Origin of the sequence: Pseudomonas sp. OG7 (genome assembly GCF_014192825.1) — a bacterium.
GTDB classification, from domain to species: domain Bacteria; phylum Pseudomonadota; class Gammaproteobacteria; order Pseudomonadales; family Pseudomonadaceae; genus Aquipseudomonas; species Aquipseudomonas monteilii.
This window is the reverse complement of record NZ_JACHYK010000003.1, coordinates 509,800-564,230: the sequence shown is the minus strand read 5'-3', so window position 1 is coordinate 564,230 and position 54,431 is coordinate 509,800. Positions and strand designations below refer to the sequence as shown.

The 54,431-nt window shown below is 59.6% G+C and carries 54 protein-coding genes, 6 tRNA genes and 1 pseudogene (1 of these 61 running past the window's edge); 37 read left to right on the top strand and 24 right to left on the bottom strand.

The genetic code is table 11. The annotated features are described in order from the left end of the window. Positions 1-240 precede the first annotated feature (240 nt). From FHW75_RS10750 to FHW75_RS10740, 3 genes are read left to right on the top strand one after another with little or no spacing between them, the layout of a single operon-like run. On the top strand, positions 241-900 hold the full coding sequence (locus FHW75_RS10750) for a paraquat-inducible protein A (protein ID WP_019099331.1): 660 nt from the start codon (positions 241-243) through the stop codon (positions 898-900). Then, positions 887-1,510, top strand: coding sequence for a paraquat-inducible protein A (locus FHW75_RS10745; RefSeq protein ID WP_016713417.1), 624 nt, complete (start codon positions 887-889; stop codon positions 1,508-1,510). Before FHW75_RS10750 ends, FHW75_RS10745 begins: the two co-directional genes overlap by 14 nt. Further along, positions 1,503-3,803: a PqiB family protein gene (locus FHW75_RS10740; protein ID WP_025754944.1), complete on the top strand. Its 2,301-nt coding sequence runs from the start codon at positions 1,503-1,505 to the stop codon at positions 3,801-3,803. Before FHW75_RS10745 ends, FHW75_RS10740 begins: the two co-directional genes overlap by 8 nt. A gap of 198 nt (positions 3,804-4,001) precedes the next feature. Here FHW75_RS10740 and rpsT read toward each other — a convergent pair whose 3' ends face one another. Beyond that, complete coding sequence (gene rpsT / locus FHW75_RS10735) at positions 4,002-4,280, bottom strand: 30S ribosomal protein S20 (RefSeq protein WP_019099330.1); 279 nt, start codon at positions 4,278-4,280, stop codon at positions 4,002-4,004. A gap of 250 nt (positions 4,281-4,530) precedes the next feature. Here rpsT and murJ point away from each other — a divergent pair, with 250 nt between their 5' ends. The 6 genes from murJ (at position 4,531) to ispH (ending at position 11,866) form a co-directional block, all read left to right on the top strand. Continuing rightward, on the top strand, positions 4,531-6,069 hold the full coding sequence (murJ, locus tag FHW75_RS10730) for a murein biosynthesis integral membrane protein MurJ (RefSeq protein WP_025754945.1): 1,539 nt from the start codon (positions 4,531-4,533) through the stop codon (positions 6,067-6,069). A gap of 118 nt (positions 6,070-6,187) precedes the next feature. Continuing rightward, the gene (gene ribF / locus FHW75_RS10725) at positions 6,188-7,138 is read left to right on the top strand and encodes a bifunctional riboflavin kinase/FAD synthetase (protein WP_159265858.1); all 951 of its coding nucleotides are present in this window, start codon (positions 6,188-6,190) and stop codon (positions 7,136-7,138) included. After that, positions 7,135-9,966 (top strand): isoleucine--tRNA ligase, encoded by a 2,832-nt coding sequence (gene ileS, locus FHW75_RS10720; protein WP_183673620.1) that lies wholly within the window; start codon positions 7,135-7,137, stop codon positions 9,964-9,966. The genes ribF and ileS overlap by 4 nt, the downstream gene beginning before the upstream one ends. Next, positions 9,959-10,474 (top strand): signal peptidase II, encoded by a 516-nt coding sequence (gene lspA, locus FHW75_RS10715; protein WP_016713412.1) that lies wholly within the window; start codon positions 9,959-9,961, stop codon positions 10,472-10,474. Before ileS ends, lspA begins: the two co-directional genes overlap by 8 nt. After that, entirely contained in the window at positions 10,467-10,904 is a 438-nt protein-coding gene (gene fkpB, locus FHW75_RS10710) for an FKBP-type peptidyl-prolyl cis-trans isomerase (protein ID WP_016713411.1), read from the top strand. Before lspA ends, fkpB begins: the two co-directional genes overlap by 8 nt. Positions 10,905-10,918: 14 nt before the next feature. Then, positions 10,919-11,866 (top strand): 4-hydroxy-3-methylbut-2-enyl diphosphate reductase, encoded by a 948-nt coding sequence (gene ispH / locus FHW75_RS10705; protein WP_016713410.1) that lies wholly within the window; start codon positions 10,919-10,921, stop codon positions 11,864-11,866. Here ispH and FHW75_RS10700 read toward each other — a convergent pair whose 3' ends face one another. Further along, complete coding sequence (locus FHW75_RS10700) at positions 11,867-12,349, bottom strand: GspH/FimT family pseudopilin (protein WP_089230434.1); 483 nt, start codon at positions 12,347-12,349, stop codon at positions 11,867-11,869. It abuts the gene before it with no gap. A 109-nt stretch (positions 12,350-12,458) separates the two neighbouring features. Here FHW75_RS10700 and FHW75_RS10695 point away from each other — a divergent pair, with 109 nt between their 5' ends. From FHW75_RS10695 to thiO, 5 genes are read left to right on the top strand one after another with little or no spacing between them, the layout of a single operon-like run. After that, complete coding sequence (locus FHW75_RS10695) at positions 12,459-12,641, top strand: prepilin-type N-terminal cleavage/methylation domain-containing protein (RefSeq protein WP_025754948.1); 183 nt, start codon at positions 12,459-12,461, stop codon at positions 12,639-12,641. Further along, positions 12,638-13,279: a PilW family protein gene (locus FHW75_RS10690; protein ID WP_027609924.1), complete on the top strand. Its 642-nt coding sequence runs from the start codon at positions 12,638-12,640 to the stop codon at positions 13,277-13,279. The genes FHW75_RS10695 and FHW75_RS10690 overlap by 4 nt, the downstream gene beginning before the upstream one ends. Further along, a complete protein-coding gene (locus FHW75_RS10685) occupies positions 13,276-13,740 on the top strand; it encodes a hypothetical protein (protein WP_019099325.1) in 465 nt (154 codons plus the stop codon). Before FHW75_RS10690 ends, FHW75_RS10685 begins: the two co-directional genes overlap by 4 nt. 1 nt (position 13,741) lies before the next feature. After that, positions 13,742-14,131, top strand: coding sequence for a type IV pilin protein (locus tag FHW75_RS10680; RefSeq protein WP_019099324.1), 390 nt, complete (start codon positions 13,742-13,744; stop codon positions 14,129-14,131). A 54-nt stretch (positions 14,132-14,185) separates the two neighbouring features. After that, the gene (thiO, locus tag FHW75_RS10675) at positions 14,186-15,283 is read left to right on the top strand and encodes a glycine oxidase ThiO (RefSeq protein WP_084297451.1); all 1,098 of its coding nucleotides are present in this window, start codon (positions 14,186-14,188) and stop codon (positions 15,281-15,283) included. 32 nt (positions 15,284-15,315) lie between these two features. Here the strand turns inward: thiO and FHW75_RS10670 are convergent, their stop codons facing one another. The 10 genes from FHW75_RS10670 to FHW75_RS10625 form a co-directional block, all read right to left on the bottom strand. Beyond that, positions 15,316-16,719, bottom strand: a complete 1,404-nt coding sequence (locus FHW75_RS10670; RefSeq protein ID WP_183673618.1) for an amidase — start codon at positions 16,717-16,719, stop codon at positions 15,316-15,318. 1 nt (position 16,720) lies between these two features. Beyond that, positions 16,721-17,998, bottom strand: coding sequence for a Zn-dependent hydrolase (locus tag FHW75_RS10665; RefSeq protein ID WP_260308764.1), 1,278 nt, complete (start codon positions 17,996-17,998; stop codon positions 16,721-16,723). Between the two features lie 13 nt (positions 17,999-18,011). Further along, on the bottom strand, positions 18,012-18,707 hold the full coding sequence (locus FHW75_RS10660; RefSeq protein ID WP_183673616.1) for an ABC transporter ATP-binding protein: 696 nt from the start codon (positions 18,705-18,707) through the stop codon (positions 18,012-18,014). After that, the gene (locus FHW75_RS10655) at positions 18,707-19,459 is read right to left on the bottom strand and encodes an ABC transporter ATP-binding protein (protein WP_012051121.1); all 753 of its coding nucleotides are present in this window, start codon (positions 19,457-19,459) and stop codon (positions 18,707-18,709) included. The genes FHW75_RS10660 and FHW75_RS10655 overlap by 1 nt, the downstream gene beginning before the upstream one ends. Further along, positions 19,459-20,478 (bottom strand): branched-chain amino acid ABC transporter permease, encoded by a 1,020-nt coding sequence (locus tag FHW75_RS10650; protein WP_025754951.1) that lies wholly within the window; start codon positions 20,476-20,478, stop codon positions 19,459-19,461. Before FHW75_RS10650 ends, FHW75_RS10655 begins: the two co-directional genes overlap by 1 nt. A 1-nt stretch (position 20,479) precedes the next feature. Next, positions 20,480-21,340 carry a branched-chain amino acid ABC transporter permease gene (locus FHW75_RS10645; RefSeq protein WP_016713397.1) on the bottom strand — a complete coding sequence of 287 codons (861 nt, stop codon included), beginning with the start codon at positions 21,338-21,340 and terminating at the stop codon, positions 20,480-20,482. A gap of 65 nt (positions 21,341-21,405) precedes the next feature. Further along, complete coding sequence (locus FHW75_RS10640) at positions 21,406-22,608, bottom strand: ABC transporter substrate-binding protein (protein WP_016713396.1); 1,203 nt, start codon at positions 22,606-22,608, stop codon at positions 21,406-21,408. Between the two features lie 90 nt (positions 22,609-22,698). Then, positions 22,699-23,463 (bottom strand): FadR/GntR family transcriptional regulator, encoded by a 765-nt coding sequence (locus FHW75_RS10635; RefSeq protein ID WP_003247561.1) that lies wholly within the window; start codon positions 23,461-23,463, stop codon positions 22,699-22,701. A gap of 180 nt (positions 23,464-23,643) precedes the next feature. Continuing rightward, on the bottom strand, positions 23,644-23,874 hold the full coding sequence (locus FHW75_RS10630; RefSeq protein ID WP_016713394.1) for a PP0621 family protein: 231 nt from the start codon (positions 23,872-23,874) through the stop codon (positions 23,644-23,646). Between the two features lie 94 nt (positions 23,875-23,968). Beyond that, the gene (locus tag FHW75_RS10625; RefSeq protein WP_016713393.1) at positions 23,969-24,988 is read right to left on the bottom strand and encodes an outer membrane protein assembly factor BamD; all 1,020 of its coding nucleotides are present in this window, start codon (positions 24,986-24,988) and stop codon (positions 23,969-23,971) included. A gap of 147 nt (positions 24,989-25,135) precedes the next feature. On the opposite strand from FHW75_RS10625, the gene rluD reads away from it, so the two are divergent. The 8 genes from rluD to FHW75_RS10585 all read left to right on the top strand — a co-directional run bounded on the left by rluD (position 25,136) and on the right by FHW75_RS10585 (position 30,405). After that, positions 25,136-26,098, top strand: a complete 963-nt coding sequence (gene rluD, locus FHW75_RS10620) for a 23S rRNA pseudouridine(1911/1915/1917) synthase RluD (protein WP_183673614.1) — start codon at positions 25,136-25,138, stop codon at positions 26,096-26,098. After that, positions 26,095-26,835: a peptidoglycan editing factor PgeF gene (gene pgeF, locus FHW75_RS10615; protein WP_161751605.1), complete on the top strand. Its 741-nt coding sequence runs from the start codon at positions 26,095-26,097 to the stop codon at positions 26,833-26,835. Before rluD ends, pgeF begins: the two co-directional genes overlap by 4 nt. Before the next feature lie 188 nt (positions 26,836-27,023). After that, positions 27,024-29,588 carry an ATP-dependent chaperone ClpB gene (clpB, locus tag FHW75_RS10610; protein WP_025754954.1) on the top strand — a complete coding sequence of 855 codons (2,565 nt, stop codon included), beginning with the start codon at positions 27,024-27,026 and terminating at the stop codon, positions 29,586-29,588. Positions 29,589-29,962: 374 nt separating this feature from the next. Then, positions 29,963-30,038 (top strand) — tRNA-Asn (locus FHW75_RS10605). Positions 30,039-30,042: 4 nt separating this feature from the next. Beyond that, positions 30,043-30,119: transfer RNA gene (locus FHW75_RS10600), tRNA-Pro, on the top strand. Positions 30,120-30,125: 6 nt separating this feature from the next. After that, a tRNA-Lys gene (locus FHW75_RS10595) sits at positions 30,126-30,201 on the top strand. 46 nt (positions 30,202-30,247) lie between these two features. After that, positions 30,248-30,324, top strand: a tRNA-Pro gene (locus tag FHW75_RS10590). A gap of 5 nt (positions 30,325-30,329) precedes the next feature. Continuing rightward, positions 30,330-30,405, top strand: a tRNA-Lys gene (locus FHW75_RS10585). Positions 30,406-30,521: 116 nt separating this feature from the next. Here the strand turns inward: FHW75_RS10585 and FHW75_RS10580 are convergent. The 4 genes from FHW75_RS10580 to FHW75_RS10565 all read right to left on the bottom strand — a co-directional run bounded on the left by FHW75_RS10580 (position 30,522) and on the right by FHW75_RS10565 (position 33,324). After that, entirely contained in the window at positions 30,522-31,817 is a 1,296-nt protein-coding gene (locus tag FHW75_RS10580) for an NAD(P)/FAD-dependent oxidoreductase (protein WP_027609788.1), read from the bottom strand. Between the two features lie 84 nt (positions 31,818-31,901). Continuing rightward, positions 31,902-32,075 (bottom strand): DUF3094 family protein, encoded by a 174-nt coding sequence (locus tag FHW75_RS10575; protein ID WP_013970765.1) that lies wholly within the window; start codon positions 32,073-32,075, stop codon positions 31,902-31,904. Between the two features lie 132 nt (positions 32,076-32,207). Next, positions 32,208-32,837: a DUF1780 domain-containing protein gene (locus tag FHW75_RS10570; RefSeq protein ID WP_013970766.1), complete on the bottom strand. Its 630-nt coding sequence runs from the start codon at positions 32,835-32,837 to the stop codon at positions 32,208-32,210. 55 nt (positions 32,838-32,892) lie between these two features. After that, entirely contained in the window at positions 32,893-33,324 is a 432-nt protein-coding gene (locus tag FHW75_RS10565) for a hypothetical protein (protein ID WP_028699901.1), read from the bottom strand. A gap of 86 nt (positions 33,325-33,410) precedes the next feature. Between FHW75_RS10565 and FHW75_RS10560 the strand changes: the two genes are divergently transcribed. Then, positions 33,411-34,118 carry an energy-coupling factor ABC transporter permease gene (locus FHW75_RS10560; RefSeq protein WP_027609786.1) on the top strand — a complete coding sequence of 236 codons (708 nt, stop codon included), beginning with the start codon at positions 33,411-33,413 and terminating at the stop codon, positions 34,116-34,118. Between the two features lie 53 nt (positions 34,119-34,171). Here the strand turns inward: FHW75_RS10560 and yacG are convergent, their stop codons facing one another. The 4 genes from yacG to FHW75_RS10540 are packed head-to-tail and all read right to left on the bottom strand — an operon-like array spanning position 34,172 to position 37,069. Next, positions 34,172-34,372 (bottom strand): DNA gyrase inhibitor YacG, encoded by a 201-nt coding sequence (gene yacG / locus FHW75_RS10555; RefSeq protein ID WP_016484797.1) that lies wholly within the window; start codon positions 34,370-34,372, stop codon positions 34,172-34,174. Further along, entirely contained in the window at positions 34,369-34,992 is a 624-nt protein-coding gene (coaE, locus tag FHW75_RS10550) for a dephospho-CoA kinase (RefSeq protein WP_016713386.1), read from the bottom strand. Before coaE ends, yacG begins: the two co-directional genes overlap by 4 nt. Then, positions 34,992-35,858, bottom strand: coding sequence for an A24 family peptidase (locus FHW75_RS10545; RefSeq protein WP_183673612.1), 867 nt, complete (start codon positions 35,856-35,858; stop codon positions 34,992-34,994). The genes coaE and FHW75_RS10545 overlap by 1 nt, the downstream gene beginning before the upstream one ends. Before the next feature lie 2 nt (positions 35,859-35,860). Beyond that, entirely contained in the window at positions 35,861-37,069 is a 1,209-nt protein-coding gene (locus FHW75_RS10540; protein WP_161751606.1) for a type II secretion system F family protein, read from the bottom strand. Positions 37,070-37,285: 216 nt separating this feature from the next. On the opposite strand from FHW75_RS10540, the gene FHW75_RS10535 reads away from it, so the two are divergent. The 8 genes and pseudogenes from FHW75_RS10535 to FHW75_RS10500 all read left to right on the top strand — a co-directional run bounded on the left by FHW75_RS10535 (position 37,286) and on the right by FHW75_RS10500 (position 44,499). Then, positions 37,286-37,696 (top strand): pilin, encoded by a 411-nt coding sequence (locus tag FHW75_RS10535; protein WP_019097784.1) that lies wholly within the window; start codon positions 37,286-37,288, stop codon positions 37,694-37,696. Between the two features lie 71 nt (positions 37,697-37,767). Continuing rightward, positions 37,768-37,843 (top strand) — tRNA-Thr (locus FHW75_RS10530). A 164-nt stretch (positions 37,844-38,007) separates the two neighbouring features. Next, positions 38,008-39,337: pseudogene (locus tag FHW75_RS10525) on the top strand (tyrosine-type recombinase/integrase). 893 nt (positions 39,338-40,230) lie between these two features. Beyond that, positions 40,231-41,211 (top strand): integrase domain-containing protein, encoded by a 981-nt coding sequence (locus FHW75_RS10520; protein WP_183673626.1) that lies wholly within the window; start codon positions 40,231-40,233, stop codon positions 41,209-41,211. Beyond that, positions 41,208-41,483, top strand: coding sequence for a hypothetical protein (locus FHW75_RS10515; RefSeq protein ID WP_183673610.1), 276 nt, complete (start codon positions 41,208-41,210; stop codon positions 41,481-41,483). The genes FHW75_RS10520 and FHW75_RS10515 overlap by 4 nt, the downstream gene beginning before the upstream one ends. A 168-nt stretch (positions 41,484-41,651) precedes the next feature. Next, entirely contained in the window at positions 41,652-42,506 is an 855-nt protein-coding gene (locus tag FHW75_RS10510) for a hypothetical protein (protein WP_183673607.1), read from the top strand. 81 nt (positions 42,507-42,587) lie between these two features. Next, a complete protein-coding gene (locus FHW75_RS10505; protein ID WP_183673605.1) occupies positions 42,588-43,271 on the top strand; it encodes a hypothetical protein in 684 nt (227 codons plus the stop codon). A 628-nt stretch (positions 43,272-43,899) separates the two neighbouring features. Next, on the top strand, positions 43,900-44,499 hold the full coding sequence (locus FHW75_RS10500) for a hypothetical protein (RefSeq protein WP_183673603.1): 600 nt from the start codon (positions 43,900-43,902) through the stop codon (positions 44,497-44,499). A gap of 298 nt (positions 44,500-44,797) precedes the next feature. On the opposite strand, the gene FHW75_RS10495 is transcribed toward FHW75_RS10500, so the two are convergent. Next, a complete protein-coding gene (locus FHW75_RS10495; RefSeq protein WP_183673601.1) occupies positions 44,798-45,412 on the bottom strand; it encodes a hypothetical protein in 615 nt (204 codons plus the stop codon). Between the two features lie 114 nt (positions 45,413-45,526). After that, the gene (locus FHW75_RS26770) at positions 45,527-46,843 is read right to left on the bottom strand and encodes a HEPN domain-containing protein (RefSeq protein WP_260308763.1); all 1,317 of its coding nucleotides are present in this window, start codon (positions 46,841-46,843) and stop codon (positions 45,527-45,529) included. Between the two features lie 483 nt (positions 46,844-47,326). Here FHW75_RS26770 and FHW75_RS10480 point away from each other — a divergent pair, with 483 nt between their 5' ends. The 4 genes from FHW75_RS10480 (at position 47,327) to FHW75_RS10465 (ending at position 51,316) form a co-directional block, all read left to right on the top strand. After that, the gene (locus tag FHW75_RS10480) at positions 47,327-47,971 is read left to right on the top strand and encodes a hypothetical protein (RefSeq protein ID WP_183673597.1); all 645 of its coding nucleotides are present in this window, start codon (positions 47,327-47,329) and stop codon (positions 47,969-47,971) included. Between the two features lie 180 nt (positions 47,972-48,151). Continuing rightward, on the top strand, positions 48,152-48,874 hold the full coding sequence (locus FHW75_RS10475; RefSeq protein ID WP_183673595.1) for a hypothetical protein: 723 nt from the start codon (positions 48,152-48,154) through the stop codon (positions 48,872-48,874). A 592-nt stretch (positions 48,875-49,466) separates the two neighbouring features. Then, entirely contained in the window at positions 49,467-50,822 is a 1,356-nt protein-coding gene (locus FHW75_RS10470; protein WP_183673593.1) for a type II toxin-antitoxin system HipA family toxin, read from the top strand. Then, a complete protein-coding gene (locus FHW75_RS10465; protein ID WP_183673591.1) occupies positions 50,819-51,316 on the top strand; it encodes a helix-turn-helix domain-containing protein in 498 nt (165 codons plus the stop codon). The genes FHW75_RS10470 and FHW75_RS10465 overlap by 4 nt, the downstream gene beginning before the upstream one ends. 133 nt (positions 51,317-51,449) lie before the next feature. On the opposite strand, the gene FHW75_RS10460 is transcribed toward FHW75_RS10465, so the two are convergent. After that, positions 51,450-52,526, bottom strand: a complete 1,077-nt coding sequence (locus FHW75_RS10460; protein WP_027615772.1) for a YafY family protein — start codon at positions 52,524-52,526, stop codon at positions 51,450-51,452. A gap of 130 nt (positions 52,527-52,656) precedes the next feature. On the opposite strand from FHW75_RS10460, the gene FHW75_RS10455 reads away from it, so the two are divergent. Further along, complete coding sequence (locus FHW75_RS10455) at positions 52,657-53,025, top strand: hypothetical protein (RefSeq protein ID WP_027615771.1); 369 nt, start codon at positions 52,657-52,659, stop codon at positions 53,023-53,025. Between the two features lie 46 nt (positions 53,026-53,071). After that, positions 53,072-53,620, top strand: coding sequence for a hypothetical protein (locus FHW75_RS10450; protein ID WP_027615770.1), 549 nt, complete (start codon positions 53,072-53,074; stop codon positions 53,618-53,620). Between the two features lie 143 nt (positions 53,621-53,763). On the opposite strand, the gene FHW75_RS10445 is transcribed toward FHW75_RS10450, so the two are convergent. Then, on the bottom strand, positions 53,764-54,431 hold the 3' portion of the coding sequence (locus tag FHW75_RS10445; protein WP_183673589.1) for a GntP family permease. 718 nt of this gene lie beyond the right edge of the window; the window shows 668 of its 1,386 coding nt (coding positions 719-1,386); its start codon lies off the right edge, out of view; the stop codon is at positions 53,764-53,766.

Below are 54,431 nucleotides of genomic sequence, written 5' to 3'. Positions count from 1 at the left end.
GGGGTTTTGTCTTTGTGGCCTGAAAAAGCCAAGCCCACGCAAGTCTCGGCTTTACCCAGATCCCTGTAGGAGCGGCTTTAGCCGCGAACACCGGCAACGCCGGTGCCATCCACCGTGTCGCCTGTTTCACGGGCGCGCCCGCTCCCAGAGGAAGGTCATACACCCTCCTGGCCAAGGTCAGCTCCCACAATTCGAGCCAGAACACTAGAATAGCCCCACGCACCTATTCAGAAGCGCTATATGCCAAACCCTGTCGATCCCGAAACCCTGGCCCAGTTGCCGCTGGACGAGCTTGTCGCCTGTCACGAATGCGACCTGCTGCTGCGCAAGCCCGTGCTCCAGCACGATGAAAAAGCCCAGTGCCCGCGCTGTGGCTACGAGCTCTACGCTCACCGGCACAATGTGGTCAACCGCAGCCTGGCCTTGGTGTTGACCGCCCTGTTGCTTTTCGTGCCAGCCAATTTCCTGCCAATCATGCAGCTGCATCTGCTTGGCCAGACTTCGGACGACACCGTCTGGAGTGGTGTGCTGGGCCTGTACAACTCAGGCATGCGCGGCGTAGCCGTGGTGGTTTTCCTGTGTAGCATGGCCATCCCCCTGGCAAAACTGCTTTGCCAGTTGGCAGTGCTGCTGAGCATTCGCCTGAATGTGGGGCGTAACTTCGGCCTGCTGTTCTACCGCATCTATCACCACCTGCGTGATTGGGGCATGCTCGAGGTCTATTTCATGGGGGTGCTGGTGGCCATCGTCAAGTTGGTGGACCTGGCTGAATTGACAGTGGGCCTGGGGTTGTTCTGCTTCATCAGCCTGTTATTGATCCAGGTGTGGCTCGAAGTGGTGATGTCACCTCACCAGATCTGGAGTGCGCTATCGGGGGAGGACCTGCATGCGGGCGATTGATGCGGGCATTCTTGTCTGCAATGAATGTCACCAGCTTAACCGGCAAGCGCCCGACAGCACTTCACAGACCTGTACGCGTTGCGGCGCCATCGTGCATGCGCGCCGGCCCAACAGCATCGTGCGTACCTGGGCGTTACTGATTGCTGCATCGATCCTGTACATTCCGGCCAACATGCTGCCGATCATGACCGTGAGTACGCTCGGTCAGGGCAGCCCTGACACGATCATGTCCGGCGTCATCACGCTGCTCAAGCACGGTATGGTGCCCATCGCGGCTGTGGTGTTCATTGCCAGTATCCTGGTGCCCACATTCAAGCTGGTGGGTATTGGCTTGCTGCTGTACTCCGTTCAGCGTCGGCAACCGCTGTCTGCCCGACAACGGATATTGATGTACCGCTTCATCGAATTCATTGGGCGCTGGTCCATGCTGGATATCTTTGTCATTGCCATTCTGGTGGCGGTGGTGAATTTCGGCCGAATAGCCAGTGTCGAAGCCAACCTGGGCGCTGTCGCCTTCGCAACTGTGGTGATCCTGACAATGCTTGCCGCTTTAACTTTCGATCCCCGACTGATTTGGGATAACACGGAGTCGGATGACGACCATGAGTGACCTGCCAACGGCTAAAACCCGCCCAGCCTCGAACTGGTCGGCTATCTGGATCCTGCCTTTGATTGCCTTGATGATCGGTGGCTGGCTCGCATGGCAAGCCTACCGTGATGCCGGTGTGCAAATTGAAGTCCGTTTCGAGTCGGGCGAGGGCATCGTCGCCAACAAGACTGAGGTGATCTACAAGGGCATGCCGGTTGGCAAGGTGGTAAGCCTGGTGCTCGACGCCAAGGGCGACAACCAGGGTGTGATCGCTACCATCGAGATGAACAAGGCCGCCGAGCCTCACCTGACCAAAGGCACGCGCTTCTGGCTGGTGAAGCCGAGTGTCAGCCTGGCGGGTATTTCCGGTCTTGAAACATTGGTATCGGGTAACTACATCGCCGTTAGCCCGGGGGAGGGGGAGCGCACGAAACGCTTCACTGCATTGAAGGTGGCACCACCGCTCTCGGATACGGAACCGGGCCTGCATTTGACGCTCAAGGCCGACAGGTTGGGCTCGCTCAACCGTGACAGCCCGGTGTTCTACAAACAGATCCAGGTTGGTCGCGTAAAAAGCTACCGCTTGTCCGAGGACCAGAGCACTGTAGAGGTCAAGGTCTTCATCGAGCCAGCCTACGCCAGCCTGGTTCGCAAGCACACGCGTTTCTGGAACGCCAGTGGCGTCAGCATCGATGCTTCGCTTTCGGGTGTTAAGGTGCGCAGCGAGTCGCTGTCGAGCATCGTGGCCGGTGGTATCGCTTTCGCCACGCCGGAATACCGCAAGGACAGTCCGCCCACCGACCCGAGCCTGCCGTTCCGTCTGTATGAAGACTTCGATGCAGCGCAGGCCGGTATCCGCGTCAAAGTGAAGCTGAGCGACTATGAAGGCCTGCAGGCAGGTCGCACGCCGGTGATGTACAAGGGTATCCAGGTGGGCTCGCTGAAAGCCCTGAAGATGGAAGACAACCTGGCCAGTGCATCAGCGGAGCTGACGCTGGACCCGCTGACCGAGGACTACCTGGTCGAAGGCACGCAGTTCTGGGTGGTCAAGCCGTCGATTTCCCTGGCCGGTATCACCGGCCTGGAGGCATTGGTCAAAGGTAACTACATCGCCATTCGCCCCGGCGAAAAGGGCGCCCGGCCCGAGCGTGAGTTCGAGGCCCGCGCCAAGGCGCCACCGCTCGACCTCAAGGCGCCGGGCTTGCACATGGTGCTGTTCGCCGACACCCTGGGTTCGCTGGAAATCGGCAGCCCGGTGATGTACCGCCAGGTGAAGGTGGGCAGCGTGCAGAGCTACCAGTTCGCCCGTAACAGCAACCGCATTCTGATCGGCGTGCATATCGAGAAAGAGTACGAGAAGCTGGTCAACGGTTCATCGCGCTTCTGGAACGTCAGTGGTATCACCCTGACGGGTGGCCTGTCGGGCATCAAGATCAAGAGTGAGTCGCTGCAAACGCTGATGGCCGGTGGTATCGCCTTCGACACGCCACGGCCCGATGTGGCGCTCAAGCGCCATATTCCACGTTTCCGCCTGCATGATAGCCAAGAGGCGGTAAACCGCGCGGGTACCTTGATTACCATCCGCGTTGACCGGGCAGATGGCCTGAAGCCGGGCACGGCGATCCGCTTCCGTGGCCTGGATGTGGGCAGTATCGAAAGCGTCGACCTCACCGACGACCTGCAGGCGGTGCTTCTGCGCGCTCGCATTACCGAGTCGGCAGACCGTATCGCCCGTGTCGGGACGCAGTTCTGGGTGGTCAAGCCGGCTTTGGGCCTGGTACGCACCGAAAACCTCGACACCCTTGTGGGCGGGCAGTACCTGGAAGTGCAGCCGGCGGCCAAGGACCGTGGCCCGCAGCGCGATTTCATCGCCTTGGCTGATGCGCCGCAGGTGGCGGGGCCAGAGGTCGGTTTGCCATTGACGCTTAGTGCGCCACGCCGCGGCTCGATCAAGCCCGGGGTGCCGGTGACCTACCGTGAGGTGGCGGTGGGGAAGGTGACGGGCTTCGAGCTGGGCCAGAATGCCGACCGCGTGCTGATCCATATCCTTATCGAGCCACGCTATGCGGCTTTGGTGCGCAGTGGTAGTCGCTTCTGGAACAGCAGTGGCTTCGGTTTCGACTGGGGGCTGTTCAAGGGGGCTACGGTGCGTACCGAGTCGGTGGAGACCCTGATCGACGGTGGTATCGCGTTCGCCACACCAGATGGCGAGCAAATGGGTAACCCGGCCCGGCCACAGCAGACCTTCGCCTTGTTCGACAAGGCCGAGGATGAATGGCTGCAGTGGGCTCCGAAGATTCAGATCGCCAAGTAGATTGCAAAGGGGGCCGCTTTGCGGCCCATCGCCGGTAAGCCAGCTCCCACAGGAGTACCGCCAGACTCAAGGCTGGCACAGTCCCTGTGGGAGCTGGCTTGCCGGTGATGCGGTCAGATCAGGTTACTTGGGCAGGTCCATCAAATCACAGGCAACAAAAAGCCGACCCTAGGGTCGGCTTTTCGACTAGCACGTCGCTTAGGCAGCTGCAGTTTCTTTCAGCGCCTTGATGTGGCCATTCAGACGGCCTTTGTGACGAGCAGCCTTGTTCTTGTGGATGATACCTTTGTCGGCCATACGGTCGATTACAGGTACAGCCAGAACGTAAGCGGCTTGCGCTTTTTCGGCGTCTTTTGCGTCGATGGCTTTAACTACATTCTTGATGTAGGTGCGGACCATGGAACGCAGGCTGGCGTTGTGGCTGCGACGCTTCTCAGCCTGTTTTGCACGTTTCTTGGCGGAAGGTGTGTTGGCCACCGTCGAGCTCCTCGAAAGACTTTAGGTAAATAGCAAACAAAATAGGCCGCGAATCATGCCGATCAGTCGACCGGATGTCAAGGCCACCTGCAAGGTTCCGCCGAGCGGTGCGCCAACAAGCGGGAAAGATTCCTTTCTGCTGCGCGACCTGTACACTCGGGAATTTTTGGCTCCCCTGCGAAGGCGCGGGAGTATCGCACATTCGGACGCTGTCTGGCAGCGTCCTCTGTCATTGGCGTGAATCTTTTCGATGAACCTGCTCAAATCCCTGGCTGCAGTAAGCTCGATCACCATGATTTCGCGGGTGCTGGGCTTTGTTCGCGACACCATCCTGGCCCGCATCTTTGGTGCTGGTGTCGCCACCGATGCCTTCTTCATCGCGTTCAAGCTGCCCAACCTGCTGCGGCGCATCTTCGCCGAAGGGGCCTTCTCCCAGGCCTTCGTGCCGATCCTGGCCGAATACAAGACCCAGCAAGGCGAGGAGGCGACTCGCACTTTCATCGCGTATGTCAGTGGCCTGTTGACCCTGGTCCTGGCCTTGGTCACCGCCATCGGCATCCTGGCTGCACCGTGGGTGGTGTGGGCCACAGCCCCGGGCTTTGTCGACAGCGCGGAAAAATACGAGCTGACCACTGCGCTGTTGCGGGTGACTTTTCCTTATATATTGCTGATCTCGCTGTCTTCCCTGGCCGGGGCGATTCTCAATACCTGGAACCGTTTTTCGGTACCCGCCTTCACCCCGACCCTGCTGAACGTGGCGATGATCGCCTTCGCCGTGCTGCTGACGCCGTACTTCGACCCGCCGATCATGGCTTTGGCCTGGGGTGTGCTGGCCGGTGGCCTGGCGCAGTTGCTGTACCAGCTGCCAGCGCTGAAAAAGATCGGCATGCTCGTGCTGCCGCGCCTGAACCTCAAGGACGCGGGTGTATGGCGGGTGCTGAAGCAGATGCTGCCGGCGATTCTCGGGGTTTCGGTAAGCCAGATTTCGCTGATCATCAACACCATCTTCGCCTCCTTCCTGGTGGCCGGCTCGGTGTCGTGGATGTACTACGCCGACCGCCTCATGGAGCTGCCCTCGGGCGTGCTCGGCGTTGCCCTGGGTACCATCCTGCTGCCGACTTTGGCCAAGACCTATGCCAACAAGGACCGCGAGGAGTATTCGCGAATCCTCGACTGGGGCCTGCGGTTGTGCTTCCTGCTGGTACTGCCATGCACCTTGGCCTTGGCCATCCTTGCCGAGCCGCTGACCGTGGCGCTGTTCCAGTACGGCAAGTTCAGTGCGGTTGACGCGGCCATGACCCAGCGTGCGCTGATTGCCTATTCCGTGGGCTTGCTGGCGATCATTCTAGTCAAGGTACTGGCACCCGGCTTCTATGCGCAGCAGAATATCCGCACACCGGTGAAGATCGCGATTTTCACCCTGGTCTGCACCCAGCTGTTCAACCTGGCCCTGATCGGCCCGCTGGCCCATGCCGGCCTGGCCCTGGCGATCAGCCTGGGCGCCTGCCTGAACGCCGGCCTGCTGTTCTGGAAGCTGCGCAGCCAGCAGCTGTTCCAGCCCCAGCCCGGCTGGGCGATGTTCCTGCTCAAACTGGTGCTGGCGGTGGGGTTGATGTCGGCGGTACTGCTGGCCGGGATGCACTTCTTGCCGGCCTGGGAGCAAGGCAACATGCTTGAGCGCCTGCTGCGCCTGGGGGCGTTGATCCTGGCAGGTGTGGTGACGTATTTCGGCTGCCTGTACCTGTGCGGCTTCCGGCCCCGGCATTTCGCCCGCAAGGCCCTGCACTGAGGCTTCGGACGGGTCAGGCGTCGGTTTTTCACATTCCACGCCGCCCTTGGGCGCTGCTGCCTGTCACCAGCGCCCGGGTGTGGTTATAATCGGCCACTTTATGAGCAAGAAGCGCGTTATGCAGCTGGTTCGAGGTCTTCACAACCTGCGCCCCGAGCACCGGGGCTGTGTCGCCACCATTGGCAACTTCGACGGGGTTCACCGCGGCCACCAGGCAATCCTGGCGCGCCTGCGCGAGCGCGGCCAGGCGTTGGGCCTGCCGACCTGTGTGGTGATCTTCGAACCGCAACCGCGCGAGTATTTCGCCCCCGATACCGCACCGGCGCGTCTGGCACGCCTGCGCGACAAGGTCGAGCTACTGGCCGCCGAAGGTATCGACCGAGTGCTGTGCCTGGCGTTCAACCAGCGGCTGAGCAAGCTCAGCGCCGATTCCTTCGTCAAGGCCATCCTGGTTGACGGCCTGGGTGTGCGTCACCTTGAAGTGGGCGACGACTTCCGCTTTGGCTGCGACCGCGCCGGCGGCTTCGCCTTCCTGGTCGAGGCCGGCCAGCAGTATGGTTTCACCGTCGAGGCCGCCAACACGGTGATCCAGGACGGCCTGCGCGTCAGCAGCACTGAGGTGCGCAAGGCCCTGTCCGAAGGCAACTTCGAGCTGGCCGAACACCTGCTGGGCCGCCCGTACAACATCACCGGCCGCGTGCTGCATGGCCAGAAGCTGGCCCGCCAGCTCGGCACACCTACCGCCAACATCCAGCTCAAGCGCCGCCGCGTGCCGCTGTCCGGGGTCTACCTGGCCAGCATCGAGATCGACGGCAAGGCCTGGCCGGGTGTCGGCAATATCGGCGTGCGCCCCACCGTTGCCGGTGATGGGCGCCCGCACCTGGAGATTCATCTGCTGGATTATGCCGGCGACCTTTACGGCCGGCGCCTGACGGTGGAGTTCCACCACAAGCTGCGTGAAGAGCAGCGATTTGCCTCCCTGGAGGCGCTGAAGTCGGCGATCGATGCGGATATCGCCGCCGCACGTGCACATTGGCACGCTCAACCGCTAACGAAGAGCCTGAAATGACCGACTACAAAGCCACGCTTAACCTTCCGGACACCGCCTTCCCCATGAAGGCCGGCCTGCCTCAGCGCGAACCGCAGATCCTGCAGCGCTGGGACAGCATTGGCCTGTACCAGAAGCTGCGCGAAATTGGCAAGGATCGTCCCAAGTTCGTCCTGCACGACGGCCCGCCCTATGCCAACGGCAAGATTCACATCGGTCATGCGCTGAACAAGATCCTCAAGGACATGATCGTCCGTTCCAAGACCCTGGCCGGCTTCGATGCGCCGTACGTGCCGGGCTGGGACTGCCATGGTCTGCCGATCGAGCACAAGGTCGAGGTAACCCACGGCAAGCACCTGTCCGCCGACCGCACCCGCGAGCTGTGCCGCGAGTATGCTGCCGAGCAGATCGAAGGGCAGAAGACCGAGTTCATCCGCCTGGGTGTGCTGGGTGACTGGGACAACCCGTACAAGACCATGAACTTCGCCAACGAGGCCGGCGAAATCCGCGCCCTGGCCGAAATGGTCAAGCAAGGCTTCGTGTTCAAGGGCCTCAAGCCGGTGAACTGGTGCTTCGATTGCGGTTCGGCGCTGGCCGAGGCCGAGGTCGAGTACGCCGACAAGAAATCCCAGACCATCGACGTGGCCTTCCCGGTTGCCGATGAGGCCAAGCTGGCCGCCGCTTTCGGCCTGGATGCGCTGGCCAAACCAGCCTCCATCGTGATCTGGACCACCACCCCGTGGACCATCCCGGCCAACCAGGCGCTGAACATCCACCCGGAGTTCAAATACGCCTTGGTCGATACCGGTGAGCGTCTGCTGGTGCTGGCTGAAGAGCTGGTCGAGTCGTGCCTCAAGCGCTACAACCTGGAAGGCTCGGTCATTGCTACCGCTGAAGGTTCGGCGCTGGAACTGATCAACTTCCGCCACCCGTTCTACGACCGCCTGTCGCCGATCTACCTGGCCGACTACGTCGAGCTGGGCGCCGGTACCGGCGTGGTGCACTCCTCGCCAGCCTACGGTGAAGACGACTTCGTCACCTGCAAGCGCTACGGCATGGTCAATGACGACATCCTCACCCCGGTGCAGAGCAACGGTGTGTATGTCGAGTCGCTGCCCTTCTTCGGCGGCCAGTTCATCTGGAAGGCCAACCCGGCCATCGTCGAGAAGCTGAGCGAAGTCGGTGCGCTGATGCACACCGAAACCATCAGCCACAGCTACATGCACTGCTGGCGTCACAAAACCCCGCTGATCTACCGCGCCACCGCGCAGTGGTTCGTGGGCATGGACAAGCAGCCGACCACTGGCGAGCCGCTGCGTGAGCGCGCGCTGAAAGCCATCGAAGACACCAAGTTCGTGCCGGCCTGGGGCCAGGCGCGCCTGCACGCGATGATCGCCAACCGCCCGGACTGGTGCATCTCGCGTCAGCGCAACTGGGGTGTACCGATCCCGTTCTTCCTGCACAAGCAAACCGGCGAACTGCACCCACGCACCGTCGAGCTGATGGAAGCAGTGGCCAAGCGCGTCGAACAGGAAGGCATCGAAGCCTGGTTCAAACTGGACGCCGCCGAGCTGCTGGGCGCTGAAGCCGACCAGTACGACAAGATCGCCGACACGCTCGATGTGTGGTTCGACTCGGGCACCACCCACTGGCATGTGCTGCGTGGTTCGCACGACATCGGCCACGCCACCGGCCCGCGCGCCGACCTGTACCTGGAAGGTTCCGACCAGCACCGCGGCTGGTTCCACTCTTCCTTGCTGACCGGTTGCGCCATCGACAACCATGCGCCTTACCGCGAGCTGCTGACCCACGGCTTCACCGTGGACGAGAACGGCCGCAAGATGTCCAAGTCGCTGGGTAACACCATCGAGCCGGAGAAGGTCAACAACACCCTGGGTGCCGACATCCTGCGCCTGTGGGTTTCCGCTACCGACTACTCCGGTGAAATGGCGGTTTCCGAGCAGATCCTGCAGCGCAGCGCCGACGCCTACCGCCGTATCCGCAATACCGCGCGCTTCCTGCTGTCCAACCTGTCCGGCTTCGACCCGGCCCGCGACCTGCTGGCCCCGGAAGACATGCTGGCACTGGACCGTTGGGCCGTGGACCGCACCCTGTTGCTGCAACGCGAGCTGGAAGAGCACTACAGCGAGTACCGTTTCTGGAACGTCTACTCCAAGGTGCACAACTTCTGCGTGCAGGAGCTGGGCGGCTTCTACCTCGACATCATCAAGGACCGCCAGTACACCACCGGCGCCAACAGTGTCGCCCGCCGTTCCTGCCAGACCGCGCTGTACCACATCAGCGAAGCGCTGGTGCGCTGGATCGCGCCGATCCTGGCATTCACCGCCGATGAAATCTGGCAGTACCTGCCGGGCGAGCGCAACGAGTCGGTGATGCTCAACGGCTGGTACCAGGGCCTGAGCGAGCTGCCGGAAGGCACCGAGCTGGACCGCGCCTACTGGGATCGCGTGATGGCAGTGAAGGCCTCGGTCAACAAGGAGCTGGAAAACCAGCGTACCGCCAAGGTCATTGGCGGTAACCTGCAGGCCGAAGTCACCCTGTACGCCGACGAAGGCCTGAGCGCCGACCTGGGCAAGCTGGGCGACGAACTGCGCTTCGTGCTGATCACTTCGGCCGCCAGCGTGGTGCCGTTCGTGCAGGCGCCAGCGGATGCTGTGGCCACCGAAGTCGAAGGCCTCAAGCTGAAAGTGGTCAAGTCCGGTCACGCCAAGTGCGGCCGTTGCTGGCACTTCCGCGCCGACGTCGGCAGCCACCCGGAGCACCCGGAAATCTGCAGCCGTTGCGTCGACAACCTGAGCGGTTCGGGCGAGGTGCGTCACTATGCCTAACCCTGCAGCGGGGCGCTTCGGGCGCCTTGCATGGCTTTGGCTGAGCTTGCTGGTCCTGGTCCTTGACCAGGCCACCAAGCTGTATTTCAACAACGCCTTGACCATGTACCAGCAGATTGTCGTCATCCCGGACTACTTCAGCTGGACCCTGGCCTACAACACCGGCGCCGCCTTCAGCTTCCTGGCGGAAAGCTCGGGCTGGCAGCGCTGGCTGTTCGCCCTGATCGCCGTGGTGGTCAGTGCCGTGCTGGTGGTGTGGCTCAAGCGCCTGGGGCGCAACGAGACCTGGCTGGCTGTGGCGCTGTCGCTGGTGCTGGGTGGTGCGATCGGCAACCTGTACGACCGCGTCGTGCTGGGCCATGTGGTCGACTTCATCCTGGTGCACTGGCAGAACCGCCATTACTTCCCGGCGTTCAACCTGGCCGACAGCGCCATTACCGTTGGCGCGGTGATGCTGGCGCTGGATATGTTCAAGAGCAAGAAGTCCGAGGATCCGGTCCATGACTGACACGCGTATCGGCCAGAACACCGAAGTCACCCTGCACTTCGCGCTGCATCTGGAAAACGGCGACACCGTCGACAGCACGTTCGACAAGGCCCCGGCCACCTTCAAGGTGGGCGACGGCAACCTGCTGCCAGGTTTCGAAAACGCGCTGTTCGGCTTCAAGGCCGGTGACAAGCGTACTGTGGTGGTGGCCCCGGAGAACGCCTTCGGCCAGCCCAACCCGCAAAACGTGCAAGTCATGCCGCGGTCCAACTTCGAAGGCATGGAGCTGTCCGAAGGGCTGCTGATCATCTTCAATGACGCCGCCAACACCGAGCTGCCGGGTGTGGTCAAAGCGTTCGATGACGACCAGGTGACCATCGACTTCAATCACCCACTGGCTGGCAAGACCCTGACCTTCGAGGTGGAGATCCTCGGGGTGAAGGCCCTGTAAGCCTGGAGCCGAGCATGCAAATCAAACTCGCCAACCCTCGCGGCTTCTGCGCGGGGGTCGACCGGGCGATCGAGATCGTCAACCGCGCGCTGGAAGTTTTCGGCCCGCCGATCTATGTGCGTCACGAGGTGGTGCACAACAAGTTCGTGGTGGAAGACCTGCGCAACCGCGGTGCCATCTTCGTCGAAGAGCTGGACCAGGTGCCGGACGATGTCATCGTCATCTTCAGTGCCCACGGTGTTTCCCAGGCTGTGCGCCAGGAAGCGGCTGGCCGCGGCCTGAAAGTGTTCGATGCCACCTGCCCGCTGGTGACCAAGGTGCATATCGAGGTAGCCAAGTACAGCCGCGATGGCCGTGAGTGCATTCTCATCGGTCACGAAGGGCACCCGGAAGTCGAAGGCACCATGGGCCAGTACGACGCCAGCAACGGTGGTTCCATCTACCTCGTCGAAGACGAAGAGGATGTGGCCAAGTTGCAGGTGCGCGACCCGGACCACCTGGCCTTCGTGACCCAGACCACGTTGTCGATGGACGACACCAGCCGCGTCATCGACGCCCTGCGTGCACGCTTCCCGAACATCGGTGGCCCGCGCAAGGACGACATCTGCTACGCCACCCAGAACCGCCAGGATGCCGTGAAGCAACTGGCCGGTGAATGCGACGTGGTGCTGGTGGTGGGCAGCCCTAACAGCTCCAACTCCAACCGCCTGCGCGAGCTGGCCGAGCGTATGGGCACCCCGGCTTACCTGATCGACGGTGCTGAGGACCTGCAACAAGGTTGGTTCGACCAAGCCGCTCGAATCGGCATCACCGCCGGCGCTTCCGCCCCAGAAGTGCTGGTGCGTGGCGTGATCGAGCAGCTCAAGGCCTGGGGCGCCACTGGCGCTGAAGAGCTGGATGGGCGGGAAGAGAACATCACGTTCTCGATGCCTAAAGAGCTGCGGGTTCGTTCGCTGATCTGATCAATGGCCTGCGCACAGGGAAACCTTTTCCGGTTCACCTGTGCGCAGTCTGATTCGCCCGGTGGAAGCCATCACCACCTGAGTAAAACTGGTGGCGGCGTTTTTCTCGCAGAGCTCCAGCGTGCCACCTCTCTTGCCCAGTGGGACACCCAGTGCGCTGAACCTGATCTGATCGCCTGTATTGGCCATTATCCTTATGGGCCTTGAAAGACGTTGTTCACGCAATACCTGCTCATTGTGCTCCAGCAACACTCGCCATCCTTTTCCCCAATCGCTCTCAACGCCCTGGACCCGCACGTTCTGGCCCAGCAGCAGTGCATGGCTGCGAGCACTGCGCAGTGCCTGTGCCAAATCTCGGGCAACTGCTGCCCTGTGTAGGTCATCAGTCATTCTGGCGTAAGCCGGCATACCGAGCTGTGTCAGCAAGACGGCCACGGCCAAGGCCGACAACATTTGAATCAGTGTTACGCCTCGTTGCTTCACCGTGCATTCCTCCCTGGAAGTGCTTGGCTATAGCTTCACGTTCATCGGCCAAACCGTCTAGTCGGCCGGGTTCAGGGCTATTGCAGGAAAAGTCGCGGGAGGTGCAGGGATGCACGCAAGGCAACGGGGCATGACGCTCCTGGAAGTGTTGTTGGCAGTCGTGGTTGTGGCCGTGGGCATGTTCGCAACAGCAGCGATGCAGTTGCAGGCATTGCAGGCTGCGGACGGCGCACGTCGTGATGGGCAGGCCGCGATGGCGGTGCACAGCGAGCATGAGCGGAGGCGGCGATGAGGCGCCGCCAGATTGGGTTCGGTCTGGTTGAGATGGTGATGGCGCTGGCCATCGGATTGATGCTACTGGCAGCGGCCAGCCAGCTCTTTACCTCTGCACACCAGACCTGGCGTCTGCAAAGTACGGCAGTGCGCATGCAGGATGAGGCACGACTTGCTTTGCTGCGCATGGCGCAGGATATCCGCATGGCAGGGATGTTTGGTTGCCTGCGGATTAAACCTGACGACTTTGAGGACCCGGCTGCGCGGCAGGCTTTCGCCCGCCCCCTGGAGGTTGAACCCACTACCCTCAGCCTGGTTGTGGCGGAGTTGTCCGGAAAAACTGGCAACGGTGACTGGGTTTTGCAGACGGACTGCATCGAAAAAGTGCGCGTGGATGAAAAAACAGTAGAGGGTTACCCACTGACGTTCCCCATCAGCCAGTACGTCTATCAGTTCCATGGCAATAGGCTGAGGTTCAAGCGAAAAGGCAACTTCCAACCGCTGGTCGAGAATGTGCGAGAGGCGCGTTTCGAACGTGTGCAAACGCCGCAGGGGGAGAGGGTAGACATCACGCTGATGTTGTACGAGCCCACGCTCAAACTCGAACAGCGCCATGAACTGAGCGTGGCGCTGCGCAATCGGGTGCCGGGGCCATGAAGCGCCAACGCGGTGTCGTGCTGCTGTTGGCGCTGGTACTGAGCCTGCTGCTCGGCTTGCTGACAGCCTCTGCCTTGCGTGATGCCTTGGTAGAGACGCGAATGGCCGGCTACCTGCGCGATGGCCTGCTGGCGTTCGAAGAGGCAGAGGCCACATTGCAGGCCGGGGCAGATGAACTGCTGCGGGCACCTCCAGGCAAATGCCAGATGTGCCTGCCTCCGCCGCACCCGCACGATTTGACTGGGCAGTGGCAGCGCAGCAGCAGCGGCTACTTTCAGGTCCAGCATCTAGGCATGAGCACGCGCGTTGCGTACATGCCGGAAGGGCAGCCAGTTGTGTTGTACCGGGTAACTGCCGTCAGCCAGCAAGCACAAGCCCGGCAAGTACTGGAAGCCGTCTACGCCGTGGCCGGCGACACAATCCAGCGCATCACCTGGCGCCAAAGACTCAGAGGAGACTGACATGCAGCAAGGCTTGAGCCTGATCGAGTTGTTGATTGTGCTGGCCGTGACCGGCATTCTGGCAGCCATTGCCTACCCCAGTTACAGCGACCAGCTTCGGCGAGCCGCGCGCAGCGAAGTGGTTGGCCTGCTGCACGATGCCGCCTTGCGCCTGGAGCGCCACCGCGTGCGCACCGGCCAATACGCCGAAGGCGACCCGGCCTTGCCCGACGGCACCCGCTATTACAGCCTGCAGGCCCAGCGTGACAGCGACACCTTCACGCTGCGCGCCCGGCGGCTGCCGCATGGGCTGATGGCGCAGGATGGCTGTGGCGACTTCCAGCTTGACCAGGCCGGTGTGCAGCGCAATCCGGGTGCTGTTGAACATGGCGCCCACTGCTGGGGAAGCTGAAGGTTGAATGATGCCCCGTGCATCGCGGTTTTACTTCAGGTGTTGGATCGACAGATGAGCAAGCAAGTAGTGGTGGTCGGCGGCGGGGTCATCGGCCTGCTGACGGCGTTCAACCTGGCGGCGAAGGTTGGGCAGGTCGTGGTGTGTGACCAGGGCGAGGTCGGCCGTGAGTCGTCGTGGGCCGGTGGCGGCATTGTTTCGCCGCTGTACCCGTGGCGCTACAGCCCGGCGGTGACCGCCCTGGCGCACTGGTCGCAGGACTTTTATCCACAGCTGGGCGAGCGTTTGTTCGCCAGCACCGGCGTCGACCCCGAAGTGCACACCACTGGCCTGTACTGGCTGGACCTGGACGACGAGGCCGAAGCGCTGGCCTGGGCCGAGCGCGAACAGCGGCCGCTAAGTGCCGTGGATATCTCGGCGGCCTATGATGCGGTGCCGGTGCTGGGCCCGGGCTTCAAGCGCGCCATCTACATGGCTGGCGTGGCCAATGTGCGTAACCCGCGCTTGGTCAAGTCGCTGAAGGCGGCGTTGCTGGCGCTGCCGAACGTAACCCTGCGCGAACACTGTCAGATCACCGGCTTCGTTCAGCAAGACGGGCGTGTGACCGGTGTGCAGACGGCTGATGGCGTGCTGCCGGCCGATGAGGTGGTGCTCAGTGCGGGCGCCTGGAGTGGCGACCTCTTGCGTACCCTTGGCCTCGAGCTGCCGGTGGAGCCGGTGAAGGGCCAGATGATCCTGTTCAAATGCGCCGAAGACTTCTTGCCGAGCATGGTGCTGGCCAAGGGGCGCTATGCGATCCCGCGTCGCGATGGGCACATTCTGGTGGGCAGTACGCTGGAACATGCCGGGTATGACAAAACCCCGACCGGGGATGCGCTGGAAAGCCTGAAGGCATCGGCGGTGGAGTTGTTGCCTGAGCTTGAGGGGGCCACCGTGGTTGGACACTGGGCGGGACTGCGGCCGGGGTCGCCGGAAGGCATTCCGTATATCGGGCCGGTGCCAGGGCATGCGGGGTTGTGGCTGAACTGCGGGCATTACCGCAACGGGCTGGTGCTGGCGCCGGCTTCGTGTCAGCTGTTTACTGACTTATTGACAGGGGCCGAGCCGATCATCGACCCGGCGCCATATGCGCCAGAAGGGCGTTTGGGCTGAGATTGCCGGGGCTGCTTTGCAGCCCCGGAATGTCAACGCGGTGCCTGCAAGTGCCGGCTCGGGTAATGCTGCTCATACACCTTGCACACCCGCAGCACCTGCTCATCGGCAAAGCGCCCGGCCACCACCTGCAGCCCCACCGGTAATCCTTCGCGGGTAAACCCACAAGGCACCGAAGCCGCCGGCTGCTGGGTCAGGTTGAAGGGATAGCTGAAGGGCGTCCACTCCATCCACTGCGCCATCCCCGACCCAGGCGGCACGTTGTGCCCGGCTTCGAATGCCACCAGCGGCAGCATCGGCGATACCAGCACGTCATAGCGCTGGTGGAAGGCATTCATCTGCGCAATCAGCGCCGCCCGTGCCTCCAGCGCCTGGGTGTATTCGCCAAGGCCGATCTTTGCGCCTTGCTCGGCAATCCAGCGTAGCCCGGGGTCAAGCAACGTTCGCTGTTCATCGCTCAAGGCACTGGCTAACCGCGCCGCGCCGGCAAACCACAGGGTATTGAAGGTTTCCAGCGGGTCGTTGAATCCCGGGTCCACCTCTTCCAACTGCGCGCCCAGCCGTACCAGGCGCTGCACTGCTTGCGCCACCAGTGCCTGGATTTGCGGGTCGACCTGCACGTAACCGAAGTTGGCACTGTAGGCGATGCGCAGGCCGCTCAGGTCTAGCTGCTGGCCCATCCACGGCGCCTGCCGTGGTGCACCGGACAGCCCGTCACGGGCATCGGGGCGGGCGACGCAGTCGAGCATCAGTACCGCGTCGTCTACGGTGCGCGTCATCGGCCCCAGGTGCGACAGCACGGTCATGGCGCTGGCCGGCCATTGCGGCACATAGCCGAAGGTCGGTTTGATGCCGAAGGTGCCGGTAAAGGCACACGGGATACGAATCGAGCCCCCGGCATCGCTACCCTGGTGCAGCACCCCCAGGTTCAGTGCGGCGGCGGCCGCAGCTCCCCCCGACGAGCCTCCGGCAGTCAGCCTTGTATCCCAGGGGTTGCGGGTGATGCCGTACAGCGGGTTGTCTGTCACCCCCTTCCAGCCGAACTCCGGCGTGGTGGTTTTGCCCACCAGCACTGCGCCGGCTTCACGCATGAACGCGGTGAAGGGGGCATCGACGTCCCATGGCCCTGCGCCGGAGGTGGTGCGTGACCCCTTGCGGGTCGGCATGCCACGGGTCAGGGTCAGGTCCTTTATCGAGGCGGGTACGCCATCCAGCCGGCCACAGGGCTCGCCCCGTTGCCAGCGCTGCTCGCTGGCGCGGGCGGCGGCGCGAGCACCTTCACCGTCGACATGGCAGAAGGCGTTTACCGCCGGGTTGTGCAGGTCGATGCGCGCTAACACGTCGTCGATCACCTCGACCGGCGACAGCTCACGGCGCTGGTACAGTTCGAGCAATTCGACGGCGGTGAACTCACCCAACTCGGTTTTCTGGGTCATCTCAACGGGCTCCCGGGTTGGCGGCCTGGAACATGGCACGCAGCAGGACGTCACAGCCGTCGGCCAGGTCCTGCGGCGCGGCATTTTCGATTTCGTTGTGGCTGATGCCACCCTCGCATGGCACGAAGATCATCCCGGCCGGGCCCAGCTCGGCGAGGAAGATGGCATCGTGACCGGCGCCACTGACGATATCCATATGGCTCAGCCCCAGCGTGCGTGCGCCCTGGCGCACGGCGTCTACGCACTGCTCGGCGAAATACAGTGGCGGGAAGTCGGCGGTGGGGGTCAGCTGGTAGCTCAGCCCGTGCCTGGCCGTGCTGCTTTCGATGGCCGTGCGTACTTCGCTGACCATGGCAGCGAGGTGTCCGGGGTCGAGGTGGCGCAAGTCGATGGTCATGTGCACCTGGCCGGGGATGACGTTGCGCGAGCCCGGGTGCAGGGTCAGGCAGCCGACCGTGCCGCAGGCATGCGGCTGGTGGGCGTGGGCCACGCGGTTGACCGCAGCCACCACCTCGGCCGCGCCAACCAGGGCGTCCTTGCGCAGGTGCATCGGGGTGGGGCCGGCATGGGCCTCGACACCGGTCAGCACCAGATCGAACCATTTCTGGCCCAGGCAGCCCTGGACAACACCGATGGTGGTGCGCTGGTCTTCCAGCACCGGGCCCTGCTCGATATGTGCTTCGAAGTAGGCACCGACGGGATGCCCGGTGGGCACACGCGGGCCGGCGTACCCAATGCGCTGCAGCTCGGCGCCGACCGACAGGCCCTGATCGTCGACCTTATCAAGGGTTTCCTGCAGGTCGAACTTACCGGCGAACACACCCGAGCCCATCATGCAGGGCGGGAAGCGCGAGCCTTCTTCGTTGGTCCACACCACCACTTCCAAGGGCGCTTCGGTGGTCAGGCCGAGATCGTTCAGGGTGCGGATCACTTCGAGGCCAGCCATGACGCCATAGCAGCCATCGAACTTGCCGCCGGTGGGTTGGGTGTCGATGTGGCTGCCGGTCATCACGGGTGGCAGGGCAGGGTTGCGGCCGGGGCGGCGGGCGAAGATGTTGCCGATGGCGTCGATGCTGACGGTGCAGCCGGCATCTTCGCACCAGCGCACGAACAGGTCGCGGGCCTGGCGGTCGAGGTCGGTCAGCGCCAGGCGGCATACGCCGCCCTTGGCGGTGGCGCCGAGCAGGGCCAGGTCCATCAGCGATTGCCACAGGCGCTCGCGGTTGACCTGCGAACCTTGGCCGAGCAGGTGCTGTGAGGGATCGATGCGGGTGTTCATGGGCGTTCTCCTTTCAGGCGCTCAGGGCCAGGTAACGGTTCTTGATGCTCGGGTCCTCACGGAACTGCGCCGCGCTGCCCTGGTAAGCGACCCGGCCCTGCTCCAGCACGTAATGGCGGTCGGCAAGGGCATCGCAGACCATCAGGTTCTGTTCCACCAGCAGGATCGACAGGCCCTCGTCCTTGATGCGCCGCAAGATCTTCACCAGCTCGTCGACAATCACCGGGGCGAGGCCTTCGGTGGGTTCATCGAGGATCAGCAGCTTGGGGCCGTTGAGCAGGGCGCGGGCGATGGCCAGCATCTGCTGCTCGCCACCGGACAGCGCGAAACCACCATTGCGGCGGCGCTCCATGAGCCGTGGGAACATGCTGTAGACGTCTTCCAGCTGCCAGCGGCTGGTTTTGCGCACGGCAATTTTCAGGTTCTCCTCGACGCTGAGCTGGCGGAAGATGCCGCGGTGTTCGGGCACCAGGGCAATGCCGAGCCGGGCGATATCGAAAATTTCGCGGCCCACCAGCGGCTGGCCGTTGAAGCTGATCTGCCCCTGCCGTGGGCGGACGATGCCGAGGATACTGCGCAAGGTGGTGGTCTTGCCGGCACCGTTGCGCCCAAGCAGGGTTACCAGCTCGCCGGCCTCGACCTTGAGCGAAACCCCTTCGAGGACATGGCTCTTGTCGTAGTAGGCGTGGATCGAATCGACGTTGAGCATCAGGCAGCCTCTCCAAGGTAAGCGGTGCGTACGCGCTCGTCGTTGCGCACCTGTTCAGGGGTACCCTCGACCAGAATCTGGCCGTGGCTCATCACCGTGATGCGCTGGCTGATCGACATGACGATGCTCATGTTGTGCTCTATCAGCAGCACGGTATGGTCGCGGCCAAGGTCGCTGATCAGGTCGGTCATTACCGGGATGTCGTCGATACCCATGCCCGAGGTGGGCTCGTCGAGCATCAGCAGGGTGGGCTTGGCGCAGATCGACATGCCCACTTCCAGTACCCGTTGCTGGCCGTGCGACAGCTCACCGGCCAGGGTTTCGGCGCGGGCGCTCAGTTTCAGGCGCTCCAGCACCTGGTCGGCGGTGTTCCAGTGGCTGCGCTTGTGCTCGACACTGCGCCAGAAGTTGAGCGCGCCCAGGCCATCACGGCCTTGGGCGGCCAGGCGCAGGTTTTCGCGCACGGACAGGTTCTGGAACAGGCTGGTGAGCTGGAACGAACGGGCCATGCCCAGCGCCACCCGCCCGTGGGATGGCTTGCGGATGATGTCCTGGCCGTTGAACAGGATCTTGCCTGCGGTGGCCTGGCGTTCGCCGGTCAGGCAGTGGAACAGGCTGGTCTTGCCGGCGCCGTTGGGGCCGATGATGGTGTGGATGGTGCCGGCGCGCACTTTCAGGTCAACGCCCGCAACCGCCTTGAACGGCCCGTAGGCCAGCTCCAGCTGGCGGGTTTCCAGGAGGTAGTCGCTCATCACAGGGTCTCCTTGGTCTTGGCCTGAGGTTTGTCATTGGCATTGCGGGTGGCCAGCAGGCGTTTGCCCAGTTCGGCCAGGCCACCCCACAGGCCGCCACGCATGAACACCACGACGAGGATCAGGATGACCCCCAGCAGCATCAGCCAGCGTGGCCACAGCTCCGACAGCACGTCGCCCAGCAGCACGATGGCGCCGGCCCCCAGCAGCGAGCCGAACAGCGAGCCGGTCCCGCCGACGATAGTCATGATGAGGATGTTCTCGCTCATCATCAGGTCGATGTTCGACAGCGGTGCAAAGTGCAGCAGCATGGCGTACAGCGCCCCGGCGATACCGGTGATGGCGCCCGACAGCATGAACACCAGGATCTTGAAGTGGCGGGTGTCGTAGCCGATGGCCGCGGCGCGGGTTTCGTTCTCGCGGATGGCCAGCAGGGTGCTGCCGAACGGCGAGCGGATGACCCGCAGGGCTGCGGCGAAGATCAGCAGGAACAGCACCGCCACAAACACATAGAAGTGCCGCGGGTCGGCCAGGTCGACCAGCACATGGCCGGCGATTTCGATGTTCGGCCGGGGCACATCGAGCAGGCCGTTGTCACCGCCGGTCCAGCCGCTGAGGGTGTAGGCCAGGAAGTAGGCCATCTGGCTGAAGGCCAGGGTCAACATGACGAAGTAGATGCCGGTGCGGCGAATCGCCAGTGCGCCCACCAGCAATGCCAGGAAGGCACCGAACACGGCGGCACCCAGTAGCGCGGCGAACATGCCCCACTGCAGGTGGATCATCAGCAGCGCCGCGCCATAGGCACCCACGCCAAAGAAGATGCCCTGGCCGAACGACAGCAGGCCGGTGTAGCCGAGCAGCAGGTTGCAGGCCAGCGCGGCCAGAGCAAAGATCAGGATCTCGGTGGCCAAGGTGGCCGACGGCAGCAACAGTGGCAGTGCCACCAGGCTGGCAACCACCAGCAACAGCAGCGCCGGGGCGCGGCCTTTGGCGACTGGCAATGGATTTTTCTCGCTCATATCAGGCTCTCCCGAACAGGCCATAGGGACGGACCAGAATCACGGCGGCCATGGCGCCGTAGATCATCAGGCTGGCGCCTTGCGGCCAGAGGCTGGTCATCATGCTTTGCACCACACCTACCAGCAGGCCGCCAACCAGCGCACCGCCGAACGAGCCCATGCCGCCGATTACCACCACCACGAAGGCAATGCCGAGAATTTCCGGGCCGACGAAGGGTTGCGCACCCCGTAGCGGGGCGAACAGCACACCCGCCACGCCGGCCAGGCCCACGCCCAGGGCGAAGGTCAGGGAAAACAGGCGGAAAATGTTGGTGCCCAGCAGCGACACGGTCTCGGTGCTTTCGCTACCGGCCCGCACCAGTGCGCCGAAGCGGGTGCGCTCCAGCAGCAGCCACAGGCCAAGGCCGATCAGCGCGGCGAAACCGATCAGGAACAGGCGGTAGTAGGGGTAGATGAAGTCCCCGAGGATCAGCACCCCGCGCAGCTCGGGCGGTACGGCAATGTTCTTGCCCACCGGGCCCCAGATCAGCACTGAGGCTTCCTGGATGATCAGTGCGATGCCGAGGGTGACGAGGATCTGGAAGGTGTGCGGCAGGTGGTAGATGCGCTTGATCAACAGGCGCTCGACCGCCCAGGCCAGGGCGGCCACCACCAGCGGTGCAATCAGCAGTGCCAGCCAGAAGTTGCCGGTGATGGCCACGGCGGTGTAGCACAGGTAGGCGCCCAGCAAGAAGAACGCGCCGTGGGCGAAGTTGACGAAGTTGAGCAGGCCGAAAATGATCGTCAGGCCCACGGCGATGAGGAAGTAGATCATCCCCAGGCCCAGGCCGTTGAGCAGTTGGAACAGGTACAAATCGAGCATGAGCGTGCCCTCGACAGCGCGCGGTGCGGCTGCCTGTACGAGTGTGTGTGACTAACGCCGCGGCTTCAGGCCAGGGCGCAACCGGTGTGGTCGACCTCGACGAACGAACGGCCTGAGCTGATGACTTCGGCCAGGTCGTCCTCGTCGCGCATCTGCCCCTGGGGCTTGCCGCGCAGCAGGTAGTAATCCTTGAGTACCTGATGGTCGCCAGGGCGGATCAGTTCTTCGCCGGTCGGGCCCTGGAAGCGCATGCCCTGCAATGCCGCCGACACGGCGGCGCCCTCCAGGCTGCCGGCCTTGACGATGGCTTCGAGCATGACCTTGGTGCCGATATAGTCGGCAGCCAGCGGGTAGTTGGGGTTGATGCCATAGGCCTTGCGGGTTGCGGCAACCAGTTGCTTGTTCAGCGGTGTATCGACCTGGTGCCAGTACTGGGCACCCAGGTACACGCCTTCGAGCACGTCGCTGCCCAGCTCCTGAAACTGGTCGAGGCCGGCAGACCACACCATCAGCACTTTCATGCGGTCCTTGATGCCGAAGTTGACGGCCTGGCGCAGGGCGTTGGAGGCCTGGCTGCCGAAGTTGAGCAGCACCAGCACATCGGGTTTGGCGGCGATGGCGTTGGTGAGGTAGCCGGAGAACTCCTGTTCCTGCAGCGAGTGGTAGCTGTTGCCGATGTGTTCCACACCAAGCTCGGCGAACACCTTGCGGGCGTTATCCAGCAGGGCGTCGCCGAACACGTATTGCGGGGTGATGGTGTACCAGCGCTTGGCCTGGGGCAGCTGGCGGATCATGGGCACCAGGGTTTCGCGGATGGCGCCGTAGGTGGGCACCGACCAGCGAAAGGTCGATGCGTTACAGTCTTTACCGGTGATTTCGTCGGCGCCCACGGGCGTCATGAACACGCCGCCGGCTTTGTGGATTTCCTTCGACACCGCCAGTGCCGAAGACGACAGGGTGCAGCCCTGGAAGAAGCGTGCGCCATCCTGGCCGATGGCTTCCTGTACCTTGCGCACCGCCTTGCCGGCGTTGCCTTCGGTGTCGATGACCTTGTACTTGAGCGGGTGGCCGAGCAGCTGCGGGTACTCGGCGATGGCCAGGCGCGACCCCATGTCGGCGTACTTGCCGTAGCTGGCGAAGGCGCCCGACATGGACTTGAGCCCATAGAAGGTCAGCGGTTGGTCGGCGAATGCCCGGAGCGCTCCCAAGGGGAGGCTACCTAAGGCACCCAGGGCAAGGCCTGCCTTGAGCAGGGTACGTCTTTGCATGAGTAACTCCTTGGTTGTGGTTATTAGGCAGGAGTGGCAATGACAAAGCGGGTACGGCCGGGCCTGTGTGCAGGCCTCTTTCCAGGCGCATCAGTGGTGGTGGTCGAACTCCAGCAGGAAGTTGCGGGCAACCTCGCCTTCCAGCGCGGTCATGTGGTGCTCGGCGTCGCACATGTGTTCATGCATCAGCCGGCGTACAGCGGGTTCGTCGCTGGCGCGCAGGGCGGTCAGCAGTTGCTTGTGGTAGTCGATGTTGGCGGCGGCGAACTGCTGGCGCTTGGGCAGGTAGGCCTTTTTCAGCACCACCAGGTCGCGCAGCAGGTCGTTGAGGAACACCGCCATGAACCGCAGCAACGGGTTCGGGCAACGGTCGGCCAGCAGGGTGTGGAACTCCAGCTCTGCCAGGCGCTGCTCGCGCTGGCCTTCCTCGCTGTCTTCCGGTGCGCTGCAGAAGTCGATGTTGGCTTGCAGCGCGGCGTAGTCGGCTTCGCTCAGCTTGCCCATCACCGACACCGCCAGCTCTACCTCGATGACTTTGCGCAGCTGGTAAACCTGCTCGCCGTCCAGGTGCTGGAAGTGCAGGTAATTGCGCAGCGCGCGGCTGGCCGGCTCGGTACCTACTTCATTGAGGTAGGCGCCGCCGGTCGGGCCGGTACGGGTACTGACCAGCCCTTCGACCTCCAGCGCCTTGAGCGCTTCGCGGGCGGTGCCCTTGGAACACTCGAAATGCTCCATCAGCTCACGCTCGGTGGGCAGGCGGTCACCGGGGTGCAGCGCTTCGGTGACGATCGAGCGCTTGACCGATTCGACGATCACATCGGACAGCTTCTGGCGCTTGCGTTTGGGTTTGAGCATTTCGCTATTTTTCATATTTATGCGGATAAATAGGATTTAGCGAATTTTACCGGGATGGGTCAATGCTGGCGTCGGGGGAGGGGTCGTAATTGGTGTGAAAGGGTCGGGGAGGGATAAGTGATGCAGGGTTCACAGGCCTCTTCGCGGGCATGCCCGCGAAGGGATTCAGGTGATACTGGCTCAGCCTTGGCGACCAGGGCCTTGTTGCAGGTGTGCCTGGCTGCAATACCACTCATTGCCCTGCTGCAGCGCCCGGTCGTTGGGCAAATGCACGCCACAATGGGCACAGCGCACCATCTTCAGCGGTGCATCCAGCTTCGCCTCGGGGTGCGACTGCTGGCTGACTTTGAACTTGCGCCACAGCCAGAACGCGGCGGCGATCAGGGCGATCCAGAAAAGTAGGCGAACCATGGTGTCCAGCTTGTCGGTTGAAGAAGCCGACAGTCTAGGACGCGGCCAATAAAAAAGGGAGGCCCAAGGCCTCCCTTTCATTTACCGCTGTGTGTCAGTCAAACAGACCAAAGGTCATGTAGCTGAACCAGGAGCGGTCTTTCTCGGCTTCTTTCGGGCCTTCCGGCACGATCGGGTCGCCGTTCTCGTCCTTCGGCAGCAGCTCTTGCGGCATCTCGTCGCGGGCGTCCTGGAACTGCTTGACCACGTCCTGGTTGGCGCGGGTTTCGCCCGGCGGCAGCGGGGTATCGGTTTCGATCAGGCCCAGGGTGGCCTTGGACAGCCAGCCACGGCCGTCAGACTCGGTCTGCTTGGGCTGGAACTCGCCATCGACCAGGCTCGGGTGGTCCGGGTAGTTGAGCTTGAGGGTTTCCAGGCTGCTGGCGGCCAGTTCGTCCAGGTGCATCTTCTGGTACGACTCGACCATCACCGCCAGGCCGTCACCGACCGAGGGGGTTTCCTGGAAGTTTTCGACCACGTAGCGGCCACGGTTGGCGGCGGCCACATAAGCCTGGCGGCTCAGGTAGTAATCGGCCACGTGGATTTCATACGAGGCCAGCAGGTTGCGCAGGTAGATCATGCGCTGCTTGGCGTCTGGCGCGTAGCGGCTGTTGGGGAAGCGGCTGGTCAGCTGGGCGAACTCGTTGTACGAGTCGCGGGCGGCACCCGGGTCACGCTTGGTCATGTCCAGCGGCAGGAAACGCGCCAGCAGGCCACGGTCCTGGTCGAACGAGGTCAGGCCCTTGAGGTAGTAGGCGTAATCCACGTTCGGGTGCTGCGGGTGCAGGCGGATGAAGCGCTCCGCAGCCGACTTGGCAGCCTCGGGCTCGGAGTTCTTGTAGTTGGCGTAGATCAACTCGAGCTGCGCCTGGTCGGCATAGCGGCCGAACGGGTAGCGCGATTCCAGGGCCTTGAGCTTGTTCACGGCGCTGGTGTAGCTGGAGTTGTCCAGGTCAGCTTGCGCCTGCTGGTACAGCTCGGCTTCGCTGAGGTTCTCGTCAATGACCTCTTTATTAGAGGAACAGGCCGCGGTAAGCCCGAGGATGGCGATCAGCAGCAGGTGTTTCACTTGCATGGCGGCTTGCGTCCCTTTGACGGCCGCTGTCTTGGGCGGTGCCGTCCTGTTATGATGAGCGCCCCGGCCAACCCCGGGACAAAAGAAGCCGTATTTAACCACAAGCTCGCAGCCGAAACCAAAGGCTGTGCGCCCGCCGAATCGAGCATGTCCGAGATCATTCAACTTAGCGCAGAGGTACCGTCCGATCTGGGCGGTCAACGCCTCGACCAGGTCGCCGCCCAATTGTTCGCCGAGTACTCGCGTTCGCGGCTTACTACGTGGATCAAAGAAGGCCGCCTGACGGTCGATGGCGCCGTCGTGCGCCCTCGCGATACCGTTTATGGTGGCTCAGTGCTTGCGCTGGAGGCCGAGCAAGAGGCCCAGGGCGAGTGGATCGCAGAAGACATCGCGCTGGATATCGTCTATGAAGACGACCACATCCTGGTGATCAACAAGCCTGCGGGCCTGGTTGTGCACCCGGCCGCCGGCCATGCCAGCGGCACCCTGCTCAATGCGCTGCTGCACCACGTGCCAGACATCATCAACGTGCCGCGTGCCGGTATCGTTCATCGCCTGGATAAAGACACCACGGGCCTGATGGTGGTGGCCAAGACCTTGCAAGCGCAGACCAAGCTGGTTGAGCAGATGCAAGCCCGCAAAGTCAGCCGCATCTATGAGTGCATCGTGATTGGCGTGGTGACGTCCGGTGGCAAGATCGATGCCCCGATCGGCCGCCACGGCGGTATGCGCCAGCGCATGGCCGTCACCGACGGCGGCAAGCCGGCGGTCAGCCACTACCGTGTGCTCAAGCGCTTCCGCTCGCACACCCATTTGCGGGTCAAGCTGGAAACCGGCCGTACTCACCAGATTCGCGTGCACATGGCCCATGTCGGCTTCCCGCTGGTGGGTGATCAGACGTACGGTGGGCGCTTCCGCATTCCGCCGGCCGCCAGCCCAACCATGGTCGAGGCGGTGAAAACCTTCCCGCGCCAGGCACTGCATGCGCGTTTCCTCGCCTTGGCCCACCCGATTACCGGTGAAGTCATGAAGTGGGAATCGCCACTGCCGGATGACTTCCTCTGGTTGCTGACGCTGCTGAACGAAGACCGCGAGAGCTTTATCGGATGAGTGGCCTGACGCAGTCGCTGTTGTTCCCCGACTGGCCGGCCCCGGCCTCGGTTCGCGCCTGTGTCACCACCCGTCAGGGCGGCGTCAGCCTGCCGCCCTACGAAACCTTCAACCTTGGCGACCACGTAGGGGATGCCCCTGCGGCGGTCGCCGAAAACCGCCGCCGGCTGAGCGACGCGTTCGCCATCCAGCCGGCCTGGCTCAAGCAGGTGCATGGCCTCGTGGTGGCGGATGCCGACCCGGCTGTGGTGGCCGAGGCCGACGCCAGCTGGACCGACCAGCCAGGCATTGCCTGCACCGTGATGACTGCCGATTGCCTGCCTGCGCTGTTCTGCGACCGGGCGGGGACGCGCGTGGCAGCCGCGCATGCGGGCTGGCGCGGGTTGGCCGGTGGCGTGCTGGAAGCCACGCTGGACCGCCTGGCGCTGCCGCCAGAAGAGGTGCTGGTGTGGTTGGGACCGGCCATTGGCCCGCAGGCCTTCGAAGTAGGGCTGGAAGTGCGTGATGCCTTTACGGCGGTGCATCCGGAAGCGGTCCGTGCTTTTGTCGAGGGTGAGCGGCCGGGCAAGTTGATGGCGGATATCTACGAGCTGGCGCGTATTCGCCTGGCTGCACGTGGGGTGACCGCTGTGTATGGTGGCGGATTGTGCACGGTCAGCGATGCGCGGTTCTTCTCTTATCGCCGTACCCCGCAGGGTGGGCGGTTTGCATCGTTGGTCTGGCTGGACCCGCGCTAGCCTGTACCGGTCTCTTCGCGGGTTTACCCGCGAATGCCCCAGCGACAATCCAACAGGTTGACCTTGGTCAACCCCGCTACGCTTGAATCTTCCAGAATCAGCCTTATCTATAAGGTCATCTCAGGCAGGTTTCTTCATAAACAGGCGCTGTCCATCGCTCCGACCTGCCCTTTAAAGGAAGGTACACCATGCGAATAGACCGTTTGACCAGCAAGCTGCAACTTGCAATATCCGATGCCCAATCCCTGGCCGTTGGCATGGACCACCCCGCCATCGAGCCCGTGCACCTGCTGCAGGCACTGCTCGAACAGCAGGGCGGCTCCATCAAGCCCCTGCTGATGCAGGTTGGCTTCGACATCAACAGCCTGCGCCAGGGGCTGGTGAAAGAGCTCGACCAGCTGCCGAAAATCCAGAACCCCACCGGTGACGTGAACATGTCGCAGGACCTGGCGCGCCTGCTCAACCAGGCCGACCGCCTGGCCCAGCAGAAGGGCGACCAGTTCATTTCCAGCGAGCTGGTGCTGTTGGCCGCCATGGACGAGAACAGCAAGCTCGGCAAACTGCTGCTGAGCCAGGGTGTGACCAAGAAGGCCCTGGAAAATGCCATCAACAACCTGCGCGGCGGCGCGGCAGTGAATGATGCCAACGCCGAAGAGTCGCGTCAGGCGCTGGACAAGTACACCGTCGACCTGACCAAGCGTGCCGAAGAAGGCAAGCTGGACCCGGTGATTGGCCGTGACGATGAAATCCGCCGTACCGTGCAGGTGCTGCAACGCCGCACCAAGAACAACCCGGTGCTGATCGGTGAGCCTGGCGTGGGTAAGACCGCCATCGCCGAAGGCCTGGCCCAGCGCATCATCAACGGTGAAGTGCCCGACGGCCTCAAAGGCAAGCGCCTGCTGGCGCTGGACATGGGCGCGCTGATTGCCGGTGCCAAGTACCGTGGCGAGTTCGAAGAGCGTTTGAAAGGCCTGCTGAACGAGCTGTCCAAGCAGGAAGGCCAGATCATCCTGTTCATTGACGAACTGCACACCATGGTCGGCGCCGGCAAAGGCGAGGGCGCCATGGACGCCGGCAACATGCTCAAGCCAGCCTTGGCCCGTGGCGAACTGCACTGCGTTGGCGCTACCACGCTTAACGAGTACCGCCAGTTCATCGAGAAGGACGCTGCGCTGGAGCGCCGCTTCCAGAAGGTGCTGGTAGAAGAGCCGAGCGAAGAAGACACCATTGCCATTCTGCGTGGCCTGAAAGAGCGCTATGAAGTGCACCACAAGGTGGCCATCACTGACGGCGCCATTATCGCTGCGGCCAAGCTCAGCCACCGCTACATCACTGATCGCCAGCTGCCCGACAAGGCCATCGACCTGATCGACGAAGCCGCCAGCCGCATCCGCATGGAGATCGACTCCAAGCCGGAAGTGCTCGACCGCCTTGATCGCCGCCTGATCCAGTTGAAGGTGGAATCGCAGGCGCTGAAGAAAGAAGAAGACGAGGCGGCGAAAAAACGCCTGGAAAAGCTGACCGAAGAAATCGAGCGGCTGGAGCGTGAGTATTCCGACCTGGAAGAAATCTGGGCGTCGGAGAAGGCCGAAGTGCAGGGCTCGGCGCAGATCCAGCAAAAGATCGAGCAGGCCCGCCAAGAGCTGGAAACAGCCCGTCGCAAAGGCGACCTGAGCCGCATGGCCGAACTGCAGTACGGGGTAATCCCGGACCTGGAGCGCAGCCTGCAGATGGTCGATCAGCACGGCAAGACCGAGAATCAGTTGCTGCGCAACAAGGTGACCGAGGAAGAAATTGCCGAAGTGGTATCGAAGTGGACCGGTATTCCGGTGGCCAAGATGCTCGAAGGCGAGCGCGAAAAGCTGCTGAAAATGGAAGAGCTGCTGCACCAGCGCGTGATTGGCCAGGGCGAGGCGGTAACCGCCGTGGCCAACGCCGTGCGCCGCTCGCGTGCCGGGCTGTCCGACCCTAACCGGCCAAGTGGCTCGTTCCTGTTCCTCGGCCCGACCGGTGTGGGCAAGACCGAGCTGTGCAAGGCGCTGGCCGAGTTCCTGTTCGACACCGAAGAGGCCATGGTGCGTATCGACATGTCCGAGTTCATGGAGAAACACTCCGTGGCTCGCCTGATCGGTGCACCACCAGGCTACGTCGGCTACGAAGAGGGCGGTTACCTGACCGAGGCCGTACGGCGCAAGCCTTACTCGGTGGTGCTGCTGGATGAGGTGGAGAAAGCCCACCCGGATGTGTTCAACGTGCTGTTGCAGGTGCTGGAAGACGGCCGTCTGACCGACAGCCACGGGCGCACGGTAGACTTCCGCAACACCGTGATCGTGATGACCTCCAACCTGGGTTCGGCGCAGATCCAGGAACTGGTGGGCGACCGCGAAGCGCAGCGTGCAGCGGTGATGGATGCGGTGGGTTCGCACTTCCGCCCAGAGTTCATCAACCGTATCGACGAAGTGGTGGTGTTCGAACCACTGGGCCGCGAGCAGATTGCCGGCATTACCGAAATCCAGCTGGGCCGCCTGCGCAGCCGCTTGCTGGAACGCGAACTGTCGCTGAGCCTGAGCCCGGAGGCGTTGGACAAGCTGATTGCAGTGGGTTACGACCCGGTGTACGGCGCACGGCCGCTGAAGCGTGCCATCCAGCGCTGGATCGAAAACCCGCTGGCGCAGCTGATTCTGGCGGGCAAGTTCTTGCCGGGTACGGCGATCACCGCCAAGGTGGAAGGCGACGAAATCGTCTTTGGCTGATTCTGTTGCACCATGAGCCCCGCATTTGCGGGGCTTTTTTTGGCCGTTAACCTATACCGGCCCCAGTAAAATCGGGGTTTCGCGGATATTCTGGATAACCTGCTGAAATTTTTGAAATTTTTGCTTGCATCAATTTCCGAGTGCCCCTAATATACGCCGCGTTGTCAGGCACTAAGCGAACCACCAGCGACATCGGTGACCGCAAAACAACTTACAAATCAGTAAGTTGACTGAAAAAAAGTGGTTGACAAGCAAAACGAAGAATGTAGAATAGCCGGCCTCAGCAGCGACAACGCGAAAGCGAAGAAGCCAAAGAGTCCGAAGCGAACACGCTCTTCGGAGTAGCAAATCGGTAAGTTGTACCGAAGTTCAGTTCCGCGATAGCTCAGTCGGTAGAGCAAATGACTGTTAATCATTGGGTCCCTGGTTCGAGTCCAGGTCGCGGAGCCAATCTCGGGGTGTAGCGCAGTCCGGTAGCGCGCCTGCTTTGGGAGCAGGATGTCAGGAGTTCGAATCCCCTCACCCCGACCATTTTCCGGGTCGTTAGCTCAGTTGGTAGAGCAGTTGGCTTTTAACCAATTGGTCGTAGGTTCGAATCCTACACGACCCACCATGTAAAGAAGGGCATCTCAAAGAGATGCCCTTTTTTTTGAAAGACCCGGGGTGTAGCGCAGTCCGGTAGCGCGCCTGCTTTGGGAGCAGGATGTCAGGAGTTCGAATCCCCTCACCCCGACCATTTTTGGGTCGTTAGCTCAGTTGGTAGAGCAGTTGGCTTTTAACCAATTGGTCGTAGGTTCGAATCCTACACGACCCACCATGAACAAAGGGCATCTCGAAAGAGATGCCCTTTTTCTTTTGCCTGGCGAAAGTGCTTGGCCAACAGCTGGTAAACGAGCAAAAAGAAGGGCCGCATCAGCGACCCTTGGCTTTCAATCAGTGCAGCTTCAGCCGCGGCTCGGTTCCCCGGCCAATCTTGCTGCCCAGCATCATCAACGCCGTACGGAAGAACCCGTACAACGCCATCTGGTGCATGCGGTACAGCGACACGTAGAACATCCGCGCCAGCCAGCCTTCCAGCTTCACGCTGCCCATCAGGTTACCCATCAGGTTGCCCACCGCCGAGAAGCGCGACAGCGACACCAGCGAGCCGTAGTCCTTGTACGCGTAAGTCGGCAGCGGCTTGTTCTCCAGACGCGCCTTAAGGCTTTGCGCCAGCATCGAAGCCTGCTGGTGCGCGGCTTGGGCCCGTGGCGGCACATTGCGGTCGCTGCCTGGTTGCGGGCAAGCGGCGCAGTCGCCGAAGGCGAAGATGTTGTCGTCGCGGGTGGTTTGCAGGGTAGGGCGCACGACCAGCTGGTTGATGCGGTTGGTTTCCAGGCCATCGATGTCTTTCAGGAAGCCCGGCGCACGGATACCGGCCGCCCACACCTTCAAGCTGGCCTGGATCACTTCGCCGTCCTTGGTTTTCAGGCCGTCTTCGGTCACTTCACTGACGGCAGCGTTGGTCATCACCTTCACGCCGAGCTTTTCCAGGGTCTTGTGCACCGGCACGCTGATGCGCTCTGGCAGCGCTGGCAGCACGCGCGGGCCTGCCTCGATGATGGTGATGTGCATATCCTTGGGCTGGATGCGGTCCAGGCCATAGGCTGCCAGTTCGTGTGCGGCGTGGTGCAGCTCGGCCGCCAGTTCCACACCAGTAGCACCCGCGCCGACGATGGCGACGCTGATTTTTTCACTGGCCACATCACCGGCATGGGCGCGCAGGTAGTGGTTGAGCAACTGCTGGTGGAAGCGCTCGGCCTGCTTGCGGGTGTCCAGGAACAGGCAGTGCTGCGCCGCGCCCAGGGTGCCGAAGTCGTTGGTGTTGGAACCTACGGCAATGACCAGGGTGTCGTAGCCCAGGGTACGCGCAGGCAGCAGCTCGCGGCCCTCTTCATCGAGGGTGGCGGCCAGTTGAATCTGTTTGCCTTCACGGTCCAGGCCGCTCATGCGCCCCAGCTGGAAGTTGAAGTGGTTCCACTTGGCCTGCGCCACGTAGTTCAGTTCGTCTTCCGAGGAGTTCAGCGAGCCGGCAGCCACTTCGTGCAGCAGTGGTTTCCAGATGTGCGTGAGGTTGGCGTCGACCAAGGTAATCTCGGCCTGCTTGCGCTTGCCCAGGCTTTTACCCAGGCGGGTCGCCAGTTCCAGGCCGCCGGCGCCGCCGCCGACAATCACGATGCGATGAGTCATGGGGATATCTCATAAGGTTTACGGAATTCGTGGCCCAGGGGGCCGGCCGCAAACTGCACGAGGGGAGGGCGAGCGCGAAGCAGCTCATAGCACCAGTCCACTTAGCAGGCGGCTGATGAGACCCAACCCGATGGTCACGGCCACCACCAGCACAAGGAGCAGCCACGGCCGGAAGGGCCTGCGCTCGACTTGGTGCTGGGGGGCTCGCAGATACTCATCGACACGACGCTGATCTTCCGGATTCAGGCGGCTGGTCATGGTGGGCCTCGTCAGGTAGACGTTTGTGACTGCGCAAACGCTACAGCGTTCGCGCAAGCGCTTGAAACAAATGATAATGCTTTCTATCCCTGGCGCCGAGTGTACGCCATCGCAAACATTCGCTGCACTGGATCAAAGACTGATGCCCACATCGAAGACGATGCTGCGGCCCAGGTTACCGCGCAAAAAGTCTGGCGCGTCTGGGTGGGCGAACAGCACCCGGGCAAAGGTCGGCCCCACCAGCGACAGTGAACGCCAGCCCTGGCGCAGGTATTCGGTAGGCGGCGGGAAGTGGGTGTTGAGGTCGAGCACTTCGCGCTTGAGGCTGGCGAAGGCGATGATGTCCAGCTCGTTCAGCTCCAGCCCGCGTTCCCGGTAGTTGTGCGCCTTCTTGCGCAAGGTCGGCGCCAGGCGCCCCAGCAACTCGGTGGCACTGATGCGCCGGGGGCGCGCTTCGCGGCGCACCAGCTGCGCCAGGGAAAACGCACTGCGCCGGCGTTGCAGCTCTTCGCGCCATTCATCGTTCAGCCGGCGGCCTTCGTCGAGCACGAAAAACACCTCGAACGCGGCATCGCGGAACAGTACGTCTGGCGGCTCTTGGCCGGCCGGGGTGAAGTCTTCGCTGCGGTAGGGGATGTTCAGCCCCTGCAACAGACGCTGGCACACCCAACGCTCCCGCTCCCACTTGCGGGCGTTGGAGAGAAAGGCATTGGCTTGTTCGGCCTGGATGGTAAGCAGGCGCAGGTAGTCTGAGTCATCCATGCAGACAAGCTTAGCCGTTAATCGATGACGGTAAGATGCTGTTTAAGCGCGGGAATCAGCCCAGCACTGGCCACTGCTGCACCAGCCCGACCAGGTGCACCAGGCCGAAGCCCAGGCAGATCAGTGAACTGACTACGATAAAACGCTGCGAACGCCCGGTGCCCGCCAGCAATCTTGGCCCCAGCAGACCGCGCAGCAGGTACACCAGGGTGATGAGGCAGATGGCTGGCAGCAGCAACGGCAGCCGCCCGATTGCCCCGGCAGCCGACAGCGCATAGGCCGACCAGGCCAGCAGCACGCAGGCGATGGCTGCAGTGACAAGTGCCGGGTACCAGCGGCCCTTCTCGGCGGCTACCGCCATACGTTCACCCGCCCCGAACAAACGGTACCAGCGTGGCCCAACGGCGATCACCGCCAGGTGAAGTAGGCCAATGATGGCGTTGAGTGCCGCTGCCAGCAGCAGGGTGGGGTTGATTCCTTCCGGCATGGCCAATGCTTCCTGCATCGAATGAGGGCGCCAGCCTACCGCAGCCGAATGAAACGGAGAATGGGTGTAGACTCGGGTTTATCCACATGGCTGCAAAGGGCATTGCTCAGGTGATCAGCGCGCAGGTGTTGTCCGGTACCACCCTTACCCTTGGTTGGCTGGGTTATGTGCCGTTGCTGGTGTGGGCGGTCAGCCAGGTGCGCTGGGTTGAACTGTTCACCGACCGGCGCCGGCAGCATCTGTTGTTTGGCACCGTGTTTTGTCTGTTTGCGTTGTGGCTGGTGAGGCGTGATTTCGATACCGGGGTGTCCTACCACTTCATCGGCATGACGGCAGTTACCCTGTTGCTGGACTGGCCGCTGGCGGTGCTGGGTGGGTTCATGGCTCAGCTCGGTTTGCTGGCGCTGGGGCGGCAGGATTTGGCGGCGCTGGGGGTGAACGGCTTGTTGCTGATTGGCTTGCCGGTGCTGATTACCGAAGTGTGCGCGATCGTGGTCGAGCGCGCTCAGCCGCGAAACCTGTTCGTTTATATTTTTTGTTCAGGGTTCTTTCCTGCGGCGCTGACTGTGCTTGTTTGCGTGCCTGCGGCGCTAGGGGTGTTGTGGCTGGATGGGCGTTTTGCCATGCCGGAATGGCTCAGCGACTTTGTGGGCTACCTGTGGCTGATGATGTTCCCCGAGGCGTTCATCAACGGCATGGTGATCAGTGCGCTGGTGGTGTTTTGCCCGGAGTGGTTGGAAACCTTTAACCGCACAAGGTATTTGCAGGCGCCCTGGAAGGAGGATGAGCGGTGAATGTGTGGTGGCCGTGCCGGCGTGTTCGCGGGCACAGCCACATTGAAATCCGCTTAGTGCCGAGGCTCCAGGTCCCCCGAATACAGCTCATCCTCAGATTCTTCAGCCCCCGGAATCTTGTGTTCCTCAGCCGCCCAGGCCCCCAGGTCGATCAGCTTGCAACGGTCCGAGCAAAACGGCCGGAACGCGCTTTTCTCGTTCCATTCCACAGGTGCGCCACAGGTCGGGCAGTCGACGGTCAATGGCTGGCTCATGGCTGGCCTCCTTTCAAAGTCAGGTAAAAGTGGTGCAGGCGGTCAATCTGCTGATGCAGCGCGGCCAGGTCGCCGTCATTGACCACCACGTCATCGGCATGGCGCAGGCGATCCTCACGGGCCAGTTGGGCCTGCAGAATCGCCTGCACCTGCTCGGCACTGGTGTTGTCCCGTGCCAGGGTACGGGCTATTTGCAGTTCCTGCGGCGCATCGATCACCAGCACGCGCTGGGTCTTATGGTATTGCCCCGACTCGATCAGCAGCGGCGACACATATACCGCATACGGCGACTGGGCCTTGGCCAGGTAGCTGAAAATCTCTTGCCCGATCAACGGGTGCAGCAGTTGCTCCAGCCATTTGCGCTGCGCCGGGTCGGCGAAGATCAGCTGGCGCAGGGCGGCGCGATCCAGCTGGCCGTCGGCCTGCAGCACACCCGGGCCGAAGCGCTCGACAATGCTGGCCAAGGCCGGACGGCCGGGTTCGACCACCCAGCGCGCCGCCTGATCGGCATCGACCAGGTGCACGCCAAGCTCGACAAAGCGCTCGGCAGCGGCGCTCTTGCCGCTACCAATGCCGCCGGTAAGGCCGAGAATCCAGGGGGTAAAGGCTGCAGTGGCCATCAGTATCCAAGCAGTTGCATGTAAGAGGCGACTATTTCATCACCCCAGAGCACGGCAATCCACCCCGCAATCGCCAGATAAGGCCCGAACGGCATCGCCGTGCCCATGGCATGCCTGCGCAAACGCAGCAGGCACAGGCCAACAAGCGCCCCCACCACCGATGACAGCAACAACGTCAGCGGCAACACCTGCCAGCCACCCCAGGCCCCGATCAGCGCCATCAGCTTGAAGTCGCCATAGCCCATGCCTTCCTTGCCGGTGACCAGCTTGAACACCCAGTACACCGTCCACAGGCTGAGGTACCCGGCCACCGCGCCCAACAGCGCGTCGGTTAGCGGGGCGTACAGGTTGAAGGCATTGACGATCAGCCCCAGCCACAGCATCGGCAGCACCAGCACATCCGGCAGCAATTGGTGTTCTGCATCGATCAGGCTCAGGGCCAGCAGGCACCAGGTCAGTGGAAGTGCCAGCAACGCCTCTACCGAAGCGCCAAAACGCCACGCCACCACCAGCGACAGCAGCGCGCTGGCGATTTCCACCATCGGGTAGCGCGGGCTGATAGGGGTTTTGCAGGCTGAGCAACGCCCGCGCAATGCCAGGTAACTGATGACCGGAATGTTCTCCCACGCGCGAATCTGATGTGCGCAATGTGGGCAGCGGGAGGCGGGCAGGCACAGGTCGAACCGTTCGTGCTGCGTAACCGGCAACCCCAACACTTCTTGTGCCTCACGCTGCCATTGCCGCTCCAGCATGATCGGCAGCCGATACACCAGCACATTGAGAAAACTGCCCACCAACAGGCCGAGCAGCGTGGCCAGGGTGAGGAAGTACGCCGGCTGCTCTGCCAGCAAAGTCCATAAAGTCATGTTCAGATCAAGCTACCCAACTGGAAGATCGGCAGGTACATCGCCACCACCAGGCCACCGACCAGCAGGCCCAGGATCAGCACGATGGCCGGCTCCAGCAGGCTGGTCAACTGGTCCAGCGCCTGGCTGACCTGTTCCTCGTAATGGCTGGCGGCCTTTTCCAGCATCTGGTCCAGCGTGCCGCTGGATTCACCGATGGCCGTCAGCTGCACCAGCAACGGTGGAAACAGCGGTTCACCCGCCATCGCCTGGTTCAGCCCCTGCCCATTGGCCATGCCCTGGCGCAGCCGCAACACCGCCTGCTCGTGCAGATCGCCACCGGTTACCCGGGCCACCGTACCCAACCCATCCAGCAACGGCACCCCGGCGCTGTAGGACGTTGCCAGGCTACGCGCAAACCGCGCCAGCGCCGCCTGCCCCAGCAATTTGCCGAACACCGGCAAACCCAGCACCTGCCGAGATATCCACAGGCGCGCTGGCGCATGCTGTCGGTACACTTGGCGCCCGGCAAAACCTAACACCGCAGCGATCACCAGCAACAGCGGCGCAAACCGACTCAGCCCTGTGGACAAGTCGATCACCCACTGGGTAAATGCCGGCAAGGCTGCCCCTACACCCGCAAACAGGCTCTCGAATTTCGGAATAACTTCTAGCAACAAAATGGCCGACACCCCCAGCCCGGTCAGCAACAGCAAAAGCGGGTAGATCATCGCCTTGCGCACCTTCTTGTGCAGCGCCCGCCGCTGTTCCAGCATGCCCGCCAGCTGCTCCAGCTGGCGATCGAGCGTGCCAGACTGCTCACCCACCCGCACTAGGTTGCAATACAGCGCATCGAACCATGCCGGGTGACGCTGCAACGCATCCGCCAACCCCAGGCCCGAGGCCACATCGTGTTTCAATCTTTCCAGCAACGCCGCCTGCGCCGCATTGCAGCCACTGCGCCCCATCACCTCGAACGCCTGCAGCAGCGGCACGCCGGCCCTGAGCAAGGTCGCCAACTGCCGGCTGAAACCCGCCGGGTCGGCCTTCTCGCGGCGCTTCGGCAAACTGAACGTCAGCCCGCTGGCCGGCCGTAAACTGGCCACCGTGATGCCCTGGCGAATCAGCCCGGCGCGCACATAAGCCGGGCTGCGCCCGGGTGTTTGGCCACTGACCGGCGTGCCGTTGGCGTCGGTGCCATGCCAGCGGTAGAGGGGTGAAGATGAAGTCATGCAAAGGTCCTTTTTCTGCCCGTGCGACAAGCCTGGAAACAGCTTGCCGCGTCCATGCAAGGGCGCGCGTCCGTGATGCTCACTAGAGTAGTCCAGCGAAGATGACGCCCAAGCGGGCAGGGGTGACAAAAGGTGTCTGTTCAGGCCTACTGCGCCGCTGCCGGTTGGGGCGCAACCGACCTCAACGTGTTAGCGAATGAAAAAGGAAATACGTTCATGAAAGGGCAACGCGGTATCACCCTGATCGAACTGATGATCGTTGTCGCGATCATCGGCATTCTGGCGACCATCGCCTTACCGATGTACACCAACCACCAGGCACGCTCCAAGGCGGCGGCCGGGTTGCTGGAAATCAGCGCGCTGAAGACGGCGATGGACCTACGCCTGAATGACGGGAAAGACGTGGGGGGCGTGGCCGAGCTGGGTGGCCAATCTGCCACGACGCATTGTGCGATCACCGCCGGAGGCAAGGCGGCGGATGGCAGCGGGAAAATTGAATGTACGCTGGTGGATGCGCCGGCCAATGTGGTGGGTAAGGCACTGACCTTGACGCGCTCGGCCAGTGGGTGGGCATGCACTACCGACATCGAGGAAGACCTGGCGCCCAAGGGTTGCAAGGGGGCTTGAGGGTAGGGGATTAAACTAGCGGAAACAGGGGTTTGCGTTGCGGGTGTGAGCAGTGGTACGTTGCGCTACACGCCGGTGTAGCTCAGTCGGTAGAGCAGCGCACTCGTAACGCGAAGGTCGCAGGTTCGATTCCTGTCTCCGGCACCACATCCAGCTCCACTGCATTCCGCCTAATGCTTTGGAAGCTCTCTAAACCGGACTTTTGGCCGGTTTTTCGTTTCCACGACCCTCCGTCGGGAACCAACTAAATCCCCAATAACCGGGGGTATTTTTGGGGTACAGCGTCTTTCCTGAATGGAGAACGTACCCCTATGCCACGGCTAGCCACTCCGCTCAGCGACCTCAAATGCCGTACGGCCAAACCGCGTGATCGTGCCTACAAACTGTTCGACGGCGGGGGGTATGTACCTTTACGTCACGCCCTGTGGCTCGAAGACCTGGCGGCTGCGGTATTTCAAACCCAACGGCAAGGAAGGCACGCTGATCATCGGCAAGTACCCCATCGTTTCGTTGGCTGTCGCGAGGACCAAGCGCGATGAGGCCAAGGCCTTGTTGCTCGATAACCTTGATCCGATGGAAGAGAAGCAGAAGGCCAAGATCGCTGCCCAGCGTGCGAGTCTTCTGTTTGAAACCGTCGCTTTGGAGTGGCACGTCGAAATGTCCCGGCGCTGGACTCAGGGCCACGCCAAGACGGTGCTGAGCAGGTTGCGCACCCATGTGTTTCCACTGATTGGCCAGCGGCCTATCGCTGAACTCGACACCCACGATCTGCTTGAGGTCACCCAGCGGATCAAGGATCGCGGCACCATGGATGTAGCGCTGCGTGTACAGAACTATCTATCAACGATCATGCGAGGTGCGAAGCGGGCGTGGCAGATTACTCAAAATCCGGCGCTCGATTTGGCCGGCTCGATTCAAGCGCCGCGCACTGTGCACCGTCCAGCGCTCTCGCTGAACCGCCTTCCTGAATTGTTGAGCCGAATTGACAACTACACCGGTCGCGAGCTGACCCGGCTCGCAGTGCTGCTGACGCTGCATGTGTTCGTGCGGTCCAGTGAACTGCGCTTTGCGCGGTGGGATGAATTCGACCTGCAACGGGCAATGTGGGAGATCCCCGATACCCGTAAGCCAATTGAAGGCGTCCGCTATTCCACACGCGGGACCAAGATGAGTGGGGACATTCAGATAGTGCCGCTGTCGCCTCAAGTCATCGAGATCCTTGAACGGCTGCGCAGCTTGAATCGCTTCTCTGAACTCGTATTGCCCGGTGACCACAGGTACTGGAAACCCTTGTCGGAGAATACGGTTAACCAAGTGCTGCGCAATATGGGGTACGACACCACCAAGGACATCTGCGGGCATGGTTTCAGGACCATGGCTGGTAGTGCCTTGCTCGAATCAGGGCTATGGACGGACGCGGCGATTGAGCGGCAGATGAGCCATCAGGAGCGTAACCGCGTGCGCGCTGCTTACATCCATAAGGCCCAGTTTCTGGAGCAGCGTCGGTTGATCATGGCGTGGTGGAGTAACTACATCGATGCCAACAGATCGGGCCATGTCACCCCGCATGAGTTTGCCCATCCGGTAGGCGACAACGTCACCGCCTTGCCAAATGGGCATGGCGCATTCAATCGCGGGTGAGTCTGAAAGATCGGCGCTGGCTGCTCTTTCACGCGGGTCCATCCAAACAGGGCTGCAAAGCCGCCCTGTTTGGATGGACCTCACTTTGAAGAGCTATAAGGCCACGACGTTGTCCGGGATGTACCACGGAATTCCACCGGTGGATAACCGCTTTTCACGTACCAAATAGGGGTGAATTTCGACCCTTGACCGGATTTATCCACAGGCGTAGAACTGGCCGTGCAAGCGCTGTCGATGACAGCACCCAGGTGGCCCAACCTTCAAGGCCACGCCGCTCTCGCGGTGGTTCTCTCCAAGGGCGATTCGCATCCGGCAGCTCGCCCGGTCACTACCCATGTGATGGATGCTCTTACACATATAGCGCTCGCGCGCCAGATACACCGGACCTCGCTGCACTGCAGCAACCTATCCGCATGGCCAAATTTTTGCGCCAACCTATGCCCGTCTCTTTCTGTGGAAAGAGACGGGCACTTCTAACACTGCTGCAGCCCTGATCGCACAAGGCTTTGCGGCATTCCCCCTCGTGACAATCGGCGTGACAAATGCCGATGTCACCAGCAACAGCCATGTAGATGATGGTGCCGCAGGGCCAGGAATGGACTGCACCTGACTGACAGTCAGGCATGCCCCGGTCATCGCATTGCTGCTTGCACATGGCTCAGGATCTTCAGGCGCTGGTCTCGTCAGCCAGTGCTGCCTCCACCCGCCCACCGGTAAAGGTGTTCAGGAGGCCAGATCATGAGATGCCCGTGCTCCCGGTCGTAAGGAGCCGCCAGTCCCGCGTTAAAGGACATCCCCACAGGTCGCAGGGGCCTTTATCCCTGATAACACTCAGCATTCTTGGCGGGATGACGTGGGGCGAGAATTGGAGATCGGAAGATGGGGTGATCGACATGGCATTGGTAGGTAGGCGCGACGGTCGTAATTTTGGCTACGGCAGGCAATTGAGCTACGCAGGGCCGCAGGCCCTGAAAGACATGTTTGGTGGCGGCCACTACGGCACGGTCAAGGCGCACTGTGATCGGTGGCGGGCATTCGTAAAGTGGAGCCGCTCCGAACAGGGGCCCGGTATCAATGATGCGCGGCAGATTGATCGAAAGGTATTGGCCGACTACGCGGCGTATCTGCGCGACATTGTTAAGAGCGGTGATCTCGCCGTCAGCACCGCGCAAAACCGATTATCCAGCGTTAACAGGACCATGGCAGCGCTTCGCGGTGATCAGCATGTGAAACTGCCAAGTCCGAGCAAGGCGTTGGGTACGCAGCGCAGCGGAATTCGACACTCGGTGCCACAGGGCCAAGACCGCAAACAGGTTAAGCAGATTGTCGATGTACTTTGCCGCGATCATCAGCAACGGGCCGCTGCAATCGTTCTGTTGGCGCGAGCCACCGGCATGCGCTTGCGTGAGGCCATCCTAGCCGACTTGCCACGGCTGAGCCGTGAGGCTAACGACCTAGGCAGGATCAACATCCAGGATGGCACCAAAGGCGGTCGCACCGGCGCGACGGCGCCCCGTTGGATCGCAGTGAACGACCATGTTCAAGGTGCGCTCGAGTCGGCACGGCAGGTTTCGCCTGCGGGTAGCCGCAACCTGATTGCGCCACACGAAAGCTATCTGAATGTTCTGCAAGAAGTCGTTCGCCCTGCGCGTGCCATCCTGCATGCATACAACCTCAGAGGCTTCCATGAGCTCCGTGCAGCGTTCGCATGTGAGCGCTATGAGCAGATCACCCAACACCCCGCGCCAATCAATGGTGGCCAATGTTGCCAGGTAGATAGGAAGCTTGATCACAAGGCTCGGAGGCGAATCAGTTACGAGCTTGGGCACGGTCGGATCGACGTGGTCGCGGCGTACATTGGAGGGCGGACATGAACAAGCCATTCGATATGGAGTTGTTCTTGGCTGGCGTGCTGACCGGATCGCACTCCACACAACAACGCCATTTGCGGCAGGCTAGATTCATCCAAGCAGAAATCTCAGAGCGCTGGCAGCGACAGACGCCTTGGGCTTGGCAGAAAAAGCATGTGGATTGGTTTCTTGAGCATCGCCTAAATGCACACAGCGAGGCGACGCGGTATTACTATCTGCTGACTGTGCGGCTACTCGCCCGTCGTTTGCAAAAAGCATGGGTGTTCAATCTCTGAGGGATACTGCTCTTGATAGGCACGACTGAACGTAATCGTCCCTTTGCGGCCGTTCGAGGCGCCACGAAACCAGGGGCGATTGAAATCTACGACTCTAGCCTTGGGAGTTCTCTGCCGATTCGTGACAGCCTAAAGCCAGCCACCATCCAAGATTTAAGAGAACTCTGAATGTCGCTACCGACCAAAACGCCCCTTCGCAACGTTCACATGCGAGCGTTAGCGAGCGTCAACGACCAATTGTGCCTCACCCTGTTTATGCACGAAGATGTCGCTGCTCGTTGGCAGGAGCTAGCTGCGTTGCGTCCGACTGAATTCACGAGCGAAGTGTTCCCAAGCAACGAGTTCGCTGATCGAATACACATTCCTATGACACGCCTGTTGTCATTTCGTGATGCTCAGCTCAATACTTCACTGGGAGTGAGCTTCGCATTTGCAGTCGAACAACTGCTCCTCTTCATTGAGGCTGCTTTACAGCACTGGGGAGATATAGCTGAAACTCCCATTAAGCTGGCTGATCCCATTGATGAGACCTTGAATCAGTATTTGCTGACGCATAATGTGCCAATAGAGCCCTCATTACTGAGGACGGTCAAATATCTGAGATTAAGGCGAAACCACGTAATCCACGGAGCCACTGAGCTTTCGACCGAGTATTCGAAGCTCCTGAAGCACGACGCATCACGTCTTCAGCAATTCTGGGAGGCGCGCTCAGCCATCCCAGGTCTGAATTTCGGAGACAAATCGCCAACAACCTTTTCTCCGAGTGAGACGATTACGTTGGTCAAGCTCGTCAGGGTGTGCCTTGAAGAAATTGACACTTGCGTTGCTGGTCAGTTGCGGCCAAATTGGATCTTTCGGTCAATCAATGCGGGGCTTCTGAAAGATCGCCATGAACTACGGGTGACAAATCCGGTGGTGGTGGGGCGAAGAATCCGAAAGATCAAAAATAAGTCGAGCTCGATGTATGGTCTGCACGTTCAAGCGTCAGATATTGCGAGTGCTCTGGGAGAGTCATTTCAATAGTTAAGTCAATGCTATACAGACAGGCCTTTGATAGGCTGGTTAACTGAAGTCTTTGTTTTTTGATAGTCACTGTGAGGAATAATGAATCGCACCGTACCTGAATGGCTTATTCAGATAACTTGGTGGGGCTCCGGGATTTTTGCAACTGGGGCGCTTTGGTATTTTATATCAGTTAAAGACTACCCCTTTGCGCTTGGGTCAGCTGCTACGGCAACTGTACTTGCTATTGTCGCAGTGCTTCTACACCGGCGAAAGGATCAGCTCGCAGAAAGTCAAGTTCCAGCCGAGGTGAAGGACTCGCTTCCAGATGATTATATAAGAAGATCGTTCGATGACCCTAGCGATCTACGCCTCTTTGATGGTTTGCCAAACATTAAGATGCTGGCCTATGCAAACGCACAATCAGGTTGGGGCACAGGCGTAACCATCGAAATGAGGAAGGCTTCCTATGATCTTGTGGACTTCTATGAATTCTTTTGGCTTAGATTGGCAGAGTTCTATTCACACAAGCACTTTGGTTCAGGTGGGGCTAGTGCCTATTTTCGTCAGTACGTTCGTGAACGATATAAGTTTCATTGGGCGAAGCACGAGCCAAGCGGCCCAGGAACAGGGGGCACCATTGTTGGTGTTCTAACGGGCAGAGATGTTATTGAGGATCTTGATCGACTTATAGTTGACACTGCGACTGCAATCGTTGGCTACAGGGATGATTTTGATTTCACATCATGGCTTCAACGCTGGAAGGACCTGCCCTCCGATGCTTAACCTGTCATTCAGCAAATCGCCTAGTAGTACTAGTTAATTATTGACGCCAAATCCATCGCTGGTGCGGGTGCAGGAATTTAAAGCTTGATTTATATGCGGAAACATAAGTTCCAACGTAGGTATGCAATGAGATTTAAAGTTTTGCCCGTTGATTCTCCTCTAAAAGATTGACCGTACGCCGCTCTCGCTTGAGGTAGGCAGTAGTCGCGAAGAAGTAGCTCTGGCATAGGTTCACCTCATAGCGTTCACCGTCGTGAGCCCAGCCAATTACCGGGTTTTTTATGCACGGATTTGACGCGAGTGGCCGCCACCGACCCATGGCGGACCTTAGACACGGGCCGCGTTCAGCTGGAAAATGTCACTTGGATGTATCTAGAAGTCTTGGGGGAAATCACCGATCAAGCCGCTGATGTGCCCTATAGATATCTTGAGTAATCCTTATCAAGCGTGCGCTTCTTGAGCATGGAGCAAGTGCGCCCGCAAGGAGTGAGGTCGTTGAGTACGGGGTTGATAAAAGTTTTTCGTTCTGATAATTAGTGAGTGAGGCCGCAACGGACTCCTGCGTTCTGGCACGTCGTGTCACTGCAAGTGCGGTGGAAGCCATCCTTCAGTTATGGAAGAAGATTTTATGGAAATGCAGAAGGACAAAATTTATCTATTTGATCATCCGACTCTTCAGGGTTACAGGATCATAGATGGATGGGTTAATTTGCACGGAAAAACTGTAGGGGTTGTTGGCAAGAATAATGGGTCACGGCGATTCTATCCAGAAGGAGTTATTGATTTTTACTCTCATCTTCCGGACTTACCAAAAGAGTGGAAGAAATCCATAATTATTCGAGGGCTAACTGCGATCCTGCCTAGTGAGGAATTAATTCCTCTTTACGAAATGCATTCTGAGCGTCCGAGTAGTATTGAAAAGCGGCGCGCTGAAACGTTGCGCTATGAAACTGCGTTCAATGATCTGGCCAATGAGATCCTAGATGAGGTCAAAGGCTACCTGGGTGAAAATCACGATTCCGCGGCAGTTAAACTCTTCTATAATCTGCTTGTATCATTTAAGAGCCGAATGGGGCGTGATGCTTCTTTGCCAAACTTGAATGGCTTTTTCTTAGGCCTTCAGGCTGCGTCGATTTTAGATGAAAAGCAATCCAAGCTTACTCGTGAGAAAGTTGACCAGCTTCATGAGCTTGGAGGTATATATTCAGACTATATATCTCACCGTTAAATAATACTTCCGGTATTGATGGTGGGGCGTTGACATTAATTCCTGATAATAGAGGGCTCCACCACCTCGGAGCCCCGCAGAACTGTGGCCCCTGAGGCATTTCGACCCAGCTTTTGCAGTGCGAATCGACGTCTCTGCGAGCGTTTCAACCAGATGCTGTACCCGATGTCGGCGACTGATACTTCTTGACCTATAGCTGCTCTTCATCAGTGGCATTTGAGAGACGTTAGCGTTCCCTCGTGACCGGCAGCTTTCGGCCAAGAACTGTCGCTCAAGTATTTATCGAACCAGAGGCGATTCATTCGAATGCGAATGGAAATTCCCATTCAGATCCGTCCTTCAAGCGGTCGAACAATTTTTCAGGGTTTTTAATTTCTGAATGGTCAGCTAAATCCAGGTAATAGTTAAGCCCGTCATGAATGTAATAAACAAGCCACTCACCCGTAAGTGCTCCCCTCTTTCGTCTTGACTCGATCCCCTCATAAACAACTGAATGTGATATTCGATTGGCCATAACAACGCGATATCTTTCAATGTCAGCATCGTCCTCTTCAGCCATAAAGATTTCTCGGAGCTTTTCCTTGAATAGGCCGTGTTTAAGTGCGTAATCACCAAACCACTTATTTTGAAAGTTCTGCGCCAAATGTCTTGAATCGCAATAATGCTTATGCCAGAACCTACCTAGAATAGGCCCTCTAAATTTTTCAGCTGCTTTGGTTCCTGTAGAGCGGCTAGTTGGTGTTCTCTCTAGTAGTGCAATTTCATCTAGCACCGAGAATTTATTTATCCGTCTAAGAGATGACAGCAGTTGAAGCTTTAGTGCTAAACTTTGACTCAGTCGGTGTGAATAGGGTTGCGACAACGTAACGCTTTTCTTGAGCAGCAGTGAGTCGTATCTATGAAGTAAGGGCATAGGTTTTCCTCCAGCACGGATAGCTCTAGGTATTCTAGATCATTCGATGTCTGCTCCTGGCCGATAGCAGGCTCTGGCTGAAGACCGCTAACGACAAGCAGCGGTGAGAGACTTTCAGTCAAGGGCATCACGCCGGCACTCAGCTTTTTGAAGCATTGCAGCTAAGCGATCTATTTGCACTTTGATTTGAGCCCTGGTTTCATAACCAATCGAGATGAGTCCAGCAATTTCCAATATGACCCAAGCTGCCCATTTGCTTATTGTAATTATATCGCGCTCCGATACATGGCTATGACTTGCGTCATGCACTGCTCTGGAACGCAACTCATAAAGTGTGTCGATCTCCTTTTCAAGTTCTTTCCATTTATCTAAGCTTGCAAAGCCGTAGCTTCCAAATGTCAGCAGCGCGGTCAATCCACGCTTGATTTTATTTGTGGTCTCGCCCGAGTTTTCGAAGGAAAAAAAGCACTCAATACAACTCCAAAACTTTACCAGTTGCATCTCTTCTGATGTGTCTGTCTGTGCATCGAAGAACCAATAGATGGCGCGACGCACTGCGTGTTCCGCGTCAGTCCCACTATTCCGCTGGATGATTTCAGCTAATTCAACGAACCATTCGGACTCGTGTAATTGCTTGACGAGAGCATCATCTAGGTCGATTGATTGGAACCCTCGCATAGATGAGCTTGTGCATAGTTCATGAGATGAGGTCTCAATCGAAAACCACGTCGCCGCGCTCGGCCTAATTCTACCATCCATGCTGGGCGTCAAGCGGACAGCGTAGCCACCTTTTTCCAGAACGGTTGTCAAAGTGACGGCTAGTAAACCGCACGCAGCTTTGACGTCTTTGAAAAATTGCTTTTCTGCGTATTTTCTACTTCCCGTGATCTCAGCAGAAACCCAGAGCCCGCTTTTCATTCGTCCCCACGCACCGTCAATCATGGATTCGTAGGCAACACAATTCTGAAGAATTGCTAGATCTGGAGTTTGCACAGTCAATTTACCGACTCTCACCTGGTTGACACCGACAAGCCTCAAACCATCGAGAGTCGTGTAAAATACACGGGTAGCAATATCGCTTTGAATAGCAGCATCCACTGCGCACAGAAAGGTATCGATATCCTTTAGGGGCGTTTCCTGTTCATACATACGCCCTAACACCAGTTTGCATGTTTGATAAATATCATCAGGCAAAACCAAGTCACGACTTGGTAGATGTATTTCTACGATTTCCACCAAGCGCAGAAAACTTGTATTCGCTTTGTTGGAGAGATATACCTGGCCACCGCTGGGAGTTACGATCTCTCGGTACAGCCTTTCCATTACTTCAAATTCCTTGAGTGCTTTAGGCGCTGGCATCAGTTCCTTCGTTCGGAACAACGTAGCAATATCGCTATCAGCAGCTCTTCGCGTCTTCGGATGCATTTCCATCAATACGGCCTGCTATTTTAAAGTGAGCTGCAAGGATAGCGTAGGGCACTGGTTCATGATCGTAGTACTTTCATCGAATGCGTCCGGCGACCTAAGTATACGTGAGCGGTCTCGCCCTGCGGGTCTTCGACATCCAGGCCGCGATGCAGCTTACACCTTGGTAGATGCCGATTTCACTGCACCCACGATTCGCCAGGACGGACAGGTTTGGGTCGATTACGGTCAGTCGTGACCGGCTGCTTTCGACCCTAAGCGACCTTCCGTAAGAGGCAAAAAACGGCACTGCGGGCCCCAACCTCTGCGCCCAGGGATGTCAGCGCGACGCCAAGCGGACCCAAATGTACCAGCTACGACATTGAGTTACGCAGGAAACTCGCTGCGTCTCGACCAAAATTCTAGAACTCATCCAAACAGCTATCGGCTTCCAGTACACTTGGGCCGCAGAAAATTCAACTAAATTTTGGCCAAGACAGTGGTTGCTGAATGAAACATGCAGAAGAGTATCTCGAAAGAACAGAAAGCGCCGTACGACTTTTATTCAAGGCTGTGGATGGTTACCTCGAAAATTTAAGAGCGGGTATAAAGCCCATTTTCGTCTCGGGACTACCCTACGGGCCAGAGCAAGATGCCCAGTATGCTGCCTGGCGCATAGAGAATGCGGATGCGTTAGAGGAAGCGAAAGCTGCCCAGCGAGCTTTTCGAGCTGAGACTTTTGCTCTCGACACTATATGCGGAGCGATACTGCAAATCGCAGAAAAGGGTTTAGAAATTTATTCAGAGAACACGCAGGTGCTGGAAGCTTGGACAGCAAAAATCCCTCCGTCTTTAGCGAAGTTCTGTGTCGGACGTGTAGTGCGAAGCACTCCTTTAGGACTCATAGTGTACGCAGCTCGAAATCAGCATACTCACTTCAATGACCCCCAGCTTCGAAAAGCTAGCGCAAGCGTTTTCGCGAATCTGGCCTCAGAACATGGATATAGTTGCTCCGCACTTGATCCAGCTTTCGACTTGAACAATCCAAGTCTCACAAGCTATGCGGGCAATGTAACAGCCCTCATAGAATGGAGAAGCTTTGAGAAATACCAGGACGACATGTGCAGAATGCTTGGCCTGCAATACCGGTCTTAAGAATGTAGTGAAAAGAGCTAGAAAGCTAACCCCAGACATCGTGAATTGCTCTCAATGACCGACGGCTATGGGGCGGCTGCCCTTCGGAACACTCAGCTAGCAGCTAAAATTTTAAGCATAATGGCTGCTAGCAAATCAAAAGTAGTTCACGTAACACTCCATAAAATATAGGACTTTTAAGTGATTAATGGATTTGCTGATTTCAAGATGTCAAACTCGGGTGAAATAAGTGATTGCTATAGAGCAAAGTCAACCTCTCAACTCAGCACGGAAGAGCTGGCAAATATTCATCTGGATATAAATCGCAAATGGCACTGCCTGACTGACGGGAATATCTCAAGCAACATTTACGACTTGAACGAAGCAGTAAACGCAGCGTTTAATAACGCCCGTACAGAACAGTATGTCCCACTGCTAGCCTGCTTTGCCATGCTGGACCAAATTGGTAGCCTATACCAGCGCACCGATATAAAAAGCCATTACAATAACGGAATAAAAAAAGCGTTTGATAGCTACTCAAACTTTAAGTCGCCTGACGACCTAGAGGCCATAGTGACATTGCGTCACGGCCTTCTGCATAACGGAAGTCTAACCTGCATCAATAGTCGAACCGAAACAAAAGTTTTTTTTCGCATGATCAAGAACAGCAAAAAAATCTATACACCACCAAAGAAACAATGGGACGGGATCTATCATGACAGCATGTCTGACTTTACTTCCCTCATCGATTTAAGGGAGCTTCACAATACAACAAAAGAAATCATCAGTGAGTGCAAGAGACTATTGCAGGATAAAAAGTTAGAAATTAAAGTATGTGCACCGAGGGAGCTATTTTTCAAATATCTATTCCTATCTCCTCGCAATGAGGATATTAATTCTCTAGCGGTCTCGGCAACGCTTTAATGAGTTATGCTTTAAGCGAGCTTAATTTTAGCGATGGCCAAACCCCGCCTTGATCGAGCGCAAACAAGATACCATATACTTGAACAATCTTAGCTTTTCTATACAACTACGAACCGCGTCTTGTGGCCCTTAGCAGTCCGTCCTGAAGGGCCGCTATGGGTCGGTTTCTGCCGTTCCTTACGTACCATTTAAAGTGGGTGGGAGGAGCCTCCGCAATTCCTGATTCGATTCCACAGAAAGCCATAACTAGCTGATTTTTTTATAGATACCCTATGAGGTACATCAAAAAATCCACCAAATTCCAGTCCCGCGAAAACCGGGCCCTCACGGCCCACAACCGTCCGTCTGTCTCCGCACCAGTTCAGGTTCCAGCGAAGGCTACCAAAATCTCTGGAACCCCCGTAAAACCCGCCTTCTGGCGGGTTTTTTCGTTATGGCGTTCCGTCGGAATCCAACAGCTCCCTGCCGACTTAGGGTGTTGCGTTTGTGTGAGGATAAATTGCGGTGAACACATAATCGGTAGTGGGGTGCCGGTTTTTCGCGTGCAACGTTTCTAATCAGCAAAATATTGCCGGTTCCTGCCGTGTGCACTATGATAATCAGCATTAAACTGCTGATTAATGGTGTGGCCATGCCGCTCAGACTCACGATCCAAGCTTTCTCAGAGGGGGGATGGCGCGATGCAGCGACGCTCACGGTTGAGAACCCCGAGCGTGTGGCTGATGGACGTTGCCTTGTCGCATACGACAGCGACTACATCATCGCGAACTTTGATCGCATGGAGGATCGTTGCGAACGGGCCCTAAGCGTTAACCTTCCGTTGAACTGGGACCACCATGACGTCAAAGGGTATCCCGCATTCCTCTACGACATCATTCCCTCTGGTGCTGCCAAGGACTCTCTTGAATCCCGCTACGGGCGTCTCAAGCCCGAAGGCGTGGAACTGGAGCTGTACCTGCTAGAACGCTTCACGCCGGCCCCTGTTGGGCATCTGCGCATCAAGGAGTCGGTGGAAGGCCTTCAACCGGATCGGAGCGAGGCTTTCGCGCATGCTGAGGTCGTGTACAGGACGAACGAGTTTCTTGAATATGCCTACGAAACCGGCGCGGCATTGGGCGGCGCTACCGGTGCCAACGGTCAAGCCCCCAAACTGGTCATGACCGAAGCACACGACGGTGCTCTGTACGCTGATGCGATGCTTCCCGATGACCAGGCGTGCCGTCACTGGCTGATCAAGTTCGCGCGTAATCGAGGCGGCGAGCGCGACAAAGACATCCTGCGAACAGAGTTTCATTACTACAAGGCGGTTGCTGCCCTCGGTCTTGATACGGTTCCCACTGATGGTCTGGCGCTTGAAGAGGCAGTGAAGCCAAGCCTCTGGATGCCACGGTTTGATCGCCAGGTAGTAGATGGCGTGGTGGAGCGGATACCGCTGGAGTCGGTGTACTCGATCTGCGGCATTACCGGCTACGCGCATCCGATGGCGCACGTCGAAGTGGTTCACCGGCTGGTAAGTCTATGGGTCGATAACGGCCAGCAGGATGAGGTGGACGACCTGGTGTTCGAGTATGTACGGCGCGATCTGCTGAACCGCATTCTAGGGAACACCGATAACCACGGTCGCAACACCTCCATCATGCGTGTGGGTGGGAGGTTTCGTTTGGCCCCAATCTATGACCTCGCGCCAATGATCCTGGATGAAGAGGGTATTACGCGGACGACGAAGTGGGCTGCGGAGCGTAAGGGGTCTTCTAACTGGAGCGACAACTGCGCTGAGCTTATTGGTTACACGGATCCCGATGTTCTACTGCAACGGTTGATGAATGCGGCTGAGGAATTCAGGGCGTTGCCCGATCTGCTGATTGATGTTCCTGAATCGATGCGCAATGCAGCCTCTCTACCCGTGAATAACCTGGACAAGCGACTCGTGGAGTGGGGACTGCGATGAAAAAATTACAGCCTGAAGAGCGCGCTCAGCTCGTAGAGGAAATCGTCAAGCGCAATGCGGCGGGGCTCGATCCAATTGGGATATCCATCCGCCGTCTGCGGCTCGAAGTGACTGGGCTTGACCAAGAGACCTTCGCTGCCATGTGCAAGATCTCCACGAAAAGCCTGTACGAACTGGAGAGCGGGAAATCGAATCCGAAGCTCAGTACTTTAGAGGCCGTGCTGCGTCTCTTTGGCATTCGGATGGGTATGGTGATGACTGCCAAAGATGATCCCACTGCAACGGTCGCCGGCAGCACTGTCGGCCAGTTGAAGGCGGGTGGGCCAATCGCTGTGGTTGCGCGGCCGGTGGCGAATCTTTCGCCCCTGGCCAACGCTTACGTGGTGGCCGGACCGAAACGCGGGAAAAGCCCTGCGGCAGCCAAAGCGATGAAGGAAGTGTCGAGGCCGGCATCGCCACGGGCACGGAAAAGCAGTCAGGAAAAGAGAGATTGATTTATGACGGTGGTGCGCGGGACACCTTCGGGTGTGCCGGGCTCCTTTCGTCCCGGTCGGCCAACCCGCGTATTGCTGCCACCTTAACTTGCTTGGCCGCGAGCGGTGGCAGTTCCATCACGGAAGGAACTCATCACCGTTCGTAGGTTTTCAGCGCCACGGTGAGCATTTCATGGATATGCGCCCTCAGGGCCAAAGGTTCCAGCACCTCGATATCGGCAGCGTTCGCCATCAGAAACAAGCGTAGCCCTTGGGTGTCGCGAATCCTGCAGGTCAGCAACCATTTGTCCCCGTCTTGCAGCAGCTTCTGGTTTTTCTCCAGCGGGTTCTCAGAAAGCCGGTTGTACAGGTTGGGGCTTAGCCGAAGGCGTGTTTTCTGTGCTGGTGAATGGATGGTCACCAAGTCTTTCTGGACTTCATCAGCATGAATGTCGTAACCCTCCGGGTCATCGATGATGCGCTTGCCCGGCTCTACCTTGGTAATCCTGTGTAGCATCAACGCACAGAGTTTATTGGGGCCGTTGCTGCTGTACTTGCCCCGCGGCACGCCGGGGCCAGGTGCTTCGCCGAGCCACTGCTCTTCGGCAACATATGCGGAGAGGTAAATATTGGAGTCCTGGTGAGATAAACCCAGTGGCTTGAGTTGGTAAACACACTCGACACCGTCGGCGGCGAGCGGGCGGTACCAGACCTCAAGGGGCTTGCCTTCGAGGATTGCCATTTGCAGGCGCTCAAGGTGTTTGGCGTTGTACTTGCCCGGCTGTAAAACAGTGAACCGCGTTCCTGAAGTAATGCGCTTGCTGAAGTTCAGCTTGCGCCGGGAACCATCATGCATGACCCGTTCGGTGTAGTCCTGCAGGCCCTTCAACTCGTCAGTCGCTGCTTGCAGGCCGAATCGTTCGGCATGCTTGAAAATCGCCGAGAGCGACATGGCGTCTGAAGGCGAAAGCACCAGCGAGTGGCTTCGGCCCACCGCAGACCAGAGCAAACTCCGTTTATCTGCCTCGTTGATGGTCGATCGAACGTAATCAAGGTCCTCGAGCACCTTCAAATCCCTGATGGTGGTTTTTTCATGCTGTTCGTCATCGTCATCCCCATGCCGACGAACCCACGCAACCAGCTTCGCATGCACTTTCGCGGTGGTCAGTGGCTTACCCGCTGCATTAAGAATCTGCCGCAGATAGTCACGGCGATGAGCTCGGTTGATCATTTAGTTTCAATTCGGACAAGAAGTGTCCCTATTGGAGTGCAACATGCTTCTCGTTGGCAAGGGAAAGACCTTGATCATGCCACTCACACCTCCATCGCAGAGGGTGTGGCGGAGAAAAGAGGGCACCGCGATGAGCGACATCGAGAGCGTCAAAGCACTGATTATTGAAAGCGCAGCCGACGGCATCGACGCTGTTGAGCTGCACCGGCGGTTGATGCAGGCGGATGTGAGCCTCGGTGAGGCTGAGGTTCAGACGATCCTGTTGGCATTGCAGGAAGAGGGTCGCCTGATCGGTCAAGAGGTAGAAGGCCAATGGCGGTACACCCGCTTCGGCAACAACGACGCTGCAAATGCAGCCCTGGAATACAGCCCGCAATTCGCGGAACGGATCCTCGCCGCTTCGTGCGATGAGTATGTAGAAATCGATGTAGACGACATGATCCAGATGCTTGATGACATGCTCGCTCAAGCAAGATCTCGCCGAACCGATACCCAGTAAGCGCCTGCTACCGGGCATTTGTCAGCCATCTGAGGAAGTAAACACCATGGTAACCAGTGATGTGACGTCTGCCATTGTCAACGCCAAGCCGGGTATCCAGAAGTATCTGGCTTTGATGAGCCAAGTGGAAACGGTAGACGTTTCGACTGACGCACTGTTTCAGCGAGCGTATAACGGCTTCTATCGTGTGCAGCGGCGTGAGCGTTCCTGGTATGGCGCCTACTACCAGCTTATGGAGCAGTTGAAGGGATCGAAGCCCACGTTTGCCGAGGTTCTCGATCATATGCACCAGGCTACCGGGCGTTATGAGCCGTCGTTCTCCAGCAAGCTGGTTGCTACGTTGAACCCGCAAAAGCCGGTTTGGGATACGCATGTACTGCGCAACATCAACCGCAAGGCACCTTCCTACCAATCCCGTAAAAAGATCGAGGACGCCAAGAGCTGTTATGCGTACATGGAGGATTGGTACCAGGCCTTTCTGGCGTCCACTGAATGCGCAGGTTGGATAGGGCAATTCAACGAACGGGTGCCCGAACACGGCAAGCTGACCGATTTGAAGAAAGTTGACTTCATTCTTTGGCAGATGCGCGGCTGACGGGTTGATCTGGGCTGGGTAGGGGTCAAGACGGTATCTACAACGCCCGCGCAAGCTGCTGAGGTATGTGCTTGCGCGGGCGGCCTGTATAGCCTGTGGAGGCAACTGTCTTCTTGTGGCGGTCAGGCCATTTTGAACCTGGCTCAGCTCACCGTAATCGCCGCATTCAACACCAACACCACCATCAACCCGACCAAAGCCACGATGGACTGCACCACCGAAATGGTCTTGGTGGCTTCGCCCATGGTCATGCCGAACGATTCCTTCACCATCCAGAACCCTGCATGGTTGGCATAGTTGAAGAACAGCGACCCGCAGCCGATGGACAAGGCCAGCAACGGCAGGTTGAGGCTAGGGTCTGCCCCCGCAAGCGGTGCCAGCAAGCCGGCAGCCCCGACGATACCCACCGTGGCGGAACCGGTAGACACCGAGAGCAACATCGCGATCAACCACCCCAGGATCAAGGGCGGGAACGCCGATTGCTGGGTCAGGTGCACAATGGCATCACCCACCTTGGCGCTGGTCAGCATCTCCTGAAAGGCGCCGCCGCCGGCAATGATCATGATGATGGAGGCGATAGGCTTGAGGCTTTTGCCCAACGCATCGCGCAGCTGTTCGGCGTCGCCGCCACGCACCAGTACCAGGCTGGCGCCGGCGAACAGCACGCCCAGCAGCATGGCGATCAGCGGGTTGCCCAGGAAGCTGGCCATTTCCAGCAGCGCGTTGCCTTTGGGCAGCAGCATCTCGGCAACGGCATGCACCAGCATCAGGATTGCCGGCAGCAGCGCGGCCAGCATGCCGATGAATACGC

Coding starts and splice junctions, on each gene's coding strand:
- FHW75_RS10750 (WP_019099331.1), top strand. CDS start 241: ATGCCAAACCCTGTCGATCCCGAAACCCTGGCCCAGTTGCCGCTGGAC.
- FHW75_RS10745 (WP_016713417.1), top strand. CDS start 887: ATGCGGGCGATTGATGCGGGCATTCTTGTCTGCAATGAATGTCACCAG.
- FHW75_RS10740 (WP_025754944.1), top strand. CDS start 1,503: ATGAGTGACCTGCCAACGGCTAAAACCCGCCCAGCCTCGAACTGGTCG.
- murJ (WP_025754945.1), top strand. CDS start 4,531: ATGAACCTGCTCAAATCCCTGGCTGCAGTAAGCTCGATCACCATGATT.
- ribF (WP_159265858.1), top strand. CDS start 6,188: ATGCAGCTGGTTCGAGGTCTTCACAACCTGCGCCCCGAGCACCGGGGC.
- ileS (WP_183673620.1), top strand. CDS start 7,135: ATGACCGACTACAAAGCCACGCTTAACCTTCCGGACACCGCCTTCCCC.
- lspA (WP_016713412.1), top strand. CDS start 9,959: ATGCCTAACCCTGCAGCGGGGCGCTTCGGGCGCCTTGCATGGCTTTGG.
- fkpB (WP_016713411.1), top strand. CDS start 10,467: ATGACTGACACGCGTATCGGCCAGAACACCGAAGTCACCCTGCACTTC.
- ispH (WP_016713410.1), top strand. CDS start 10,919: ATGCAAATCAAACTCGCCAACCCTCGCGGCTTCTGCGCGGGGGTCGAC.
- FHW75_RS10695 (WP_025754948.1), top strand. CDS start 12,459: ATGCACGCAAGGCAACGGGGCATGACGCTCCTGGAAGTGTTGTTGGCA.
- FHW75_RS10690 (WP_027609924.1), top strand. CDS start 12,638: ATGAGGCGCCGCCAGATTGGGTTCGGTCTGGTTGAGATGGTGATGGCG.
- FHW75_RS10685 (WP_019099325.1), top strand. CDS start 13,276: ATGAAGCGCCAACGCGGTGTCGTGCTGCTGTTGGCGCTGGTACTGAGC.
- FHW75_RS10680 (WP_019099324.1), top strand. CDS start 13,742: ATGCAGCAAGGCTTGAGCCTGATCGAGTTGTTGATTGTGCTGGCCGTG.
- thiO (WP_084297451.1), top strand. CDS start 14,186: ATGAGCAAGCAAGTAGTGGTGGTCGGCGGCGGGGTCATCGGCCTGCTG.
- FHW75_RS10670 (WP_183673618.1), bottom strand. CDS start 16,719: ATGACCCAGAAAACCGAGTTGGGTGAGTTCACCGCCGTCGAATTGCTC.
- FHW75_RS10665 (WP_260308764.1), bottom strand. CDS start 17,998: ATGAACACCCGCATCGATCCCTCACAGCACCTGCTCGGCCAAGGTTCG.
- FHW75_RS10660 (WP_183673616.1), bottom strand. CDS start 18,707: ATGCTCAACGTCGATTCGATCCACGCCTACTACGACAAGAGCCATGTC.
- FHW75_RS10655 (WP_012051121.1), bottom strand. CDS start 19,459: ATGAGCGACTACCTCCTGGAAACCCGCCAGCTGGAGCTGGCCTACGGG.
- FHW75_RS10650 (WP_025754951.1), bottom strand. CDS start 20,478: ATGAGCGAGAAAAATCCATTGCCAGTCGCCAAAGGCCGCGCCCCGGCG.
- FHW75_RS10645 (WP_016713397.1), bottom strand. CDS start 21,340: ATGCTCGATTTGTACCTGTTCCAACTGCTCAACGGCCTGGGCCTGGGG.
- FHW75_RS10640 (WP_016713396.1), bottom strand. CDS start 22,608: ATGCAAAGACGTACCCTGCTCAAGGCAGGCCTTGCCCTGGGTGCCTTA.
- FHW75_RS10635 (WP_003247561.1), bottom strand. CDS start 23,463: ATGCTCAAACCCAAACGCAAGCGCCAGAAGCTGTCCGATGTGATCGTC.
- FHW75_RS10630 (WP_016713394.1), bottom strand. CDS start 23,874: ATGGTTCGCCTACTTTTCTGGATCGCCCTGATCGCCGCCGCGTTCTGG.
- FHW75_RS10625 (WP_016713393.1), bottom strand. CDS start 24,988: ATGCAAGTGAAACACCTGCTGCTGATCGCCATCCTCGGGCTTACCGCG.
- rluD (WP_183673614.1), top strand. CDS start 25,136: ATGTCCGAGATCATTCAACTTAGCGCAGAGGTACCGTCCGATCTGGGC.
- pgeF (WP_161751605.1), top strand. CDS start 26,095: ATGAGTGGCCTGACGCAGTCGCTGTTGTTCCCCGACTGGCCGGCCCCG.
- clpB (WP_025754954.1), top strand. CDS start 27,024: ATGCGAATAGACCGTTTGACCAGCAAGCTGCAACTTGCAATATCCGAT.
- FHW75_RS10580 (WP_027609788.1), bottom strand. CDS start 31,817: ATGACTCATCGCATCGTGATTGTCGGCGGCGGCGCCGGCGGCCTGGAA.
- FHW75_RS10575 (WP_013970765.1), bottom strand. CDS start 32,075: ATGACCAGCCGCCTGAATCCGGAAGATCAGCGTCGTGTCGATGAGTAT.
- FHW75_RS10570 (WP_013970766.1), bottom strand. CDS start 32,837: ATGGATGACTCAGACTACCTGCGCCTGCTTACCATCCAGGCCGAACAA.
- FHW75_RS10565 (WP_028699901.1), bottom strand. CDS start 33,324: ATGCCGGAAGGAATCAACCCCACCCTGCTGCTGGCAGCGGCACTCAAC.
- FHW75_RS10560 (WP_027609786.1), top strand. CDS start 33,411: ATGGCTGCAAAGGGCATTGCTCAGGTGATCAGCGCGCAGGTGTTGTCC.
- yacG (WP_016484797.1), bottom strand. CDS start 34,372: ATGAGCCAGCCATTGACCGTCGACTGCCCGACCTGTGGCGCACCTGTG.
- coaE (WP_016713386.1), bottom strand. CDS start 34,992: ATGGCCACTGCAGCCTTTACCCCCTGGATTCTCGGCCTTACCGGCGGC.
- FHW75_RS10545 (WP_183673612.1), bottom strand. CDS start 35,858: ATGACTTTATGGACTTTGCTGGCAGAGCAGCCGGCGTACTTCCTCACC.
- FHW75_RS10540 (WP_161751606.1), bottom strand. CDS start 37,069: ATGACTTCATCTTCACCCCTCTACCGCTGGCATGGCACCGACGCCAAC.
- FHW75_RS10535 (WP_019097784.1), top strand. CDS start 37,286: ATGAAAGGGCAACGCGGTATCACCCTGATCGAACTGATGATCGTTGTC.
- FHW75_RS10520 (WP_183673626.1), top strand. CDS start 40,231: ATGGCATTGGTAGGTAGGCGCGACGGTCGTAATTTTGGCTACGGCAGG.
- FHW75_RS10515 (WP_183673610.1), top strand. CDS start 41,208: ATGAACAAGCCATTCGATATGGAGTTGTTCTTGGCTGGCGTGCTGACC.
- FHW75_RS10510 (WP_183673607.1), top strand. CDS start 41,652: ATGTCGCTACCGACCAAAACGCCCCTTCGCAACGTTCACATGCGAGCG.
- FHW75_RS10505 (WP_183673605.1), top strand. CDS start 42,588: ATGAATCGCACCGTACCTGAATGGCTTATTCAGATAACTTGGTGGGGC.
- FHW75_RS10500 (WP_183673603.1), top strand. CDS start 43,900: ATGGAAATGCAGAAGGACAAAATTTATCTATTTGATCATCCGACTCTT.
- FHW75_RS10495 (WP_183673601.1), bottom strand. CDS start 45,412: ATGCCCTTACTTCATAGATACGACTCACTGCTGCTCAAGAAAAGCGTT.
- FHW75_RS26770 (WP_260308763.1), bottom strand. CDS start 46,843: ATGGAAATGCATCCGAAGACGCGAAGAGCTGCTGATAGCGATATTGCT.
- FHW75_RS10480 (WP_183673597.1), top strand. CDS start 47,327: ATGAAACATGCAGAAGAGTATCTCGAAAGAACAGAAAGCGCCGTACGA.
- FHW75_RS10470 (WP_183673593.1), top strand. CDS start 49,467: ATGATAATCAGCATTAAACTGCTGATTAATGGTGTGGCCATGCCGCTC.
- FHW75_RS10465 (WP_183673591.1), top strand. CDS start 50,819: ATGAAAAAATTACAGCCTGAAGAGCGCGCTCAGCTCGTAGAGGAAATC.
- FHW75_RS10460 (WP_027615772.1), bottom strand. CDS start 52,526: ATGATCAACCGAGCTCATCGCCGTGACTATCTGCGGCAGATTCTTAAT.
- FHW75_RS10455 (WP_027615771.1), top strand. CDS start 52,657: ATGAGCGACATCGAGAGCGTCAAAGCACTGATTATTGAAAGCGCAGCC.
- FHW75_RS10450 (WP_027615770.1), top strand. CDS start 53,072: ATGGTAACCAGTGATGTGACGTCTGCCATTGTCAACGCCAAGCCGGGT.